Annotated in this window: 45 protein-coding genes; 23 read left to right on the top strand and 22 right to left on the bottom strand. The window is 70.7% G+C overall.

What is annotated here, in order from left to right:
* The 10 genes from VI078_16340 to VI078_16295 all read left to right on the top strand — a co-directional run.
* Positions 1-1,219: histidine phosphatase family protein (locus VI078_16340; protein ID HEY6000857.1), on the top strand; the 1,219-nt coding region annotated here is incomplete at its 5' end.
* Positions 1,220-1,224: 5 nt separating this feature from the next.
* Positions 1,225-2,019 carry an ATP-binding cassette domain-containing protein gene (locus VI078_16335; protein ID HEY6000856.1) on the top strand — a complete coding sequence of 265 codons (795 nt, stop codon included), beginning with the start codon at positions 1,225-1,227 and terminating at the stop codon, positions 2,017-2,019.
* A 7-nt stretch (positions 2,020-2,026) separates the two neighbouring features.
* Positions 2,027-2,779 carry an ABC transporter permease gene (locus VI078_16330; GenBank protein ID HEY6000855.1) on the top strand — a complete coding sequence of 251 codons (753 nt, stop codon included), beginning with the start codon at positions 2,027-2,029 and terminating at the stop codon, positions 2,777-2,779.
* An 83-nt stretch (positions 2,780-2,862) separates the two neighbouring features.
* Positions 2,863-3,075, top strand: coding sequence for a type II toxin-antitoxin system HicB family antitoxin (locus tag VI078_16325; GenBank protein ID HEY6000854.1), 213 nt, complete (start codon positions 2,863-2,865; stop codon positions 3,073-3,075).
* Positions 3,075-3,299, top strand: a complete 225-nt coding sequence (locus tag VI078_16320; protein ID HEY6000853.1) for a type II toxin-antitoxin system HicA family toxin — start codon at positions 3,075-3,077, stop codon at positions 3,297-3,299. The genes VI078_16325 and VI078_16320 overlap by 1 nt, the downstream gene beginning before the upstream one ends.
* A 508-nt stretch (positions 3,300-3,807) precedes the next feature.
* The gene (locus VI078_16315; GenBank protein HEY6000852.1) at positions 3,808-4,896 is read left to right on the top strand and encodes a hypothetical protein; all 1,089 of its coding nucleotides are present in this window, start codon (positions 3,808-3,810) and stop codon (positions 4,894-4,896) included.
* Between the two features lie 152 nt (positions 4,897-5,048).
* Positions 5,049-5,390 carry a nucleotidyltransferase domain-containing protein gene (locus tag VI078_16310; GenBank protein ID HEY6000851.1) on the top strand — a complete coding sequence of 114 codons (342 nt, stop codon included), beginning with the start codon at positions 5,049-5,051 and terminating at the stop codon, positions 5,388-5,390.
* A gap of 268 nt (positions 5,391-5,658) precedes the next feature.
* Positions 5,659-6,879 carry an ATP-binding protein gene (locus VI078_16305; GenBank protein ID HEY6000850.1) on the top strand — a complete coding sequence of 407 codons (1,221 nt, stop codon included), beginning with the start codon at positions 5,659-5,661 and terminating at the stop codon, positions 6,877-6,879.
* A 31-nt stretch (positions 6,880-6,910) separates the two neighbouring features.
* A complete protein-coding gene (locus VI078_16300; GenBank protein HEY6000849.1) occupies positions 6,911-7,201 on the top strand; it encodes a hypothetical protein in 291 nt (96 codons plus the stop codon).
* 175 nt (positions 7,202-7,376) lie between these two features.
* A complete protein-coding gene (locus VI078_16295; protein ID HEY6000848.1) occupies positions 7,377-8,765 on the top strand; it encodes a pentapeptide repeat-containing protein in 1,389 nt (462 codons plus the stop codon).
* 16 nt (positions 8,766-8,781) lie between these two features.
* Here the strand turns inward: VI078_16295 and ftsH are convergent, their stop codons facing one another.
* The 5 genes from ftsH to VI078_16270 all read right to left on the bottom strand — a co-directional run bounded on the left by ftsH (position 8,782) and on the right by VI078_16270 (position 14,737).
* On the bottom strand, positions 8,782-10,677 hold the full coding sequence (gene ftsH, locus VI078_16290; GenBank protein HEY6000847.1) for an ATP-dependent zinc metalloprotease FtsH: 1,896 nt from the start codon (positions 10,675-10,677) through the stop codon (positions 8,782-8,784).
* Between the two features lie 45 nt (positions 10,678-10,722).
* Positions 10,723-11,130 (bottom strand): hypothetical protein, encoded by a 408-nt coding sequence (locus VI078_16285; GenBank protein ID HEY6000846.1) that lies wholly within the window; start codon positions 11,128-11,130, stop codon positions 10,723-10,725.
* Positions 11,131-11,287: 157 nt separating this feature from the next.
* A complete protein-coding gene (mgtA, locus tag VI078_16280) occupies positions 11,288-13,837 on the bottom strand; it encodes a magnesium-translocating P-type ATPase (GenBank protein ID HEY6000845.1) in 2,550 nt (849 codons plus the stop codon).
* A gap of 138 nt (positions 13,838-13,975) precedes the next feature.
* On the bottom strand, positions 13,976-14,179 hold the full coding sequence (locus VI078_16275) for a cold-shock protein (protein HEY6000844.1): 204 nt from the start codon (positions 14,177-14,179) through the stop codon (positions 13,976-13,978).
* A gap of 189 nt (positions 14,180-14,368) precedes the next feature.
* A complete protein-coding gene (locus VI078_16270) occupies positions 14,369-14,737 on the bottom strand; it encodes a hypothetical protein (GenBank protein HEY6000843.1) in 369 nt (122 codons plus the stop codon).
* Positions 14,738-15,097: 360 nt separating this feature from the next.
* Here VI078_16270 and VI078_16265 point away from each other — a divergent pair, with 360 nt between their 5' ends.
* From VI078_16265 to VI078_16255, 3 genes are all read left to right on the top strand, one after another.
* Positions 15,098-16,333, top strand: coding sequence for a GGDEF domain-containing protein (locus VI078_16265; protein HEY6000842.1), 1,236 nt, complete (start codon positions 15,098-15,100; stop codon positions 16,331-16,333).
* Between the two features lie 125 nt (positions 16,334-16,458).
* Positions 16,459-17,325 (top strand): PhnD/SsuA/transferrin family substrate-binding protein, encoded by an 867-nt coding sequence (locus VI078_16260; GenBank protein ID HEY6000841.1) that lies wholly within the window; start codon positions 16,459-16,461, stop codon positions 17,323-17,325.
* A 130-nt stretch (positions 17,326-17,455) separates the two neighbouring features.
* Positions 17,456-17,782, top strand: coding sequence for a hypothetical protein (locus VI078_16255; GenBank protein HEY6000840.1), 327 nt, complete (start codon positions 17,456-17,458; stop codon positions 17,780-17,782).
* Positions 17,783-17,852: 70 nt separating this feature from the next.
* Here the strand turns inward: VI078_16255 and VI078_16250 are convergent, their stop codons facing one another.
* From VI078_16250 to VI078_16230, 5 genes are all read right to left on the bottom strand, one after another.
* Positions 17,853-18,257, bottom strand: coding sequence for a hypothetical protein (locus VI078_16250; protein ID HEY6000839.1), 405 nt, complete (start codon positions 18,255-18,257; stop codon positions 17,853-17,855).
* Between the two features lie 150 nt (positions 18,258-18,407).
* The gene (locus tag VI078_16245) at positions 18,408-19,967 is read right to left on the bottom strand and encodes a VCBS repeat-containing protein (GenBank protein HEY6000838.1); all 1,560 of its coding nucleotides are present in this window, start codon (positions 19,965-19,967) and stop codon (positions 18,408-18,410) included.
* A gap of 142 nt (positions 19,968-20,109) precedes the next feature.
* Positions 20,110-20,628: a hypothetical protein gene (locus VI078_16240; GenBank protein HEY6000837.1), complete on the bottom strand. Its 519-nt coding sequence runs from the start codon at positions 20,626-20,628 to the stop codon at positions 20,110-20,112.
* 61 nt (positions 20,629-20,689) lie between these two features.
* Complete coding sequence (locus VI078_16235) at positions 20,690-20,875, bottom strand: hypothetical protein (GenBank protein HEY6000836.1); 186 nt, start codon at positions 20,873-20,875, stop codon at positions 20,690-20,692.
* Between the two features lie 51 nt (positions 20,876-20,926).
* On the bottom strand, positions 20,927-21,394 hold the full coding sequence (locus tag VI078_16230) for a hypothetical protein (GenBank protein ID HEY6000835.1): 468 nt from the start codon (positions 21,392-21,394) through the stop codon (positions 20,927-20,929).
* 186 nt (positions 21,395-21,580) lie between these two features.
* Between VI078_16230 and VI078_16225 the strand changes: the two genes are divergently transcribed.
* Complete coding sequence (locus VI078_16225; GenBank protein ID HEY6000834.1) at positions 21,581-22,834, top strand: M48 family metallopeptidase; 1,254 nt, start codon at positions 21,581-21,583, stop codon at positions 22,832-22,834.
* Here VI078_16225 and VI078_16220 read toward each other — a convergent pair.
* The 5 genes from VI078_16220 to VI078_16200 form a co-directional block, all read right to left on the bottom strand.
* Complete coding sequence (locus tag VI078_16220; GenBank protein ID HEY6000833.1) at positions 22,821-23,780, bottom strand: hypothetical protein; 960 nt, start codon at positions 23,778-23,780, stop codon at positions 22,821-22,823. The two genes, VI078_16225 and VI078_16220, sit on opposite strands and share 14 nt — an antisense overlap.
* 50 nt (positions 23,781-23,830) lie before the next feature.
* Positions 23,831-24,673 carry a 4Fe-4S dicluster domain-containing protein gene (locus tag VI078_16215; GenBank protein HEY6000832.1) on the bottom strand — a complete coding sequence of 281 codons (843 nt, stop codon included), beginning with the start codon at positions 24,671-24,673 and terminating at the stop codon, positions 23,831-23,833.
* 6 nt (positions 24,674-24,679) lie between these two features.
* Entirely contained in the window at positions 24,680-24,964 is a 285-nt protein-coding gene (locus VI078_16210; GenBank protein ID HEY6000831.1) for a hypothetical protein, read from the bottom strand.
* 3 nt (positions 24,965-24,967) lie between these two features.
* Positions 24,968-25,414 carry a hypothetical protein gene (locus tag VI078_16205; protein HEY6000830.1) on the bottom strand — a complete coding sequence of 149 codons (447 nt, stop codon included), beginning with the start codon at positions 25,412-25,414 and terminating at the stop codon, positions 24,968-24,970.
* A gap of 167 nt (positions 25,415-25,581) precedes the next feature.
* Positions 25,582-26,193, bottom strand: a complete 612-nt coding sequence (locus VI078_16200) for a hypothetical protein (protein HEY6000829.1) — start codon at positions 26,191-26,193, stop codon at positions 25,582-25,584.
* A 371-nt stretch (positions 26,194-26,564) separates the two neighbouring features.
* Here VI078_16200 and VI078_16195 point away from each other — a divergent pair, with 371 nt between their 5' ends.
* Positions 26,565-27,143 (top strand): redoxin domain-containing protein, encoded by a 579-nt coding sequence (locus tag VI078_16195; GenBank protein ID HEY6000828.1) that lies wholly within the window; start codon positions 26,565-26,567, stop codon positions 27,141-27,143.
* 58 nt (positions 27,144-27,201) lie between these two features.
* Here VI078_16195 and VI078_16190 read toward each other — a convergent pair whose 3' ends face one another.
* The gene (locus VI078_16190; GenBank protein HEY6000827.1) at positions 27,202-29,799 is read right to left on the bottom strand and encodes a hypothetical protein; all 2,598 of its coding nucleotides are present in this window, start codon (positions 29,797-29,799) and stop codon (positions 27,202-27,204) included.
* A gap of 188 nt (positions 29,800-29,987) precedes the next feature.
* Entirely contained in the window at positions 29,988-30,695 is a 708-nt protein-coding gene (locus VI078_16185) for a hypothetical protein (GenBank protein HEY6000826.1), read from the bottom strand.
* Between the two features lie 117 nt (positions 30,696-30,812).
* Between VI078_16185 and VI078_16180 the strand changes: the two genes are divergently transcribed.
* Positions 30,813-31,499: a nitroreductase gene (locus VI078_16180; protein ID HEY6000825.1), complete on the top strand. Its 687-nt coding sequence runs from the start codon at positions 30,813-30,815 to the stop codon at positions 31,497-31,499.
* 5 nt (positions 31,500-31,504) lie between these two features.
* Positions 31,505-32,359: a neutral zinc metallopeptidase gene (locus VI078_16175; protein ID HEY6000824.1), complete on the top strand. Its 855-nt coding sequence runs from the start codon at positions 31,505-31,507 to the stop codon at positions 32,357-32,359.
* 30 nt (positions 32,360-32,389) lie between these two features.
* On the opposite strand, the gene VI078_16170 is transcribed toward VI078_16175, so the two are convergent.
* Together VI078_16170 and VI078_16165 are read right to left on the bottom strand one after the other, a co-directional pair.
* Positions 32,390-35,590, bottom strand: coding sequence for a choice-of-anchor Q domain-containing protein (locus VI078_16170; GenBank protein ID HEY6000823.1), 3,201 nt, complete (start codon positions 35,588-35,590; stop codon positions 32,390-32,392).
* A 158-nt stretch (positions 35,591-35,748) separates the two neighbouring features.
* Positions 35,749-37,434: an NERD domain-containing protein gene (locus VI078_16165; GenBank protein ID HEY6000822.1), complete on the bottom strand. Its 1,686-nt coding sequence runs from the start codon at positions 37,432-37,434 to the stop codon at positions 35,749-35,751.
* A 109-nt stretch (positions 37,435-37,543) separates the two neighbouring features.
* On the opposite strand from VI078_16165, the gene VI078_16160 reads away from it, so the two are divergent.
* The 3 genes from VI078_16160 (at position 37,544) to VI078_16150 (ending at position 48,706) form a co-directional block, all read left to right on the top strand.
* Positions 37,544-38,158: a hypothetical protein gene (locus tag VI078_16160; protein HEY6000821.1), complete on the top strand. Its 615-nt coding sequence runs from the start codon at positions 37,544-37,546 to the stop codon at positions 38,156-38,158.
* A gap of 232 nt (positions 38,159-38,390) precedes the next feature.
* Complete coding sequence (locus tag VI078_16155) at positions 38,391-46,754, top strand: SpvB/TcaC N-terminal domain-containing protein (protein HEY6000820.1); 8,364 nt, start codon at positions 38,391-38,393, stop codon at positions 46,752-46,754.
* Positions 46,755-46,831: 77 nt separating this feature from the next.
* On the top strand, positions 46,832-48,706 hold the full coding sequence (locus VI078_16150) for a tetratricopeptide repeat protein (protein ID HEY6000819.1): 1,875 nt from the start codon (positions 46,832-46,834) through the stop codon (positions 48,704-48,706).
* Between the two features lie 51 nt (positions 48,707-48,757).
* Here VI078_16150 and VI078_16145 read toward each other — a convergent pair whose 3' ends face one another.
* Entirely contained in the window at positions 48,758-50,731 is a 1,974-nt protein-coding gene (locus VI078_16145; protein HEY6000818.1) for a PAS domain S-box protein, read from the bottom strand.
* Positions 50,732-50,852: 121 nt separating this feature from the next.
* On the bottom strand, positions 50,853-51,881 hold the full coding sequence (locus VI078_16140) for a 4Fe-4S binding protein (protein HEY6000817.1): 1,029 nt from the start codon (positions 51,879-51,881) through the stop codon (positions 50,853-50,855).
* Between the two features lie 143 nt (positions 51,882-52,024).
* Here VI078_16140 and VI078_16135 point away from each other — a divergent pair, with 143 nt between their 5' ends.
* Both VI078_16135 and VI078_16130 read left to right on the top strand, forming a co-directional pair.
* Entirely contained in the window at positions 52,025-52,375 is a 351-nt protein-coding gene (locus VI078_16135; protein HEY6000816.1) for a hypothetical protein, read from the top strand.
* A gap of 55 nt (positions 52,376-52,430) precedes the next feature.
* The gene (locus VI078_16130) at positions 52,431-53,447 is read left to right on the top strand and encodes a zinc-binding alcohol dehydrogenase family protein (protein HEY6000815.1); all 1,017 of its coding nucleotides are present in this window, start codon (positions 52,431-52,433) and stop codon (positions 53,445-53,447) included.
* Positions 53,448-53,475: 28 nt separating this feature from the next.
* On the opposite strand, the gene VI078_16125 is transcribed toward VI078_16130, so the two are convergent.
* Positions 53,476-54,336 carry a GGDEF domain-containing protein gene (locus VI078_16125; GenBank protein HEY6000814.1) on the bottom strand — a complete coding sequence of 287 codons (861 nt, stop codon included), beginning with the start codon at positions 54,334-54,336 and terminating at the stop codon, positions 53,476-53,478.
* 139 nt (positions 54,337-54,475) lie between these two features.
* Between VI078_16125 and VI078_16120 the strand changes: the two genes are divergently transcribed.
* The coding region (locus tag VI078_16120) for a hypothetical protein (protein ID HEY6000813.1) at positions 54,476-56,583 on the top strand (2,108 nt) is incomplete at its 3' end.

The following is a 56,583-nucleotide window of genomic DNA, read 5'->3' as shown; positions in this document are numbered from 1 at the left end:
GGAACTCAAGAGTCTGGGCAAGCGCCTCTACTTCTTCATCCTCGGTCTCACGGACCACGTGACCCCGAGCAGCTACATCAAGCACAAGTTCAGCTTCCTGAGGGGCTCCGTCCCCAACGGGGATCCCCATCTCTTCTACCTGGCCTGGAACGGCCTGCTGGGCAACGACAGCTTCAAGCGCGTCCTGCAGAAGAAGTTCTCGTTGCGGCGATTCGACGACCTGGTCGTCCCGCGCACCATACCCCCCTTCGGCGCCCGGCACACCCGGTACCGCACCAAGCTGGTCCTCGCGGTGGAGGATCTGAAGATAACCGGCGGCAAGCACCGGGACACCGGCCGGATCCTGGACGACGGCAGCGGCAACCTGCTGCGCGAGGCCATCGTCTGGCTGCCAAACGGCAAGGGCATGCCCGTCTACCCCGATGCCTACGTCCCCGCGAACCAGACCCAGCTGATCGCCATCCGCCACGGCAAGTCCGTCCACGAATCCGGCGGTGACAATCCGGAGTTCGTCGGTTCCGGCGTCTGGGACACCTGGAAGGACAACCGGCGCATCAGCGGCTCCGTCGGCAACCGGCTCAAGCCCGCGGGTATCGCGACCGCCCGGGAACTGGGCGGCGACTTCAAGGTCATGGTCGACCTCATGGCGCAGAGCGGGTATCCGCTGTGGCAGGCCGGGGGCGGCCGGCGGGTGCCCGTCTTTGGCAGCGAGAGCGAGAACACCGAGGAGACCGCGCGCTGCTTCCTCGAGGCCGCCGGCATCGCGGACGTCGAGTTCACGCCGCTCTACGGGCTGAACTCCCAGAAGTACGGCGCCCTGACCCACACGTTCAAGGACGACATCACCCGGCGGATGCTCGAGATCTACGGCCCGTCCATGAGCGGCACCGACGACGACAAGAAGAAGGCCGCCAAGGCGCTCTTCAAGAACCGCTTCTACCACTTCCCCGAGGGGGAGACCCTGATCGAGGCGGACTGGCGCATCGCCCACTCCTTCGTGGACCTGCTCAGGAACAACCTGGGGCGGCGCGTCGTGCTCTGCGACCACTCCGGCGCCCTGCGCGTCTTCGAGGCGGTGATACGCACCCTGGACTTCGCGGACTATTCCGCCATCAAGGAGAGCCAGGATTCCATCATCGCCATGGCCTACCAGCCCGGCTACAACACCCGGTACGACTACCTGCAGAAGAAGGGCCTCCCGCTTCGCAGGCGGGACTGATCCCCATGGCGGCCATCATCGAGGTGCGGCACCTGACGCGCGCCTTCAAGGACCTCGTCGCCGTCGACGACATCTCTTTCGCGGTGGAGAAGGGGGAGGTGTTCGCCTTCCTGGGCCCCAACGGCGCGGGGAAGACCACGACCATCAAGATGCTGACGACGCTGCTCGCGCCGACGAGCGGCACGATCACCCTCAACGGCTTCGACGTGACGAAGGACCGCCTCGACACCCGCAAGTCGTTCGGCATCGTCTTCCAGGACCCGAGCCTCGACACGGAGCTCACCGCGTGCGAGAACATGGAGATCCACGCGGTCCTCTACGGGCAGCCGCGCGAGCTGCGCCGGAGTCGCACGCGGGAGCTGCTGGAGCTCGTCGAGCTCTGGGACCGCCGGGACGACCTGGTCAAGCACTTCTCCGGCGGGATGAAGCGCCGGCTCGAGATCGCGCGCGGCCTGCTCCACCACCCGGCGGTGCTCTTCCTCGACGAGCCGACCCTCGGGCTCGACCCGCAGACGCGCAACCACATCTGGACCTACATCAAGGAGCTGAACGCGAGCGAGCGGATCACGGTCTTCTTCACGACGCACTACATGGAAGAGGCCGAGCGCGCGGCAAGCCGGGTGGCGATCATCGACCGCGGGAAGATCGTCGCGGCGGGAAGCCCCGCCCAGCTGCGGGAGCGGACCGGGACCCAATCGCTCGAGGACGCCTTCCTGCAGCTCACCGGCAGGACGATCCGGCCCGAGGAGGCCTCGGCCACGGACGGCCTGCGCCAGGTCGCCCGCATGTGGCGGCGGTGATTGCGGCATGTACCCGGCCATCGTCTACATCCTCTGGCTGCGGCAGGTGAAGCGCTACTGGCGCTCCCGCGCGCGCATCGTCTCCTCGATCGCGCAGCCGCTGCTCTTCCTCGTCGCGTTCGGGTTCGGCTTCGGCCCGATGTACGCGAAGGCGCAGGGCGGGAACTACATCGACTTCCTCGCGCCGGGGATCATCGTGATGAGCATCCTCTTCACGGCGATGTTCGGCGGCATCGAGGTCATCTGGGACAAGCAGTTCGGCTTCCTCAAGGAGACCCTCGTCGCCCCGGTGCCGCGGCTCGTGACGATGCTGGGCCGGACGCTGGGCGGCGCGACGGTGGCGGTGCTCCAGGGGCTGCTCGTCTTCCTCGTCACCCTCGTCGTCGGCTTCCGTCCGCACAGCCTCCCGATGGTCGCCGTCGCGTTCGGCTTCATGTTCGTCATCGCCGTGCTCTTCACCGCGGTCGGGACCGGCATCGCCTCGCGCCTGAACGACATGCACGCCTTCCCCCTGGTGATGAACTTCCTGGTCATGCCGCTTTTCTTCCTCTCGGGGGCGCTCTTCCCGGTCGACCAGCTGCCGCGGGCGCTCAAGGTAGTCGTGTACTTCGACCCGGTGTCGTACGGGGTCGACGCGGTTCGCGGCGCGCTCGTCGGGATCAGCCACTTCGGCTTCCACGTCGACCTCGCCGTGCTCGCCGCGATGACCCTCGCCGCGCTGGTGGTCGGCTCGCTGCTGTTCGAGCACCTGGAGGCGTGAGGCGTACCGGTAGCCTTCACCCCGGGCGTCGGCAGTCGGCCCGTGATCGGTTATACTCAAAGCCACACGGGAGGTGATCCAACATGCGAAAGGAATACAACGTCGTCATCGAGCGGGATGAAGCGGGCTTCTACGTGGCGTCCGTCCCGTCTCTCCCGGGGTGCCACACCCAGGCCAGGTCTCTCGACAAGCTCATGGAGCGGATTCGGGAGGCTATCGACCTGTGCCTGGAAGTCCGCCAGGAGAAGCCGGAACCGCTCGAGTTCGTGGGAGTCCAGAAGGTTCTCGTCGGCTGATGACGACCTTTCCGGGGCTCACCGGGAGGCGGGTCATCGCCGCCTTGCGCAAAGCCGGATTCAAGGTCGTCCGCTCCAAGGGCAGTCACCATTTCCTCCAACACCCCGATGGCCGCGCCACGGTCGTGCCCGTTCACTCCGGCGAAACCATTGGCCCCGGCCTGCTGGCCAAGATTCTGCGGGACTGCGAGCTGACGAGGAAAGATCTTCAGAAGCTTGTCTGATCCCGGCTGCGTCACCAAGCTTGGAGACAAGGCAGCCGGGTCGCCCCCCGCCCCCGCAGATCGTGAACGGCCGCTGCGCCTCGAATGCCGCCGACGGCCGCCCCGCGCGGATCCACCCGCCGAGGCTCGCCGGTGAACAGCCCGCTGACCTCCCCGTCCGCGGAGAGCTGGTTGTCCGGGCCGATCTTGGTGGAGGTCATGGCGCCGTCGGCGATCTTCGCACGCAGTCAATCAGCAGTTCGATCGGCGCCACCGACTTGAGATTCCAGACCGCCGGATTCTTGACAAGCCCGCTGTTGATTGCTAGATTGCCCCCGTTTTGCGTGCCGCAAGGGCCGCAGAGCGGTTCCTCGGCTGAATCTCGGCCGAGGGTTATGCACGTCGTGATCCGCGGGGAAGGGAGGACAATCGAAGGACTGGTGCCGCTCAGTGGGGGGATTCGCCAAGGGGATTCGCAAAGGGATTCGCCAAGGGATTCACGGATCAACACATCTGAGAGGGGGCGTCAATGAAGAAGGCTGTTCTCGCGGCTTTGGTGGCGATTACCAGCGTCCTGGCACCGGCGGCCGCCGGCGCTGTCGATTTCATGATGAACATATCATTCAGCGCCTATGGGTTCCCGCGGAGTGGGAATATGCCCGGAATCGAGGTGCCCGGAACCACGGTCGCCGGCCAGTTCTATCAGATGCTGGCGGATCCGCAGTTCGACACGAGACAGAAGGTGTATGCGAATGTCGCGGTCACCGGAGAGGTTCTCCGCTTTGACTCCCTGTCATTCCCGACGTTCGACACGACGGGGAACCTCGGCTGCGCCGGTTCCGCGCAAATGGCCTTTGGCCGTGACGGTAACTCGCTGTACATGGTCTGTGCGGACAAGATCTACAAGATCGACCTTGCCGCCTGGCCCGCTGCGTCACCGATCATCCAGGTCGATCCTGTGGCGGATCCCGGCATCGCCTTTACGTCGATCGCCGTCAATGGCAGGTTCATTGCCGTGGGACTGACCAAGACGGTCGGCTCGACGAGGACCTATGCGGTGAGATTCTACGACCTCACCGGGCTCAAGAGGGCCGAAGTTGCCGTGGCCAAGTATCCCTTTTGGCTCCTGGCCCACCCCACGAGCAACAACGGGATGTACCTGGTCGGCCAGGATGAGCTCGTCACCTTCGACACCAAGACCGGCACCCCTGCAGCCACGGTCATCACGGTGCCAAACTTCTACATGACGAGAGGATACTTTCTCGGCAGCAACAATGTCCTCGTCGTGAACAACAGCAACGGTCCCTTCGATCCAGCGATGGGTTTCTTCTCGACGACCTTCAACGCGAAGCAGCGGCCCGTGACCGCGCTCAAGTGCACGAAGGTCAGCGCCTACCCGCAGATGTCGAACGGCGGCCTTGCAGCCGACCCCCGTTTGGATAGGACGACCTTCGGCTACAGAATGCCGCGGCCTTACTACCAGGAGGATCCCGAACTCGTCTACTTCGAGTACGTCGGCGACACACAGCCGACGACCTGCGCCAACGAGCTTGAGGCCTGGAATTATGTCGGAGACGGGCACGGCACCGGCTTCACGTCGTTCGCCGTGACGCCCTGAGTCCTCTTCTGCCGGAAGATAGCGGGGTGCGGTCCACATCGGGGGCCGCACCCCGGCACCGCTGATTCACGTCGCGTTTGAACTTCGGACAACCCTCAAGGGCCGGCAGAAGTTTCCACGCCCACCTGGTGTTTCCTGAACGCCGCGCTCTGGTGATCAAGACCTCGGGTATCGTGGAGCCGTTGCGCGAGATCCTGGTCGGGGCCAAGGAGATCGAACTGGCATTGGTCTTCGGCTCCCTGGCCACCGGCACCGAGACAGCCGACAGTGACATCGATCTGATGATTGTGGTGACCATCTCCCCACGGAAGGTCAGTGACTTGCTGGCGGATCTCCCGCAGCGGCTTGGCCGCGAGATCAACCCGGTGGTCATGACCCCGGATGAGTTTGCGTCTCGCCGCCGCAAGAAGGACCACTTCCTCTCAACGGTGCTCTCCGCCCCGAGGCTGATGGTAGTGGGGACCGACGATGACCTTACCCGACTGGGAACGTAACGGCTGGCTGACGCGCCACACCTCGAGCCCCCAGGAGATCGGGGAGTCTGCCTCATCGAGGGTGACCTGGGAGGAGAGGGCTCGCAGTACAAAGGGCTGTAGCCAGATCCTGTACGATGATCGGGCGAAGACTGACGCGCCTCCATGAGCGCCGCCGGGGCGAAACGGTCGAGAAAGTACACGCACCGCAGGGAGGAGAAGTCGCTGGCCCGAACTTGACTGTGAAATATCGTATTGCGCTTTCGAATATTCACAGTATATTTGCCACATGATCCCACGCCCGGCCTACCTGTCGCGCCTCGCCGACGCCGTCCGACGCTCGCCGATCGTGGCCCTTCTCGGCCCGCGGCAGTGCGGCAAGACGACGCTGGCGCGCCTCTTCGGCGAGGGGCGGCGGGCCACCTTCTTCGATCTCGAGTCCGAGCCGCACCGGCTGAGTCTCCAGAATCCGGAGTTGGCCCTCGGGACGGCGGAAGGATTGGTCGTCCTCGACGAGATCCAGACCATGCCGGCGCTCTTCCCGGCGCTGCGGGTCCTGGCGGACCGGCCTCGGACGAAGGCGCGCTTCCTGCTGCTGGGCAGCGCGTCGCCGGCGCTGGTGAAGAACGCTTCGGAGTCGCTCGCCGGCCGGGTCGAGTTCGTGGAGATGGGAGGTTTCGACGTCGAGGAGACCGGCGCGGACGCGTGGCGCGAGCTGTGGGCCCGCGGGGGCTTCCCGCGCTCGTTCCTGGCCGGTTCCGATCAGGACAGCGCCGCCTGGCGCGAGGGCTTCGTCAAGACGTTCCTCGAGCGGGACATCCCCAGCCTCGGCATCACGATCCCCGCGGCGGCGCTGCGGCGCTTCTGGACGATGCTGGCGCACTGCCACGGTCAGACCTGGAACGCCTCCGAGCTGGCTCGCGCCATGGGGATCGCGGACAAGACGGTGCGCTCCTATCTGGACATCCTGACCGGCGCCTACATGGTGCGGCAGCTCCAGCCGTGGCACGAGAACCTCTCGAAGCGGCAGGTGAAGGCGCCGAAGATCTACCTGCGCGACTCGGGTCTGCTGCACAGCCTCCTCGGGGTTCCGGAGGCAGCCGGTCTGCTCGGCCATCCGAAGGTGGGCGCGTCGTTCGAGGGCTTCGTCGTGGAGCAGGTCGCGCGCCTCCTGCATCCCCCGGAGCTGTACTTCTGGGGCGCCCACACCGGGGCGGAGCTGGACCTGCTGCTCATGCGCGGCGGGCAGCGGTACGGGGTGGAGATCAAGTTCTCCGAGGCGCCGACGATCACCCGCTCGATGCGCACGGCGATCGAAGACCTGAAACTGGACCGGTTGATCGTCATCGCTCCCGGCGAGCGCTCCTATCCGATCGACGAGACGATCGAGGTGGTGGCGGTCGGCGAGTTGGCCAGGCTCCGCGGGATTGTCGCGGATGCGCAGCCTCTGCGGGCAGGCTCCCGGGAACATCCTCGGGATGGAGTCGGGGAAGAACCGAACGGGAATTGACAACCGCCTCTGTATTTCGAGAATGCGAACGATGGCCGGGAACGGGGAGCGGATCAGGGCCGAGTTCGCGAGGCGCCAGGGGCGCCAGCGTGTCGCGATTGCCGCGGCGACGCTGCTGGTCGTCGTCTTCGCGATCCTCTACGCGCGGCCGGGGTGGCTCGGACCGAACTCCAAGGGCACGATCTTCGCCGCCCAGGCGATCGTGATCGCCGCGTTCATCGGGTTCACGTATCACAACTGGCGCTGTCCCGCCTGCAACCGACACTTGCCAGGGGACCTCCACCGTCACCTGTGCGGCAAGTGTCGGACACGGCTGCGCTGATCCGCCTCCTCGCTTCGAGGCGGGTGCTCAGGCGGTCGGAGAGCGGGACAGGCGCTCTGTGAAGTCCGGCGACACGGATCTGCGCGTATTCCGGCGTCCTCCCTTGACTGACGCCATCGGCCGGCGCAACATCCCTCCATAGCTGGCGCGCCCGGCTGCGGCAGGGAGGGAGGACATGAAGCGAATCGCGCTGCTTCTGATCGCGGTCATCCTGGTGTCCGGCGACCTCATGGCGGCACCTCCGGACCCCAAGCTCCCCTTCTCCTACAAGCACGCCTCGCTCGTGCCGGGCGCCACCCGAAGCTTCACCTTCAGGCTCTATGCGCAATGGAGCGGCGGCGTGGCCCTCTGGGAGGAGACCAAGCCCCTCCGCGTCGCAGCCGACAAGTCCATCTCCACGCTTCTCGGCAGCACGACCAGGTTCACGAACGGCATCGGTGGGTCGGTGGACTTCTCACAGCAGCTCTGGGTCGAGGTTGCCGCCGAGGAAGTGATCCTCAAGCCCCGGGTCAAGCTCCCAGTGGTGCCCTACGCAATGTGGAGCGCGACGAGCGACGTGCCGGGAGTCGCGGGCCCGCAGGGACCCACGGGCCCGCAGGGTATCCCGGGAGTGCAGGGCATCCAGGGAGAGCAGGGTATCCAGGGAGTGCAGGGTATCCCGGGAGAGCAGGGCATCCAGGGAGTGCAGGGTATCCCGGGCAACCTCGCCCTGGCCGGCAAGAGCTGCGAGACGGGCTGGTCGCTGACGGGCTTCGACGCCGCGGGCGAGATCGTCTGCACGCTCAACGCCTACAACCCCGGGGTGAACCTCGACTACCGCAACCTGGCGAGCGCCACCCTTTCGCGCTTCAACCTTGCGTACGGCTCGCTGAGATACGCGACGCTTACGGGCGCGGTGATGGTGGGCGTCGACCTGTCGCGGTCCGACCTGTCGGGCGCCAACCTGACGGGAGCGAATCTGGCGGTGGCCAGGCTCGAAGGCACCACGCTGAACAACGCCAACCTGAGCAACGCCGACCTCTACTCGGCGGACTTGGCGTTTGCCAACATCTCGGGCGCCACGTTGACCGGGGCGACATTCGAGTACGCGCGACTGGATGATCTGGTCGGCTTCACCGGCGAGCAGTTGCGCAGCGCGGGCAGCCTGCATTTCTGCAGCATGCCCCGGAACCTCGCGGGGGTCGACCTGAGTGGCATCGATCTGTCCTACGCCGCCATGAGAGACTCGGACATGAGCGGGGCGAACCTGACGGGGACGAACTTGAGCAACGTCAACCTCTGGATGGCCATGGGAGTCACCGCGGCCCAGCTCCGCAGTGCAGCCAGTCTCGTGGGGATCCTCCCGCCGAACAACCTCACGGGCTTCGATCTGAGCGGCCTGAACCTGACGAATGCCAACCTCTATGGCCACAATCTGACGAACGTCAATTTCGCGGGAGCCACTCTCACCGGCGCCAACATCACCCAGGCGATGTGGTCCAACACCATTTGTCCGGACGGCACGAACAGTTCGACGAACGGAACCTCCCCGCAGTCCTGCGTCGGGCACGGAGGGGGCCTCTAGGTCAGCGCCCGCCCGCTCACCTCTTGGGGTGGCCGACGAGGGCCTCGATCCTCGCCTCGTCGAGCACCTCCTCGGCGAGGAGGGCCTGGGCGAGCTTCTCGAGGTTCTCGCGGTTCTGCCCGAGGACCGACCCGGCTTGCGTCTCGGCGTCGAGCACGAGGCGGCGGATCTCCTCGTCCATGATCCAGGCCATCCGCTCGCTGTAGCTCTTGCCCTCGGTGAGCTTGCGCCCGAGGAAGGGGTGCTCCTCGCCGCGGTCGATGTACATCGGCCCGATCTTCTCGCTCATCCCCCACTGGGCGACCATCTTCTCGGCGACGGCGGTCGCCTCCTTGAGGTCGCTCTGCGCGCCGGTGCTCGTCTCCGCGAAGACCAGCTGCTCGGCGACGCGACCGCCGAGGGCGACCGCCAGCTTGCCCAGCAGGTAGCTGCGCGGGTAGTAGTGCCGGTCCTCCTTCGGCTGGAGCTGGGTCGCGCCCATCGCCTGGCCGCGCGGCACGATGCCGACCTTGTGGACGGGGTCGGTCCCGGGCAGCTCCCAGGCGACGATCGTGTGCCCGGCCTCGTGGTAGGCGGTGATGCGCTTCTCCGCCGGACTGATCGTCTCCTCGCGCACCATCCCCATCAGGCTCTCGTCGCGGGCCTCCTCGAAGTCCGCCATCGCGATGCTCTCGCGCCCCTTGCGCAGCGCGATCAGGGCGGCGACGTTGGCCAGCCGCTCCAGGTCCGCGCCGGTCATGCCGATCGTCCCCTCCGCGAGGCGGTCGAGGTTGACCCCTTCGGCGAGCTTCTTCTTTTTGGTGTGGATCTCCAGGATCGCGCGCCGCTCCTTGAGCCCGGGCCGGTCGACCACGATGTGCTTGTCGAAGCGCCCGGGCCGCAGCAGGGCGGGGTCGAGGACGTCGGGCCGGTTCGAGGCCGCCATGACGATCAGCGCCTCGTTGGTCTCGAAGCCGTCCATCTCGGCGAGCAGCTGGTTGAGCGTCTGCTCGCGCTCGTCGTGGCCGCCGCCGAAGCCGGCGCCGCGTGTGCGGCCGACCGCGTCGATCTCGTCGATGAAGACGATGCTCGGCTTGGCGGCCTTGGCCTTCTTCATCAGGTCGCGCACCCGGGCGGCGCCGACGCCGACGAACATCTCGACGAACTCCGAGGCATTGATGCTGAAGAAGGGCACGCCGGCCTCCCCGGCCGTGGCCCGCGCCAGCAGCGTCTTGCCCGTGCCGGGGGCGCCGATGAGCAGCACCCCCTTGGGCACGCGCGCCCCGATCGCGGAGAACTTCTTCGGGTCCTTGAGGAACTCGATGATCTCGCGCAGCTCGACCTTCACGTTCTCCATGCCGGCGACGTCCGCGAAGGTGGTGTGCGGCGTGGTCGCGTCCGCGAAGACGCGGGCCTTGCTCTCGCCGAAGGAGAAGAGGCCCCCCGCGCCGCCCCCGATGCCCTTGGCGGTGCGGCGCATGATGTAGACCCAGGCCGCGAGGATGAGCAGCCAGGGCAGGACGCTCACGAGCAGCTTCGTGAAGAGGGGCTCCTCGGGGGGCGTGCGCACGTTGATGCGGACCTTGTGCTCGCGCAGCCTGGCGATCAGGGCCTCGCCCTGGAAGGCGGGCAGGAGCGTCGTGAAACGGGTGGCCGTCGCCGGGGCCGTCGCCGGGGCCGCCGGGGGGATGTGGACTTCCTTGCGGAATGTCCCCTCCACGCGCGGCCCCCGGATCTCGACCTCCGTCACGTTGTCCGCATCGACCTGGTCGAGAAAGACGCCGTACTCGACGGTGGGAGGGGGCGCCGGCCCGGAGCCGAAGTAGAACTGGGCCGCCGAGAAGACCGCCAGGAGCAGGAAGGCGAGAAGGAGGGACTTGCGCGGGATGCCCTCGGGGGCCGCGGGCCCCTTCTTCTCTGCCGGCTCAGCCATGGACCACCCCCGTGGCGGACGTCCCGCGCATCGCCTGAGGCGGGGCTATTCCCGCACGAAGAAGGTGCGGACCTTCTTCGCGAGCTGCCGGTCCGTCACCTTGTCCGCCGTCTCGACGCGCAGGACGCGCGCGCCCATCTTCGCGCGGACGAGCCGCTTCTTCAGCTCGCCCTTGGCCTCGCCCGGGCCGAAGATCAGGATCCCCCGGGCGTCGCGGAGGGCGGCGATCACCGCGTCGTAGTAGATGTTCAGGTGGCCCGTGTACTTGCGCTGCCGCGCGTCGGACATGGCCTCCCTCTCGGGCTCGGAGCGGCCCTTGAGCGGCGAGTCGCCCGCGCGCCGGGGCTGCCGCTCGGCCTTCGAGACCACCAGCGTCAGTTCCTCGCCCTTGTCCGTGATCGATGCGATTACTGCCTTGCGGTGGTCGATCCACACGCCGACGTCTCTGCCCATCGTTCCCTCCTCGGTGATGCCCGCCCGCCGGCCATTCGCTTTCCGCGGCGTCCGCCGTCGACCCGGAGGCAGGCTTGCTCCGGAAACAGTGCTCACGGAGAATATGAGGCCCACCGTCGAACCGCGCAAGAGCGAGGTCAGCCCGGCCGGATCGCCGTCACCTGACCGCTCCCGACCAGCGCCGGTAGAAGAAGTGCTTGGCGGCCTCCGCGGTCAGGCCGTAGCACAGCACGACCCCCAGCAGGGCGGCGAAGAAGGCCGCCGGCAGCCTGACCAGCTCGAACGGGCCGGCCAGCGGGGTCAGGGGCAGGATCAGCGTCGCCGCGGCGACGGCGGCCGTGGCCAGCGCAAGCGCGCGCCCCGGCCGGCTGCGGAAGAAGGGACGCCGCGTGCGCACGACCAGCACGACCAGGGCGGCCGAGACCACCGACTCCAGGAACCAGCCGGTGCGGAACTGGTTCTGGTCGGCGCGCAGGATCCAGAGGAGCAGCCCGAACGTCGCGTAGTCGAACAGCGAGCTGACCAGGCCGAAGACGATCATGAACCTCCGCAGGAAGCCGATGTCCCAGCGCCGGGGCCGGTCGGTCACCTCGGGGTCGACGTTGTCGGTGGCGATCGTCATCTCGGGGAAGTCCGTCAGCAGGTTGGTGAGGAGGATCTGCTTCGGCAGCAGGGGCAGGAATGGCAGGAAGAGGGAGATCCCGGCCATGCTGAACATGTTGCCGAAGTTGGCGCTCGTGGCCATGAGGATGTACTTCAGCGTGTTGGCGAAGGTCAGGCGTCCCTCCCGCACGCCGTCGACGAGCACGCCCAGGTCGCGCTCGAGCAGCACGATGTCCGCGGCCTCCTTGGCCACGTCCACCGCGCCGTCCACCGACAGCCCCACGTCCGCGGCGTGCAGCGCCGAGGCGTCGTTGATCCCGTCCCCCATGTAGCCGACCACGTTCCCCGCCTGCTTGAGCGCGAGGACGATCCGCTCCTTCTGGTTCGGCTCGACTTCGGCGAAGACGTCGATGGCGGCGGCCCGGCTGCGGAGCGCCTCGTCGCCCATGTGGCCGATTTCCCGGCCGGAGAGCAGCCGCGGCTCGGGAAGCCCCAGCTCGCGCACCACGGTGGCCGCCACCGCGGCGTTGTCCCCGGTGATGACCTTGAGCGAGATGCCGAGCCGCGCGAGGTCCTTCACCGCCTGGGCCGCGCTCGCCTTGGGGGGGTCGTGGAAGACCAGGAAACCCACGAGCGTCATCCCGGTCTCGTCTTCCTTGGACAGGCCGGTCCCGAGCCCCGCCTCGCGCACGGCGACGCCCAGCGTGCGGAAGCCCTGGCGGGAGAGTTCCTGGAAGCGCGCGTCGATGCCGGCCCTGACCCCGGGCGTCTCCAGGGCGACGGTTCCCTGCGCCGTCTCGACGCTGGAACAGACGTCGAGGACCGCGGCCAGGGCGCCCTTGGTCACCATCAGCCGGGCGTTGTTCCGCTCGACGAGGATGCTCAGGCGCTTGCGGATGAAGTCGTAGGGGATCTCGCCGAGCTTGCGGTAATCCGCGACGGCGGCGGCGATCTCCGGGGGCGACTGCGTGCGGATGGCCTCGTCGATGGGGTTCTTGAAGCCGGTCTCCGGCGACGCGTTGAGGTAGCCGCAGGTCAGCACGCGGCTGCTCTCGCGGCCCTCGATATCCAGCGCCGAGCGCAGTCGGACCAGCCCCTCGGTGAGGGTTCCCGTCTTGTCGGAGCAGAGCACGTTCATGGCGCCGAAGTTCTCGATGGACGCCAGCCGCTTGACGATGACGCGCGAGGCCGCCATGCGCCTGGCCCCGTGCGCCAGGTTGATGGTGATGATCGCCGGCAGCAGCTGCGGCGTGAGCCCCACGGCAAGGGCCAGGGAGAACAGCAGCGAGTCGAGCACGGGGCGGTGGAGATAGACGTTGGCCGCGAAGATCGCCAGCACGAGGATCGAGGTGACCTCCATCAGCAGATAGCCCATCTTCCGGACCCCGCGCTCGAAGTCGGTCTCGGGCGGGCGCAGGCGGAGTCGCTGGGAGACCTTGCCGAACTCCGTGTCGGCGCCGGTGGCCACCACGAGCGCCGTGGCGGTGCCGCTCACCGTGTGCGTGCCGAGGAAGAGGGAGTTCGTCCGCCGCGCCGGCGGGGTGTCGCGATCGACGAGACCGGCAGACTTCCCCGCCGGGAAGGTCTCCCCGGTGAGGGCCGACTCGTCGACGGTGAGATCCTTCGCGTCGAGAACCAGGCAGTCGCCCGGAATCGAGTCGCCCGCGGACAGCCGGACGACGTCGCCGGCGACGACCGCCTCCACGGGAACCTCGCGGTACGCGCCGTCCCGCAGCACCGTCGCGTTCACCCGCACCATGGCCAGGAGCTTCGCCACCGCGCCGGCCGCGCCGCGCTCCTGCCAGAAACCGAGGCCGGCGCTCACCAGCACGATCGAGAGGATGATGACGCTGTCGGTCGGGTCGTGCAGCACCGCCGAGATCGCCGCCGCGAAGATCAGGATCAGGACGATGGGGCTCTTGAACTGATTGAGGAGGAGGCCAGCGGCCGCCCGATAGCGGGCGTCTCCGCCGCCGATGGCCTGCCCGGCCGTTCTTCCGCCGGCGCGGCGCAGGGCCTCCGCACCGCTCAGGCCGGCGGGGCTCGAGCGCAGGCGGCGCAGCATCTCGTCGGCCGGGGTCGACCAGGAGGGCTGCTCTTCCATCACCAGGGCTCCATCCTCGGCGCGCCCGCTGCAGTCGTCCGTGGACGCACCTGGTGCCGCGCCACGGCGCGCAAGGGGCCGGAAAAGGAAACGGCCCCTTCCCCGGGCAGGGGAGGGGGCCGTCGAATCGGCTTGGAGCTAGACGGCGCGGACGTTCGCCGCGGCCGGTCCCTTCTGCCCCTGGACGACCTCGAATTCCACGACCTGCCCCTCGCTCAGGCTCTTGAAGCCCGAACCGGCGATCGCGGTGTGGTGCACGAAGACGTCCTTCGAGCCGTCCTCGAGGCTGATGAAGCCGAAACCCTTCTGATCGTTGAACCACTTCACTGAACCACGAGCCATCTGCACTGCCTTTCTCTCAATCCCTGTTCTTGTTGTATGCACGCAAGCCCGGCCGGGCCTGACGCTGCACTCGCTTACGGTTGGGGATTGGGCAAACGTGAGCGGAACCAATATAACTCATTCGAACTGAAATTGCTCCAATTACTTTCTCGACGCGGCGGGCGGGCGGGCGGCCCGGGCGCCGCGGCTTCAGCGATAGGTTATCGTGACGCCGTAGTCGACGTTGGCGTGGTGGACGGCCGGGTCGCGGTTCTCGCACCCGAGCTCCCCCTTCGCCGAGCGTTCACGTCCCCTGATCATCCGGTGGATGACCCAGGTCAGGTCGAGGGCTCCGCGCTCGCACCCCTCTCCGAGGCAGCTGATCCTGAAGTAGGCGGGGCTGCCGGCGAAGAAGTTGACCGTCCTCACCAGCGACGAGAGGCGGTCCCCCTTGTAGTTCATCGTCACCACGATGCTCGAGACCCCGGGGAACCGGTCGGACATGAGGCCCGCGGCCGATTCCTCGCGCTGACGCTCGACGTGGGCTTCACGCCGCACTGCATACGCGTTGCTGCGCATTATTCCGCTCCCTCCGGATTCGGGCCGTCGACGGCCACGGCGATGCCCGCCTCGGCTGGCCGCTCGTCGGCGTCCTGTCCCGCTTTCGCGGCCCGGCCTCCGTGCCTTCGCGCCATCTTCGCCCTGGCCCTCTGGACGCGTTCCATTTCCTTCTGGCGCTTCACGAACGTGTTCCGGTTTCTCCCTGCCATGCTCCCCCTCTGCCGTCGCCGGCCGAACACACGAATATCGCGCAGCCTCTCTCACAGGGATTGCACGGTATCCCGAGGTGTTCGCATGCCAATATACCGCTGCGGCGGCGGAATGTCAAAGATCGCCGCCGGGTTTGACAACGGCTTTTCCGGCCACGAGAATTGCCGGATGACCCGTCGTGCTCAGGGGCGCTGTCGTCCAGGGAGCCTCCCGACGCGGGCGCCAGGGTCGGACGATGTCTTCGCCTACCGCCTGTTCTCTCGAAGATCGTACCCCCCGGAGCTGGAGCGCGAGTACCAGAAGGACATCGACCAGGGGAAGGTGCGGACGACATGGACGGTCAACATCCTCGGCAGCCTGATCGTCCTGGTCCTCGGGCTGCTCGACCTGTGGACGCTGCCGTCTTCGTTCCTCGAGGGGTGGATGATCAGGCTGGCGATCATCGCTGTTCTCGTCGCGGTGAACGTCGTCATCCGGTTCCGCCGGGCGTGGTTCCTGCGCCACTACCGCGAGATCTACATCGGCGAATTCCTGTGGTGCGGGTCGTGCATGCTGGCGATGATGTGGATCGCGACGCCGACGGAGACGGCCGCGAGCAACTACTTCGTCGGCCTCATCATGGTGGTCGTGACCTCCTACTCCTTCAGCTCTCTGAGCGTCAGGGAATCCCTGCTGATCGGGGTTCCCCTGCTCGTCGGCTTCGCCGTCATCGCCGTGGGGCGCTACGGCCTGGCGGCGGACTACACGTGGCCGGTCGCGATGGCCAACATCTGCGACCTGGTCGCGGCCAATGCGATCCCGGCCCTGGCGCTCGACATGCGCGAGCACTACCTGCGGTCGAACTTCGAGCTGAACCGCAGGGTCCTCGCGGACAAGGAAGAGCTGCTTGCCGCCAAGGGGGAGGCCGAGCTCCTGGCGCAGACCGATTCGCTCACCGGGGTGCTGAACAGGCGCGCCGTGCTGGAACACGCGCAGGGCGAGTTCGTCCGCGCGCGGCGCTTCGGGCACGCGATGTCGTTGCTCATGATCGACGCCGATCACTTCAAGCGGATCAACGACACGCATGGCCATCAGGCCGGCGACGAGGCGCTGAGGTCCTTGACGTCCATCATCCGGACGAACCTGAGGGACGTCGACATGCTCGGGAGGATCGGCGGGGAGGAATTCGTCGTGGTCCTGGTCGAGACCTCCTTGAACCAGGCGATGGACACGGCGGAGCGCATCCGTCGGGCGATCGCGTCCCGGGACATTCCGCTGAGGTACGGCGGGATCCACCTGACCGCCAGCCTCGGCGTCGTCTCCCTGGCGGATGCCGATCGCGAGCTGAAGGACCTGATGTCCCGCGCGGATTCGGCCCTGTACCTGGCAAAGGAAGGCGGGCGAAACCGCAGTGTGGCGGTGTGAGGCCGCCCGCGCCGCCTGGAGCGCGGGACGCTGCACGGACCGGAGTCCGCCGCGCCGCGGGAGCGTATATTGAGGACCAGGGGATGGAAGCTCCGGCGGCAGCCCCGGAGAGGAGGGCCCACGACATGAGAAGACACCTGCTTCCGCTGCTCGCCCTGACCGCGTGCCTTGCGGCTTCGACGGCATTTGCCTCCGAGCCCCTGCACCTGGTGATCATGGCGCCCACCGACCCGGCAAAGGAACTGCCGAAATACGAGGTGCTCAGCGCCTACCTGCAGGCCGCCGAGCCTCAGCTCGGGGGCATCACCCTGAGGGTTGCGAAGAACTACTCCGAGGCGGCCAGGCTCTTCAAGTCGGGTGATGTCGAAGGGATGTTCTCCGGGTCGTTCGTCGCCGCGGTCTTCATCGGCAAGGGGCTCGCGAGGCCGGTTGCCCGCCCGCTTCGAACGGATGGGAGCTCGACGTATCGCGCCTCCATCGTGGCGAAGGATGGCGCCAGGGCCTTTGGCAGCCTCGCCGACTTCAAGGGCAAGCGGGTCGCCGCGTGCCCGCTCGCCACCGCCGGCGAGGTCTTTCTCCGCGCACTCCTCGATCCCGGCCAGAAGCCCGAGAGCGTCTACATTCCGGTGCCGGTCGACTCCCACCAGCAGGCGCTGGAGGCGGTCCTGAGCGGGGCGGCGGACTACGCGGTCGTCAAGAGCACGATCTTCGCGCCGGAGGGCTACCCGGGGCTCACCGTTGTCGGCATGCAGGCCGCCGGGAACCCCGACACCACCCTCATCATGCCGTCCCGGGTCTTCGAGCGGATCGGCCCTGCGGTCTCCCGGGCCCTCCTCGGCCTGGAGACCGACACCGGCGAGAAGGCGCGCGCGGTGAAGGAGGCCTTCGGCTGCACGGGTTTCATCGCCACGACCGGCACGGACTTCGAGCCGACCTTCTCGATCATGAGGAGGGCCGGCGTCGACCTGAGGACCTTCGACTTCGCGTTCTAGCCGGGGACGGCGGTGGAGCAGGCGGGTCTTCCGTTGTCGTCCTCTTGCGGCCCGTCGCGGTCCGGTGCTACGGTAATCGCGGGCGCGCCGTTGCCGCCGGGCACGGCCGATGGGAGCGAGGGAGAATCGGATGAAACGGATCGGCCTGTTCCTGCTCGTGGGAGTCGTGATGGCGGGTGTCGCTGGATGCCGCAACGAGGGCACCGGGCCGGAGTGCCCCGCGTACTACTGCGGTCGATTGTGCAGCGACGCTATCGGCTGTGACCTCTTCGTGCCGAGCAATGTGGACGGGTGCATGTCCATCTGCACGACCATGTCGATCGGGAGGGACGACGTGGGGTGCCAGGACCTGTACGCTCCGGCAACGAACATGTCCTGTGACGAACTGAAGACCTTCTTCTTCGGCCCACCCACGGCCCTGGACGTGTCAGGCAAGCGTGCCTGTTTCGCCTTCTGAGGTGCGGCCCGGCTCTTCCCTCCTGTGAGCAGACCATCGGCTCGCGCGTCGGTCCTCGCCGCTTCCCCCGTCATTGCGCGTTGGTTCGGGTATTGCGTTGCGGACGGTCCAGGAGCCAACCCCTGGCGTCTTCGATGGAGGTGAAGATCCTGCTCTCGGGTCCACGAAGGTTCTCGACCATCATCTCGGCTATCCGGTACTGCGGCAGGTCGTCCTCCGGGCAGACGATGGCGATCTTCGTCCCCGGGGGCCAGGAGATGTCTCGAAAGCTGATGCCGAACTGGTAGACGTCCAGAAACTCGGCCGGCCCCGGTACGTGCGGCTGGCAGATGATCTTGTTGATCCCTTCCTCGATGCAGCGTTCGGCCAGCCCGGACCAGCCGCTCAGGATCCGGCTCAGCGAGGCCTTTCCCTGACAGGCGGTGAGGAAGTACCCGTCCTGCTTGGTGACATGGAGGCAGAAGGTGGAATCCATGGCGGTATTGTACCGCAGGGCGGCTGCCGGCGGTCGTCCTCCCGTGCGGCGCACGCGGATCGTGCCCCCGACGGCGTCAGGGCAGGGCGTGCTCGTTGAAGACTCCCACGTCGTCGAAGGAGGCGGCGGAACACCGGGCGCCCGGCCGCCTCAGGGCAACTTGGTCCCGAAGATGAAGCTCAGGCGACCGTTGTAGCCGGATACGACGATGTCCGGGATGCCGTCCCCGTTGACGTCGCTCTGGAAAAGGGAACCCCTGCCGATCGGGCCGACCGACTGGCAGGGCACGAGCCGCACGATCGGCGGCAGGAACGTGTGGCTGCAGGTCTGCCGCAGCACGGCGATCCCCTGGCTATAGTCAACGACGATGTCGGTGAGCAGGTCGCCGTCCTGGTCGATCGCCGCCACCTTCCGGGGTGTGAGGCCGAGCGGGATGACCATCGGGGACCGGAACCCCCCGCCGGACGCTCGGATGAAGACACGGAGCGTGGATCCCGAGGCGACGACGAGGTCGGCCCTCCCGTCATTGTCGAGGTCCCCCACGGCGTAGCTCGAGATGGGCGGGTCGGTTGCCGGCACGACGGTGAGCGGCTCCGCGGCGCCAAATCCCGGCGGGAGCGCGGATGAGGCCCGCGGGATGACTGACAGCTCGCGTTCGCCGCTCTGGACGACCAGGTCCGCGCCCCCGTCGGCGTTCACGTCGCCGGCGTGGATCTCCCCGTCGAGGTCCACGCTGACGGCGTCGTAGCGTCGCTCGTAATCGAGAGGCCCGGTGGAGCTCTGGAGGAAGATCGCCACCGCTCCGGGGTTGCCGGCAGTCGCGGGCTCGGCGAGGCCGGCAACGTCCATGCCGCTGGTGCCGCCGAAGTCGCCGATCACGATGTCCCCCACCTTGTCGGAGCCGTAGATCTTCTGGGCGGAGGTCGCTCCGATCGCCCCGGACGCCGGATCCTGGTACAGAGCCAGCAGGCGGCCCAGCATGGCCCCCCCAAGGGTGGAGACGCTGGAGAAAGCGAGGTCTGCGCGGCCGTCGCCGTTGAGGTCGCCGGCGGCGATGTCCTTCAGGTCCAGCAGACCGAACGTCGCGATCGTCGAGACGAAGGGCAGCTTCCCGTCGGAACTGCGGCGAAGGACGTGCGCGAAATTGCAGGAAGATCCCGAGCTGGAGAGCACCGCGATCTCCGAGCGGCCGTCGCCGTCGAGATCCCCCGCGGCGGCCTTGCCCCACGTGTAGCCCGGCAGGTACCAGCTCTCCACCGCGCCGATTCCGTAGCGGCTCACGACTCCGCGGATGGTGAAGAAGCCGCCCGTGCGGCCCCGGCCGATGGTCTCTCCGCGCCAGTTGAGCAGCGCAACGTTGAGGAGACAGCGTCTCATTACTCCAGGCACCTCGTGGACCCGCCAACTGTAGGAGCCGGGATTCCTGTCGAGGGTCGCGAGGAACTGCCAGTGCAGGCCGCCGTCCAGGGAGATGGAAAGGCGGGTCTTCCGGACGGACGTCCCGAGATTCGGATTCCTCCAGGCCACCCGGTACGTCTTGCCCCACTGGAGAACGGCCCCGGCCGCTGGCGCCGTGACGGTCACCGGGGCCGGCGTCGCCGCAGCGGCGGCGGGGACGAGCGCTCCGCGGGTGCCTGCGGAATAGGGGACCAGCCACACCGCGAGAAAGAGGAGAACCTTCGGACCGAGGCGGCACGCCCTTCGTGGCATGGGTCCTCCCTTGCCGGTTTCCCGGCCTTGCTCCTGGCGCGGCGAAGGGGCTCAGTCTACCACAGGCCTCCCGACGCGCACCGTGCGCCAGGCGCCTCGCCCGAAGGGGCCGGGTAGGGGGGGCGGTACAAGCCCGACGAGGTCACTGTTCCGGGACGGGAGATAAGGGCAGCGAACGATCAGGTTCGCCGCGGCTCCTGGCCCACGCCAACCGGATCACCTCGGGATCGCGCGCCGTCGTCGTGCACAGGCGCTCCGCGCGGGGCATCGTGCCGATCCGCCCGAGGTCGAGCCGGTCGGCGTCCCAGCAGGTGGCGATCGTCGGGTCGGCGTGGGCCTGCCCGACCGTGTGGTCGCGGCAGGCCGCCACGAGCAGCTCGAGGCCGGCGGCGTCGATGCCGAAGGCGCTGCCGGCCACGCTGCGGGCGAGCGCGCCGCCGCGGGCGCCGTGCCCCGGGTCCGTGTGCTCGTTGGCGCGGCAGGCGTCGTGGAAGTACGCGAACAGCTCGACGACGTCCGCGCGCGCCCCGGTGCGGGCGGCGAGCCACAGGCCGTTCTCGCGCACCCGCTCCCAGTGGGCGAGGCCGTGCGTGCCGTCCCAGCGCAGCAGGTACTGGACCCGGACCGCCTCGATGACCGACGCGCGCGTCAGTTCGTCCACGGGCCGATTGTAGCCGAAGCCGGCCAATCCCTTCCGGGACGAGTCCTTGCCCGGGGGCGCGTCAGCGCGCAGTGAACGCGACCCGGTCGACGCCGGCGTTGCCGGTGACCGGGTCGAAGGCGTACAGCGTCACGTCGTAGCTCCCGGGGTGTGTCAGCTCGAGCGTCCCCTCGAAGCTGCTCTGCGCCGTGCCTGGCGCCAGCGCGACGGTTCCCGCGGCCGCGCCGTCGCGCTTCACGGTCGCCATCACCTCGTATCTGAGAGCGTCCCACAACCCGCCCGGGGTCGTCGGGCAGCCTCACATCATGACGACGCTTGCGGCGAGCGGGACGCGCGCCTTTCCGTCCGCGAGCGCGACCGTCTCGCCGGCGCCGGGCCTGGCGATGGCCACGACGAACCCGTGGATCTCCACCACGAAGCCGTCGCCGAGGACGTGTTTCCCCGGGATCAGCCAGGCCTGGATCGTCGAGGACGCGGCCGAGCGGGGATGTCCCATCGGGCCGGAGACCTCGACCGTGACGAAGGTCGGCTCCTCCAGGTCCAGGCGCGCTTCGAACGCGGCGGTGGTGAGGTCGGTGATCGGCTGCCCGCGGGGCGGCGGCTCGGTCAGGATGCGCCTGGTGTCGCCGGTCGCGCCCTGCGTCAGCCCCGAGGCGAGGACCGCGCCGGTGTCCGCCCGCCGGATGGTCACGCGCGCGCCGCCCATGCTGGTCCCGATGAACTTCGCGTCGGTGGTCCTGGCCCGGACGATGATCCTGGTTTCCATGGCTCGACTGCGCCTCCGTCTGCCTGCGGCCTGGTGAGACCCCCGCGCCCGGCGCCGGTCCTCCCGCGCCGCGACGGCCCGGCGACAAGGGCAATCTCGGGCCGACGCGCGGCCTTGTCAATCGGGGGAGGCCGCCGCCGGGCCGCGCCTCGCGTAGAATGAGCGTGTCATGAAGAGCCCGCGCGGATGAGCGACGTCGCCCTCGGAATCCTCGTCTCGCTGCTCGCTGTCCGCGCGATCGAGACCGCGGTCGCGGTCCTGAACCTCCGGAGCCTGCTGCCGGACATGCCGCCGGAGATGGAGGGCATCTACGACCGCGCGGCGTACGAGCGCTCGCAGGCCTACGCGCGGGCGACGGCGCGGGCCGGCCTCGTGAGGGAGTGGGTCGACCTGGCGGCGCTCTGCGCGTTCTGGTTCGCCGGCGGCTTCCAGATGCTGGACGCGCTGGCGGGCGCGTGGGGTCGCGGCCCGGTGACTTCGGGGCTGGTGTATGTCGGGGCGCTGGCGGGGCTCTCGGCGCTCCTGTCGCTGCCGTTCTCGATCCACGCGACGTTCGTCATCGAGGAGCGGTTCGGTTTCAACCGGACCACGCCGCGCACGTTCGCGCTGGACCGCGTCAAGGGCGTCGCGCTGGCGGCGGCCCTGGGCGGCCCGCTGCTGGCCGCGGTGCTGGCGCTCTTCGCGCACGCCGGGAGCGCCGCGTGGCTCGCCTGCTGGGCGGCGGTGGCCGGCTACACGCTCGTCGTGCAGTTCGTGGCGCCGACGTGGATCATGCCGCTGTTCAACACGTTCACGCCGCTGCCCGCCGGCGAGCTGCGCGAGCGCATCGAGCGCTACGCGGCCTCCGTGCGCTTCTCGCTGGAGAACGTCTTCCTCATGGACGGGTCGCGCCGCTCGAGCAAGTCCAACGCGTTCTTCACCGGCTTCGGCAGGCACCGGCGGATCGCGCTCTTCGACACGCTCGTGGCGCAGCTCACGACGGGCGAACTGGTGGCCGTGCTCGCGCACGAGGTCGGGCACTACGTGCGGCGCCACGTGCTCAAGGGCACGGTCGTCTCCATCGTGCACACGGGCGCGATGCTCTGGGTTCTGTCGCTGCTGCTGGACCAGCGGTGGCTCTACGACGCGTTCCTCGTGCAGCGCGCGTCGGTGCACGCGGGACTGGTCCTGTTCGGCATCCTGCTGACGCCCGTGGAGTTCCTCCTCGGCGCGGCGCTGAACGCCTGGTCACGCCGCAACGAGTACGAGGCCGACCGCTTCGCCGCGGCGACCACCGCCGACCCCGAGGCGATGGTCGCCGCGCTCAAGAAGCTCTCCGTACGCAACCTGGCGAACCTGACGCCGCATCCGTGGCACGTGGCGCTGCACTACTCGCACCCGCCGCTGCTGCAGCGGATCGCCGCGCTCAGGGCGGCCGGGCCGGGCGCTACGGCGCGATGAAGTCCATCGAGTGCAGCGCGGGACTGCCGGTGCCGCCGGTCTTGTCGAGCGTCGCCTCGATCCAGCATGCGCCCGAGACGGGAACGGCTATTCCCGACGTCGGTATCTCGACGAGCTGGAAGCCCGCGGATGCGGGGCGGGTGTTGCTGTCGAAGCTCATGAGCGTCCGCAGTGCGCCCGTCCTCGCGTCCGCGTGCTTGAACCAGACGCGGAGGCGGGACGCCGCGCCGTTGTCGCGGAAGCGGATGCGCCAGAACCCGTCCGGGTCGAGCTTCAGGTTGGAGGTGCCGTAGCGCAGCGTCTGTGCGACGCGCAGCGCCGTCGTCGGCTTGAGCTGCACGACCGGCCCGGCAAAGGTGACCGCGCCGGGGTTTGCGGCCACCCCCGTCGACCCCGCCGCCGACCAGAGTGCCCCCCAGTCGCTGCAGCCAGAGAGCTGGAGATCGTAGGCGGGGCACTCGGCCGACGCGACGGTCGTGTTCAGCACCATCACCAGCGTCTGGCTCGCCGGAACGATGAAGGAGAACGAGGCGGCCCCGCCGTCGGGGGGGGCGGTGCCGACGTCGCCAAGGTAGTTCAGGCAGGGGTCGGCGGGGTCGAAGCTGCCGCCGTAGGCCGAGGCGTGGACGCGGGTGGCCGCGCCGCAGTGGTTGGTCAGCGTGGCGGTCGCGCAGCGGGCCGCCGGGCCGTTCCTGAAGCTGTAGGTGTCGAAGAAGAAGGGCCCCGGTCCGCTCGAACCCGGACAGGCCTTGGGGGCCGCGCAACCGGACGGCTCGGCCTGGAAGAGCCGGAGGGCGCCCGTCGTGTCCCCGGCGACGAGCGATCCGGTGGCCGTGAACTGCTGGCACTGCACCTGTGCCGCCGGGGCGGCCGGCGCGGCGGCACCCGCGAGGACCGCAAGAGTCGCAAGTGCAACGAGCGTTCTGGCCGGTCTCCGCGCCTTCATGGGCATTCCCTCCCTTTCCGCCGTCATCGGCACCGGCGCCGGGCGCCGCCTCACTGCTTCATCCCGAGCGCCAGCTTGGCCAGCATCCGGGCCTGCGCGAGGGGTCCTTTCTTGTTCGCCATGATCTCGTCGCAGAGCGCCTCCTCGTCCTGAGGCGGCGCCGGCGCCTGCTCCTTGCGGACGAGCCGCAGCGCCTCCGCCGGGCAGGTCGTGACGCACAGGCCGCAGCCGATGCAGCGGCTGCGGTTGACGAGCGCCTCGCCGGCGGTGCCGGACAGCGTCACCGCGTTCACCTGGCAGCGCGAGACGCACGTGCCGCACTGCGTGCAGGCGTCGGCGGCGACCTCCGCGAAGTAGCTGCTCGACCAGAAGTCCGACGGGTGGGGCAGGCGCTTCTGGATGGAGAGCATGCCGCAGCAGCAGCCGCAGCAGGAGCAGATGAACTCGGGCTTGCGCGCGTTGGCCGGCTGCAGGACGAGGCCGTCCTCCTGGTTCGCCTCGAGGATGGCCAGCGCCTCCTCGCGCGCGATCTCGCGGCCGTGGCCGCGGCGCAGCACCATCGCCGCCATGTCGTCGAAGGCCAGGCACGTCTCCTCGCGCGCGACCTTGGCGCAGGGCTTGCCGCGCATCGCCTGGGCGCGCCGGCAGATGCAGGGGATCACGACGAAGGGGCCGCGGGCCCCGCCCAGCACCTCGCGCGCCTGGTCGTACGTGGCGATCGGGTGCTCGACCGGGACGCTGCGGTTCACCGGGACCGTGCGCATCTGCGAGGGCTTGACCGAGAGGAAGGACTTGCCGAAGGCCAGCGTCCGCATGTAGGCGTCGGCGTCCCGCAGGAACTCCGGGGAGGGGACGCCGTCCTGGCACTCGTAGATGCCCACGACCATCGGCATGACGTATCAGTGGTCCTCGCCGTCGCGGCGCTTCCAGCCGATGGCGCCCTTCTGGAGCATGCTCTCGAGCAGCGCGGTCACCTGCGCGACCGGCCGATCCGGGCCGGCGCTCGCGACGATCGTCGCCGTCGGGAGGGGCCGATAGCTCAGGTGCAGCGCCAGCCGCGCCTCATCGGGCGCGAACAGGCGCCGCAGCAGCCGGATGTCGGCGCCGGACGTCACGGACGGGAAGCCGACGGCCTGCGCGTCAAGGTGCTGCTGCAGGGAGCGGTAGATCGCGTCGTCGTCCATCGCTCAACCGGGCGAGATCCGCCGCAGCGCCTTCAGGCACAGGTACACCGACTGCACGGCGGCGACGTAGAGGTAGCCGAGCACCAGCGTGAAGATGCTGTGCCGCGCGACGGAATCCACGAGCGTGCGCTGCGCCGCGCTTGCCCCGCGCAGGCTGGGCAGGAAGACCGGGACCGCCAGCGCCAGCAGCAGCACCATGAAGAAGGGCGAGAGGTAGATGACCTGGTGGACCGTCTTCTCCGGCTTGCCGGCGATCCAGAAGAACATGACGGCGGCCAGGAGCAGGTACGGCATGCCCCCGATGACCATCGAGAACCAGACGATGTCCGCGATGGCCGGAAAGAGCGCGCTCTTGCCGAGGAGATAGACGACGGCGCTCACGAGCAGCGGCAGCGCGAGCGTGATCCGGTAGTACGCCGTCATGCCGATGGTGACCGGCCCGCTCGCCACGATGCCCGCCCTCCGGACGCTTCGGGGGAAAGTCCGCGCGGTCGCCCGCGCCCGCCCAGAATCTACGCCGGCTGCGCCCGCTCCGCAAGGCGATCGCCGAGGAGGGGTCGGGGCGCGCAAGGACGGGAGGCGCGGGGCCGGGGACGGCGCCCCGGCCCCGCTGTTCGTCAATCGTCGTCGCGGTCGCGGGCCTTCAGGTCCCGGTTGTCGTAGACGATGAGGTTGTACTCGAAGAGGTAGTCCGTCGGGTTCCAGCCGAGCAACTGCGTCGGAGCCGTGCACTGCACGTCGTCGGACAGCACCAGCCAGATCTTCGCGCCCACGGCCCCGGAGGGCGCCACGGGATTGAAGTTCGCGTCGTAGCTCGCCGGCAGGCCCGTCCCCAGGTCCTTCTTGGCGTGGATCTCCACGCTGCCGCCACGGCTGCTCTTGCCGCTGCCGAGGCAGATCAGCCCCGACCCTGGCCACGGGTCCGGGTAGTAGATCAGGGTGTAGCTCTTCTTCGGCAGAAGCCCGCGGCCGGTGAACGAGAAGGAGAACTTCTTCCCGAACGGCGAGTACTTCAGCTTCCCCTCCCGGTGGTTCCCGAGGAAGGCCGGCCAGGGGCCGGTGCCGACGAGCGGGCACCCGACGGAGTCATAGCCGGCCGCGCCGATCAGGCCGGCGTCGCACTTCTGGAAGAGCAGCAGCTTGCCGGTCTTGCCGTGGTTGTCGGCCAGCGCGGCCGAGGCGAAGACCGTGAGAAGAACCGTCATCACGAACACCGTGAGTCTCTTCATGGGGGGATCCTTTCATTTCAGGGCGCGTCCGCGCACCTGCGTTGTCCTCCGGTCCGCCACGTGCCGGCAGCCCCCCCTTGGCATCAGCCTTCTCGCCTCCTTCCCCGCCCGTCTCGCGGCCTGAAACGCCCGGCGGTGCCCGCAGACACCCCGTCGCAGCGTCCTCGCCGTCTGCTCGTGCTTCGTACCGTGGCTGTGACCGATTCCTGACGCCAAATATAGGTGCCCGAGGCGCCGCTGTCAGCAGGCGGCGGCGGCACGTCTCGCCGAGTGCGAGGGATGTCGTGGCGGGCGGCCTGCGATATTGACCTCCCCGCGGGGCCGGGTATATCTTCGGGGTGGACGAAGTTCTTCCTCCAAGGAGGCCACGGATGAAGATCCTGTCGTCGTCCCTTCCTGCCGCTGCCGTCCTCGCCGCCTCGCTCGCCATGCCCGCCACCGTCGCCGGCGGCGACGCCACCAGGCCGGTCGCCGCGAAGCCGCCCCCGGCAACGTCCGAGGTCGTCAAGCCGGCCGTCGGGGGCACCTTCCCGGACTTCAGGCTTCCCGACGTGAACGGCAAGGAAGTGTCGCTGAGCGACTTCCGGGGCAACGCGATCATCCTCTCCTTCTGGTCGTGCTTCACGGACACCTGCTACACCTCCGTGCCGGTCATCAAGGACCTGCTCGCCCAGTACGCCGACCGCGGCCTCGTCGCCCCGACCGTGTGCTCCGAGATCCCGGCCGCCCTCGAGGCGGACGGCTACGCCGGGCTGCTGAAGAACTGCGGCACGGGGCAGATCATCCTCGTCGACAAGGACATGCAGCTCGCGCGGAGCTTCGGCGTCAAGGAGTTCCCGACGACGTACCTCATCGACCGGAACTACGCGGTCTGGCAGATCATCGGCGGGGTGCGCCCGCTGATGCAGGAGGACTTCCGGCTCCTCGTGAAGTCCCTCGTCGCCGAGTGAGCGAAAAGAAGAGGGACGGGCGCGGGCCCGTCCCTCCTGTCACCTTGGGTGCGATCGGTCAGGGCAGGTAGTAGACCAGCAGCGTCGGCCGGTTGCCGGCGGTCGCGTCGTTGCCGCTGAAGAACCGGGCGACGTCCATGACGGCGTCGTCGTTGTCGTCCAGCGTGAACCGCAGCCGCAGCTGCGTGGTGCCGCGCTTGTTCACGAAGCGCAGGGCCGTGCTCCCGAGCGGCGCCGAGTACCAGCCGCTGCGCGCCGTCGCGCCGAAGACCGCGGCGCCGGAGGCCCCCGCCGCGGCCTGGAAGTCGCTCGCCTGCAGCAGCGCCGAGCTTCCGAAGTACGGCATGCGGATGTCGGCCAGCAGGTTGCCGTGCGTGGTGAAGGGGTTGACGCCGGCCGTCCCCTGCAGCTTCGTCTTGAGCAGGCCGCCGCGGATGCGGGCGCCGTCGGGCAGCGCGGAGGTGTCGAACGACAGGATGGAGCGGTACTGCTGCCGCGCCGCGCTGTCGCCGACGACGAGGGTCGTCGCGGCCGAGTTCATCGACCCGCCGACGCCGGTGGGTTCGCCCGTCTCGAGGATCCAGCCGTCCTGGGCGCCGCTGCTCCGGAAGCTCTGGATGATGCAGCGCGTCCAGGCGTACGTCGCCGGCGTCTCGTCCCGGTATCCCTTGGAGTCGCGCGCCCGCGCCCGGAACGTGTGGACGCCGTACGCCAGGCCGGCGTAGCTCTTCGGGCTGGTGCAGGCCGCGAAGGCGCCGCCGTCGAGCGAGCACTCGAACCCGACGACGCTGCCGCCGCCCGAGCCGGCGTCGCCGCCGAACGTGAAGGACGCCGTGGTCGCGGCGGTGAACGCCGGCGGCATCTTCGTGATCGTGGTGTTCACCGGCAGGCAGCCCGGGTAGTGGAAGTTCCCGATGTACGTGTACCACTCCGCCAACGACGACACGCGGCCGTACTCGGTCGTGTAGAAGAACGAGCACCCGTCTGGGCCGACGGCGAGCGAGCTGTAGTCGCCCCAGCGCGCGGACGAGCTGGTCTGGTTGCCGGTGCCGGCGAGCATCACCGTCTCGCCCTGCGGCAGCTGGTTGAGCGTGTCGCCGGCCAGGCGGCCCGCGAAGCGGATCGAGGGGTAGATCGACGCGCCGTCGGAGACGCTGTAGCCGAGCGCGATGTTGCCGTCCTTGTCCATGGCCATGCTGCCCATCCAGCGGCTGGCGGCGTCCGGCGCGTGGTCGCCCTGCTGGTGGACGCTCCAGCCCGAGCCCGTGTTGCGCAGCTCGTACCAGCGGATGCCGGCGTGACCGTCGTTGGTCGCCTTGTTGACGTTCGAGTCCACGGTGTGGTTGACGACGAGCGACTGGTGGTCGCCGAAGTTGCGGTACTGCAGGCGGTACATGAGCCGGTCGGCGATGGCGTCGAGCCGCTGGGTCGTCCCCGGCTGCGGGATGCAGAGGCGGTTGTAGCTCGTGCAGACCTCGGAGTCGAAGGAGTTCACCGGCAGGTCGGCGACGTGCGCGAAGGTCGCCGTCCCGGCGGTCCAGTTCGGCGTGAGCCGCCAGATCTGGAGCTGGTCTCCGGAGTACCCCCACGCGTCGTCGTCGAACTGCACGAAGTAGTTGGGCGTGCCGCGCGGCGGGGCGGGGCCGTCGAGGTCGGAGGGGAGCATCCCGCCCAGCTGGCACGCGGCCTCGGTCCCGACCACGCACGCGTCGTACGTGTCTATGTAGATCATCCGCGCGGCGGGGTCGCCCGCCAGCATGCGGGCGCGCTCGAAGACCGCGACGCCCTCGCCGGCCCAGCTCGGGTTCGCCCAGGGCTTGAACTGGTTGATCGACATGTAGTAGCCATCGGTCCAGACGCCGAACTTCGGGTAGTCGTTCAGGACGTCGAAGCTGTAGGTGTAGCGGTACCACTTGCCGAGCGGATTGCCCGTCGCCGACACGGCGATGCACTGGTAGAACGGGCCGTTCGGGTAGTTCGGGATGGCGAACTGGCTCAGCAGCCAGCGGTCGGCGGCCTCGTCGTAGGCCACGACCGGGTCGCCGTCGTCGCGCGTCGCGCAGGCGCCGGCCGTGCCGGCCCAGAGGTCGCTGAGCCTGGCCGGGCCGTACACGGCCTTCGGATAGCCCCACTGGCCGTCGTTCACGAGGTCGTAGACGACGAACGCGGTGTTCACCATCTGGATGTAGTGGGTCGCGCTGGCCGCGCCGTTGGTGTCAGCCGGAAGCAGGCCGACGCCGATGAGCGCGCGGTTGACGCCCTGGTTCAGGCCCTGCCAGCCGTTGTCGAGGCCAGGCATCGGCGCGTCGTAGAGGACCAGTTCCGGCGCGGCCGGCGGTGCCAGGGGCGACTGCCCGGGCTCGAAGACGATCGGGCGCGGGATCGGGAAGTTGCCGGGCGTCTCCCGGACGGGGCCGAAGACCGGGTCGGTCTCCGTGGCGCCGGTCGCGGCTTCGCCCGCGGCGGCGGCCGGGGCGGGGACGATCTCCTGCAGCGGCGGCGAGACGCTGAACTCCGCCGCGTCCTGCGCGCCCGCCGACAGTTCAACCGCTGCCAGGGGCGCCTGCTGCGCCCGGGCGTTCCCGGCCCCGAACATTCCGGCGGACAACCCCGCCACGAGAAGAAGCTGCAACCAGCGCCGCCGCATCCTGCCCACTCGTCCCCTCCTCCTGCAAGGTGTTCACCGTGTTGTCAGTTCGCGAGAGGGTAACGAAAGCCCTAAGGATTGTCGAGAGACGGATCGGCAGGGCAGGTCGGCAGGGCGATTTGGCGAGCAGCGCCCCGCCGGCCCCGCGTCGGGAGCCGGGCGCCGGCAGGGCTCTTGGTGGGCGACGGAAGCGTCGGCTACCAGCGCCCTCGCGGCTGGTAGACGCCCGGAGGCGGCGCGCCCTGCTGGCCGGCATGGGGCCCTTCCCAGAGCCGGAAGAGCAGCGCCATGGTCACGAAGGCGTGGCCCTCGTCCATCTCGGCGTGGTCATTGTGGTCGCCGCTGTCCCAGGAGTCGTCGTCGGTGTAATACCAGGTGTACAGGTAGCCGAACTTCCACGAGAGGGCCGCGCCGGGGCCGAGCCCGAGGTCGAAACCGAGCACCGGCCCTACGCCGGCCGCGTAGAAGTTCCGGTCTCCCGGCGTCGAATCGTCGAGCGAGCCGTGGAGGAAGCCGAGCCGCAACTCGGGGCCGACCCAGAACCTGGATGCCGGGCCCCGGAGCACATCGAAGGTCAGGTCGTTGTCGATCACGAGACCCTGCAGCGCGCGGTCGGCCTCGCCGCGCTCGCCTTGCGCCTCGATGTGCTCCCAGCCGAGGCCGAGCCGGTAGTTGATCGGGGAGTAGCCGCCGGAGGTGTCGATCGTGAGCCCCCCGCCCGCGTGCGTGGTGTCGCGGTCCCAGTCCCAGCTGCCGCTCGTCCCGCCCTCGTCGTTCCCTCCCGCGGCGCCGCCGCCGAACGTGCCGTAGAAGCCCACGCTGGCCGCCCCGGCAGGCGCGGCAACGCCCGCAAGCGCGACGGCGGCGGCGAACGTGGTTGCGAAAAAGAGATTGGTCCTGGCCATGGTCGTCCTTCCCCCCGGGGTGTTGTCCCGTCCGGGGAGACATCATTCTCTCACGGATTGTTCCCGGCGGTGCGCTTGACAGCCGCGGACGACAGGGCGAGATTGCCTCCGACACGGATGTCCGGGGAGGTTCCAGCCATGAACGTTCGGGAGGCATTGGACGCACGCTTTTCCTGTCGGGCCTTCACGAGGGAGCCGGTGGCCCGCGCGCAGGTCGAGGCCGTCGTCGCGGCGGCGTGCCGCGCGCCCTCGTGGGCCAACACCCAGCCGTGGGAGGTCTTTGTCGCCGCCGGCGAGGCGCTCGAGCGCATCCGGCAGGGGTACCTGCAGCGCGCGGAGCAGGGAGCCGCGCTGGCGCTGGAGACGGAGGCGCCGACGTCGTGGCCCGAGGCGCACCGCGAGCGCACCGCGGAGCTGATGCGCCAGCGCTTCGGCATCCTCGGCGTGGCGCGCGAGGACGCCGAGGCCCGCCGCGGGCTGACCCGGCGCAACCACCGCCTGTTCGACGCGCCGGCCGTGGCCTGGCTGTGCCTGGACAAGTCGCTCTCGCCCTGGTCGCTCTACGACCTCGGCGCGTTTGCCCAGAGCCTGATGCTCGCGGCGGCCGAGGCCGGCCTCGACTCCATCCCCGCGGTCATGCTTGCGGCCTGGCCCGACATCGTCCGCGCGGAACTCGGCGTCCCGGAGACGCTCGCGGTCGCGATCGGCATCGCCCTCGGCCACGCCGACCGCGAGGACCCGCTGAACAGGATCCGCAGCCCGCGCCGGCCGGTGGCGGACGTGCTGCGGGCCAAGGGGCTGTAGCGGCCGTGCGCTGGGAGAGCGGGCGACGAAGCGACAACGTCGAGGACCGGCGCGGCCTGCGCATCGGTCGGGGCATCGCCGGGGGCGGGCTCGGGACGATCGTGATCGTGCTCGTCGCGCTCTACCTGGGCGTCGACCCTTCCACCATCGTGAACATGGTCCCCACCGGCGGCGGCACCGCGGTCGAGCAGCGCGCCGAGCCGCGCCCGGCGGCCGAGAACGCGCTCGCCGAGTTCGTCTCGGTGGTGCTCGCCTCCACCGAGGACACCTGGGGGGCGGTCTTCCGCGAGGGCGGCCGCTCGTACGCGCCGCCGAAGCTGGTGCTCTTCACCGAGGCGGTGGACTCGGCCTGCGGCATGGCCGGCTCGGCGACCGGCCCGTTCTACTGCCCGCCCGACCGGAAGGTCTACCTGGACCTCTCCTTCTTCGACGACCTCCGGCGGCGCTTCGGGGCCCCGGGGGACTTCGCGCAGGCCTACGTCGTCGCGCACGAGGTCGGCCACCACGTCCAGAACCTGCTCGGCATCGAGGGCAAGGTGCGCGATGCCCGTGCCCGCGCCGGCAAGCGCGAGGCCAACCGCCTCTCCGTCCTGCTCGAGCTGCAGTCCGACTGCCTGGCCGGCGTCTGGGGCAACCGCGCGAACCAGTCCGCCCGGCTGCTGGAGCCCGGCGACCTCGAGGAGGCGCTGCGCGCGGCCGCCGCGATCGGCGACGACCGGCTCCAGCGCCAGGGGGGCGGGCGCGTGGTGCCGGACAGCTTCACCCACGGCAGCTCGGAGCAGCGGGTGCGCTGGTTCCGCCGCGGGTTCGAGAGCGGCGACCTCGGCCGCTGCGACACCTTCGCGGCGCGCGAGATGTGAGGGGTCCCGCCGGGGCAGGCCAGACCGCGGCTAGTAGATCCTGCTGAACCTCGCCTGGATCGAGTGGTTGCCCGAGCAGCCGCTGATCCTGAACCACGTCCGCGGGCCCACGTTCCTGCCGTCGACGACGAGTCGTGCGACCCGATACCCCGCCCTCGGCACTACCCGGAAAGTCACCGAGCCGCCGTGGGGGACCGTGATCCTCCCCTTCGGCCAGATGCTCCCGTTGACCCACGCGTTGGCGGTTACCGTGTAGGTGTCGATCGCGAAGGTGGCCGCGACGATGTGGTCCGCGGTGACGCCGTCGAAGTACAAGGCGTTCACCGGGCCCACCGAGGCGCCGTCCACCTGGACGTCCGCCACGTGGTAGTGGGTGTCGGGGGCGATGGCGAAGCTCCTGCTCCCGCCGTCGGGCACGACCACGGCGCCCGCCGGCGTGATGCTGCCGTTGGGCCCCGCCGAGGCCGCGATCGTCCAGAGCACGGGCTCGGCCTCGAAGGTCGCCGTGATCGTGTGGTCGGCGGAAACCTCGTCGAACGACCAGGTGTTCACCGGCCCGACGGAGGCGCCGTCGACAAGCACGTCCGCCACGCGGTAACGGGCGTCGGGGGCGATGGCGAAGATACTGCTCCCGCCGTCGGCGACGACCACCTCCCCGACCGGCGTGATGCTGCCGTTGGGGCCGGCCGCGGCGGTGATCTTCCAGGACAGCGGCGCAAGCTCGAACGCCCCGATGTCGCTGTGTGCCGTGCCGTCAAGATCGCCGTCCTGCGGGCGGGCCACGCCACGCTGGTCGGTGGCCGGGAAGATGTAGGGGTGGCCGCCGTCGACCGCCGGGCTGCCCGCCAGCAGCGCGTGCGTCGCCGTGGGGCCTCCGTTGTCGGCCAGCGGGGCGAGCCCCGGATCGATCGGGGACTCCGGGCTCCCCACGACGTCCCACTCGAGCGCGTCGAAGCCGCAGCCCGCCGCGTCGCCGACGAGGTTGAACTGACTGCTGCCGAGATACCCCGCGCAGTCGGGCGCCTGCCCGCCTCGATCCACGTTGCCGGCAAGGATCGTGTTGGTCAGGTGCGTGTCGTAGTAGGTGTCCGGGTGCTGGTTGAAGATGCCGCCGCCGTCCCCGGAGCCGTCGCCGTCGCTGTCCGCGGTGTTGCCGGTGATCGTACAGTTGCGGACGTGGTTCCACTCGTCGTATTCCCTGACGAAGATGCCGCCGCCGTCTCCGGTCGCCGCGTTGCCGCTCACCGTGGCGTTCTCCATCTCGAAGAACTGGGCGCACACTCCGCCGCCGCGGGACGCCGCGTTGCCGCTGATCGTGGAGCGCGCCACCACGAGCTTGTGGTAGGGCTCCAGCCACGCGATCCCGCCCCCGCACCCGTCAGGGTCGGTGTTGACATTGCCGCTCACCGTCGAGTCCGTGACGAGGCCGGCGCTGCAGCCCGGCCCCCGATTGCCGCTGATCGTGCTGCGGCTGACCGAGGTCGCCACGACGCCTCGTGCCTCGTTGTCGCTGACCACGCAGCGCTCGAGCGACCCATCGATGCGGACCGCGACAGCGCTCGCGTTCGCCGTGAACCGGCTGTCCCTGATCTCCGCCTGCCTGGCGTAGACGGCGGCGACGCCGCCCGACTCGCCGCAGACCTGGTTGCCGAGGATGTCGAGCCAGCAGATTGAACCGACGGATGAGTTCCCGCTGAACGTGCAGTCCTCCGCGCGCAGCACGCCCGTGCTGTGCACACCGGCGCCGCCGAAGCCCTCGGTGCGGTTGTCCGCGACGGCGACCCCCGACAGCGTGAGCACGCCCTGGTTGCGCAGTCCCGCGCCCCCTCCGTTCTCGAGGGACGCCTGGCCCCGGAACGGCAGCCGCCCGTTGCGCACGGTGACGCCCGCGAGCCCCAGTGAGCCGCCGGCGGCCACATCGAGCACGCGGTCGAGCGCGCCGCCGTCGACGACCGTGGTCTCGCTGCCGGCGCCGTGGATGGTCAGTCGGCCGCTGACGTCGAGATCGCCGGTGGCGCCCCCGTCCTCGTCGGCCCCGGGGATGGACAGCGCGTACTCGCCCGCCGGCACCTCGATCAGGGCCGTGCCGGCGGCGGCATTCCCCTCCTGGACGGCGGCGCGCAGGGTGCACACCCCGTTGCCCGCGGCCGTCTCGCAGACGCCGTCGCCGCGGGCCGCGTCCGGAACGTCGGCCGTGCTGTTCACGGTGAAGACGCTCTGCGGGACAGTCACCGGCATGACGAACCTCGACGAGCAGTAGACGGACCCGCTGACCCCCTCGTGGAGGCCGAGGAGCGTGTGTGCCGCCCCGTCCACCACGGCGAACTTGTAGCGCAGGTTGTTGTCGAGGAGCACCACGACGCGGGAGCCGTCCGCGGTCGCGTCGATGCCGCCGACCCTCACGTACTGGCCCGTGTCCAGGGTGATGTCCGTCTCGAGGTGGCCGTCGACAAGGTCGATCACCCGGAGGACGCCCAGCTCCTTGTGGCCGAGATACGCCCACCGGCCGGCGATGCGGAAGGCCGTCGCGTGGAATCCGGTCGGGATCTGTCCGAGGACGGCGTCCGTCGCCGCGTCCATCACCAGGAGGCTGCTGCGGTCGCCGGTGAGGTAGAGCCTGGCGCCGTCGTCGCTCAGGGCGATCTCCGCCCCCTGGAGCTGCTGGTGCGCGAGGATGCTCAGGTCCGAGGCCCTGAGCGTGAAGAGCTCCCCGGTCTTCGTGGTCACCCAGAGCTTGTCCAGCGTCGGGTGCGGCACGACACGCTGCGCGTACGGCACGGCGACCTCAGCCATGAGCAGCCGGCGCTCCAGGTCGATTGCGATCAGCCCCAGCGCCCTGTTCTGCGCGGCGAAGTAGAGCCGCTTGCCGTCGGCGCTCACGGCCATCCCGTAGGGGGTGAAGCGCAGCTCCGTCAGGGGGATCGTCTCGACCACGGCGCGGCGGACGACGTCGACCGCCAGGACGGTCTGGGTGTTGATGTCGAAGGCGTACAGCCGCTGCGTGGCCGGCGACGTTGCCAACCCCCAGAGCGAGGTCCCCGTGAGCGGGACGCTGCCGAGCGGGACGAAGTCCGCGGCGTCGAACGCGGTCAGCGCGCTCGTGCCGGTGCGGATGAAGGCCTGCTCCCCGGCGCGTGCGGCGCCGGCGTGAGCGATCCCGCCGGCGAGCAGCAGCGCGAGTAACCAGAAGCGGAGCGAACGGGCGCAACGCGGTCCTGTTCCGGCCATCATCCGACCCTCCCCTTGGGCGCCGCGGCCGCGGCGCTTCGACGGGACGCGATCCGACCGTCCCGGGTCCCCGGCACCGGAACGTCCCGCGCTCAATGGAGAAATTATAGGCCTCGGGACCGCAGGCGGCAATGGCTGCCTCCGGGCGCAGGGCCTCGCGGTCACTCCGCCCGGAAGACGTGCAGCGCCAGCCGCGCGCGCGAGGCTGCGGCGTAGAGGAACGCGCGGCCCTCGAAGAGGTCGTCCTCGCGCGCGTCGACGAGGACCGCGACGTCGGACTCCAGCCCCTTGAACTTGCCGATCGTGGTGCAGAGCACCGCCCCGGCGCGGTCCATGGGGTCGGTGGAGATGCTCTGGCCGCCGATGCGGTCCAGCCCGCGCAGGCAGGTGTTCTCCTTCGTGTGCGGCGCGATGATCGTGATCCGCCCGGGGGCGATCCGCTTCTCGTCGACGAGCTCCGCCACCAGCCGGTCGACCGCCTCGGCCGCGGCCGCCCCGCCGCGCGGCTGGCGGTGGAGCACCGGCGGCTCGCCCTCGGGGCTGCGCGAGAACGCCGGGGCCGCGCGCTCGGCGAGGGTGCCCAGGTACTCGGCGATGCGGCGCGTGTTGCGGAAGTTGACGCCGAGCGCGACCGTGGGGAAGGGGGGCATGAGGCAGCCGGTGCCGAAGATGTCCTGCGCGGGGTCGTGGAAGATGACGAACTCCCCCGCCCGCGGGTCGCGCAGGCACCCCTCGAGCAGGTCGAACCAGTCGCGCAGGAAGTCCTGCCCTTCGTCGACGACCACCGCGTCGTAGCGCGGCAGCTTCCCGGCGGCCAGCGCGGCGCGCAACCGCGCGGGCAGCTGCACGTTCCAGTACTCGTCCGCGGCGCGCTTGTCGCCTGGCGCGGGCGCCGGGGGCACGTCCCCGACCGCCTCGGCGGCCTCGCGGCACAGGTCGTGGAAGTTGGCCGCGCGCACTCGCCCGGCCAGCGGCCCCCAGTCCGCGACGGTCCCGGCCAGCCAGCGCGCCAGCGCGATGTTGAAGCAGGTGAGCAGGACGCGTCGCCCCGCGAGCGCCGCGGCGCGTGCGACCTCCAGCGCCAGCAGCGTCTTGCCGGTGCCGGCGCCGCCGCGCACGCACAGGCGCGGGGCGGACACGAGGCTGCGCAGCACCTCGGCCTGTTCGCCGCTGAGGCGCACGAGCGCCTGGTCCTCCAGCTCGAGCCGGGCGCCGAAGCTGGGGGCGAGCTTCCAGCGCGGCAGCAGCACGTGCTTGCGGAACTGGCGGAACTCGCGTTCGTCGAGGGGGCGCACCGGCCCGCGGCCGGAGCCCCACCAGGCGAGGATCTCGGGGATCCGCCGGTCCAGGCGCCCGAGGTCCGCGGCGTCGAGCAGGATCTTCGGGGAGACCTCGGCGGGCAGCGGCCCGACGTCGGCCGCCGAGGTCGCGGGGAGCGCCACCGCGTGCCCGTGCACGAACGGGAAGGCGCCCCCGAGCCCCGGGAAGAGGGCGGCGACCTTCGGGCGCAGCTCGCCGACCAGCTCCTTGATGTGGCGCTGCGCCTGCCGGAAGGGGCTCTCGCCGAGCGGTTCCTCGCGGCCGCCGGCGAGCAGGCGCATCCAGGTGCCGTCGCCCCGCAGGTGCACGCCCTCGCCCTTGCACTCGATCGCCAGCAGCCCGTGCTCGCGGTGGACGACGAGAAAGTCGATCGCCCCCTCGGCCGGGTGCTCCGCGCCGAGGTACGCGTAGTCGTGGAACACGTGCCACTCCTCGCCGAGGCCCGATTGCAGCGCCTCGAAGAGGTGCTTCTCCGCGAACCAGCCCGGCCGCCACAGCGGCGGCGACGGCGGCGTCATGACGGCCATGGCGCCCATGCTACCAGAGGCCGTCCTTGACTTCGCTCGCCGCGGCTCGAACAATCAAGGCATGTGCGGCGGGGCGGAGAACTCCCGGCCTGGCGGACGGCTCGGCCGAGTGGCGCCGTATTTGACGCTCGGGCTGCTGCTCCCGCTGCTGGCAGGACCAGCGGCGGCGGCGACGGGGCGCCAGGTGACGCCCTGGGCCGGCTACGTCTCGGGCGGCAGCCTGCTGGAGCGCGCGACGGGCGACGTCCTGCGCATCGGCTCCGCGGCGGGCTTCGGCGTCGTCCTCGATCTTCCCGCGTGGACTGGCGCCTCCTACGAGGTCGTCTACGGATTCCAGAAGACGGAGCTGAGCGGGGACGACGCATCGGGCAGGAACCTGCGGCGCGGCCTGGACATTCACTACGTGCACGTCGGCGGCCTGACCGAGTTCGGCGAGGGGACGGTGCGGCCGTTCCTCGTCGGCGGCCTGGGACTGACGGCGCTCGTGCCGGACGGGCGCGGCTCGAGCAGCAACTTTTCCCTCTCGCTCGGCGGCGGCGTCAAGGTCCCGCTCTCCGACAGGGTGGAGCTGCGGCTGGAGGGCAGGGGCTACCTCACGTTCATCGCGGACAGCGGAGGGATCTTCTGCGTCTCCTCCGGCGCCAGCGGTGGGTGCACGGCGGGGGGCGAGGGCCGGACGCTGGGCCAGCTCGCGGTGCTCGCGGGGCTTTCCTTCAGGCCCTGACCGGGAGCGCCGGACCGGCGAGATCCCGTGACGGCCCTTCGCTCGGGCCGCGACAGCGTTGACGCTGCCAAATCCCAGAGCGTATACTTAATTCCTCTCTTGCGACCGGATGCGGTCGTGGCACAGATTCGCGCCCGCCCGGGTCGCGAGGTACCGCCCGACGCTCGATCAGCCCGGAACCGGCACGCCGGCGGCGCCGCTTCCGTTGGTTTCTCGCCGTGGAGGTGCGGTCATGCATTCGCGGAGCTCTTGTCGCAGGAAGTCCTTTCGCTCGCTCGCGCTGTCGGCGCCGTTGCTCGTGCTCGCCATGGCGCTCGGGTCTCCCGCTGCGCAGGCGGCCGCGCCGCCGGGGATGGCGGGCCCGGACCCCGCCGGCATCGTGCCCCTGCTCCTCGACGGCTCGCGCCTGGAGGCGCTGGCGGAGCCGGACCCGACCGCCGGCATCAACCTGATCGCGGCGCCCGAGGCGAACAGCCTCGGCGAGGCCGCCCTGTCCTATCCCCTGGAGATCCCACCCGGGCGTCGCGGCATGCAGCCGCGCCTCGAGGTGGCGTATTCCTCCGGAGCGGGCAACGGCTGGCTTGGCCTTGGCTGGAACCTCTCCGCACCGATGATCACCGTCGACACCCGCTGGGGGGTGCCGCGCTACAGCCCCACGCACGAGACCGAGACCTACCTTCTCGAAGGGCGGCAGCTCACGCCGCTGGCCCATCGGGCCGACCCGCTGCCGCGGGCCGCGGGCGACAGAGTGTTTCACGCCAGGGTGGAGGGGGCGTTCGACAGAATCGTCCGGCACGGCGCCGGGCCGGGGGCCTGCTGGTGGGAGGTCACCGACACCGACGGCACGGTCTACTCCTACGGCGGGCGCCGCGCCGCCGGCGGCTTCGAGAGCGGGGCCGTCCTGACCGACGATCCGGTCCTCAACGGCGGCAACGTCTTCGTCTGGGCTCTCCGCGAGATCAGGGACACCCACGGCAACACGGTCCTCTTCGAGTACGAGCGGGTCGAGAGCACCGGCCTGGCGCAAGGAACCGAGCCCGGCCACGACCTCTACCTGAAGTCCGTGCGCTACACCGGCTTCCAGGGCGAGCCGGGCCCCTACGCCGTGAGTTTCGTGCGCGACCGTGCCGGCGACACACCTCGCCCCGATGCGGTGATCGACGCGCTCGGCGGCTTCAAGCGGGTGACCGGCGAGCTGCTGCGCCGCGTCGAGGTGACGTTCGAGGACCCCGTCTCGCGGGCGCCGTCGGTGGTCCGGAGCTACGACTTCTCCTATGTCACCGGCGCCTTCGAGAAGACCCTCCTGAGCTCGGTCACGCAGCGCGGCCAGGACGGCGCGGCGTTCCACACTCACACGTTCGGGTACTACGACGAGGTGAGCGCCCCGGCGGGCGGCTACGCGGGTTTCGGCGAGAAGCAGACGTGGAACACCGGGTACGACAATCTCGGCGAGTATCTGCCCCTGCCCGTCTCCTCCGGGGCGATCAGCAGCGGGGTGTCCGACGCGGGCGGCTTTTCCGTCTACGGCGGCTTCAACCTCTGGATTCCGCAGAAGTTCGGCTCGGCCGGGTTCAGCGTCGGCGGCCACTGGTCGGACTCGCGGGGCCTGCTGGAGCTCGTTGACGTCGACGGCGACAGTCTCCCGGACAAGCTCTTCGAGGACGGCGGCAGGCTCTACTACCGGCCGAACACGTCCGGGCCGGCGGCCGGCGCAGCCGTCACGTTCGGCGAGCGGGCGGAGATCCCCGGCCTGCCGGCCATCGCCACCGAGTCCACCAGCAGCTTCTTCTTCGGTCCCGAGGTGCACGCGGGTCTCCAGGGGCTGGAGAGCAATGCCTGGACCTGGGCCGACCAGTCGAACTATCTGGCCGATGCCAACGGCGACGGGCTCATCGACCTCGTGGACGCCGGTGCCGGCCAGGTCCACTTCAACCACCGGGGCGCGGGCGGCTCGCCGTCCTTCGACACCGACAGCAGCGACACGCCCGTGCCCATCGCCGCCAGCGCCGTCGACACCGCCGGCATCCTCGGCGATCGCCGCGCCTGCAGGACCGGTCTGGGGCCGTGCGTCGTCGATTTCGACTGCCCGACCCCCGGCGACGTGTGCGTCCCGATCGCGGACGTCCTGGTCGACAACTACCCGCTCGTCGACACGGTCCGGCGCTGGGTCGCGCCGTGGGACGGCAGGGTTGCGATCACCGGGGCCGCGGCGCTGGCCGGCGGTGGCGGCTGCGAGCGATACGCCGCCGCCGATGGGGTCCGCGTCGCGATCCAGCACAACGGCGACGAGCTGTGGGCGGCGGACATCCCGCCGGCGGGCGGCCCCGTGTCGCCGCGCGACGTGGGCAACGTCCAGGTCCGGGCCGGCGACCGCATCTACTTCCGCGTCCAGTCGGTGGCGAACGGCGCCTGCGACGAAGTGCGCTGGGAGCCGGCGATCGACTACCGCGCCGGGCAGGCCCCGGCCGACGCGAACCTCCTCGACCCCTACCACTACAGCGCGTCGGGGGATTTCGTCCTCGCCGGCCGGCGCGGCGCCAGGGTCTGGCTCCCCGTGGACGGGACGGTGCGCCTCGACGGCGCCTTCCGGAAGACGGGCCCGACGAGCGATGACGTCGCCATCCAGGTCTACTACGGGGCGGATGCCAACGACCCCGGCAGCCTCCTGCTCTCGCAACCCGTGGCCTGGGACGAGACGGCCGAGATCGCGCCGACCCTCGACATCCCGGTGACGGCGCGCGGGTGGGTCCTGCTGCGGGTGCAGACCGACTCGCCGATCGACCTCACGCGGATTTCCTGGGCTCCGCGGCTCTACTACACGGCCGCGTCCGTGCCCGGCGCGTTGGTCGACCGGAACGGCAATCCGATCTTCCAGCTCAACCCGCCCTACGACATCGACGGCTACACCCGCCCCGGACCGGGCGCTCCGCAGGAGCCGTGGATCGCGCCCTACACCGGCCGGGTGACCGCGAGCGTCGGCGTGCCCGTCCCGCCGTTTCTCTTCACGTGTCCGGAGGGGCAGGTCGTCTTCACCGTGAAGCGCCCCGGCGAGTTGGTGGCGAAGGCGGTGCTCCAGGTGGCGCTCCAGGGCCAGGTGTGCGTGGCGTCCGACGCCTCCGTGAGCTTCGCGGTCACGAAGGGCGACTCGCTCTTCTTCGACTACTCGGTGTTCAGCCCGGAGCTCTCGGAGCTGTTCCCGCAGGCGGCCTACCCCGTGAGCGTTGCCTACGACCCCGCCAGCATCGACCCGCCGGCCCACGGCCCGACAGCGTTCACGCTCCCCGGCATCCTGCGCGGCTCGGAGCATCCGGGACTGCTCCACGCGCTCCCGCACCGCGGCTGGAGCGTCTTCGGGTACAACGGGAACCGCGAGCGGGCGGCGCGGCCGATCGACGAGCAGGTCGTCGGCGCCTACGACGCGGGGGGCTACGGCAACGGCTCCGCGTACGATCCGAGACGGGCGCCGGCCTGGCCCTTCATGCCGTGGCCTGCGACGTCGATCTGGCTCGGGCCGGACGACCGGACGTGGGCGGCGGCGGGCCTGGTGAGTCCCTCGCGGCTCGGCGCGGACGACGTCCGCGTGCCCGGCTCCGGCGGCCTGGCGCTCGGGCCGGCCGTGCGGCGCCACAGCACGTCCTTCCAGGCCGTTGCCGGCGGCGGCTTCTTCATCGCGGGGTTCTCGAAGACGATCGACGCCTGGACCACCGGCGACGTCGACTACCTCGACATGAACGGCGATCTCTTTCCCGACGTGGTCAGCGGCGGGCACGTCCAGTACACCTCGCCGCTCGGCGCCCTGGAAGCGGCGAAGACGGCCGTCGACGGCTTTGCGGGTGACGAGGTGCGGCGCACCGGCATCGACAGCTGGAACGTCGGCCTCGGCGCGGACCTCAGCCTCACGCCGGGCGACGCGCAGGGCAAGGGCGGGGCCGCCGCGGGCCACGCCGCGAAGGCCAGGGGCGGGAAGGCGGCCGCGAAGCCGCCCGCCGGCAAGGGCAAGGGCAACGGCGCGCAGAAGGTCGAGATGGGGATGGAACTCAGCTTCGACGCCGAGTTCGGCGAGGGCGACTTCGACCTCGAGGAGGACCTCGTCGACGTGAACGGCGACGGTCTGCCCGATCGCGTGCGGCGTGTGCCCCTGTCCGTCGACAACGACGGCGACGGCCGCACGGACAGCATCCTCCAGGCCGCCCTGAACCTCGGCTACCGCTTCGGGGCTTTCGAGACGTGGGGCACGGGCACCCCCAACGCGAGTGCGAGCAACGAGCACAATCTCGGGCTGGGGCTGGGGTTCAACGTGGGCGACTTCTCGTTCGCCGGAGGCGCCGCCTCGAGCTGGGTGAACGGGGAGGTCGCGGAAGAGCTGGTCGACATCAACGGCGACGGCCTCGTCGACCGGCTCCGTTTCGACGGCGCGACGGTCACCGCGGGCATCAACACGGGGGGCGGTTTCGCCCCGCCGGTTCCCTGGTCGCCGGGCACGGGCGTCACGAGCACCGCCGTGAGCCTCGGCGGCGGCGTCTACTTCACGGTCCCCATCGGCCCCCTGTGCCTCGTGGGCTGCTACATCATCGTCAACCCCGGCGGCGACTACGAGCGGAGCATCACCCGCCAGAAGAGCGACCTGCGCGACGTCGACGGCGACGGCTGCGCCGACCTGGTGGAGACCGACCGCGACGACCAGCTCACGGTCTCGCCCAACCGCACGGGCAGGACCAACCTCCTCGCCTCCGTCGCCAGACCGCTCGGGGGGACGATCGCCCTCGAGTACCGGCGCGACGGGAACACCTACGAGATGCCGGAGTCCCGCTGGGTCCTCGCGAAGACGACGGTGGGCGACGGCTGGCCGGGCGACGGCGTCGACGAGCAGCGGACGGTCTTCCAGTACGCGGGCGGCCGCTCCGACCGCTGGGAGCGCGAGTTCTACGGCTACGGCACGGTCGTCGCGACGCTGCTCGACGCCGGCGGGCAGCCCTATCGCAGCGTGACCCGGACGTACGCCAACACCGGCTTCTACTCGCGGGGCCTGCTGCTGGACGAGGCCGTCGCGGACGGCGAGGGGAGGAAGTACGTCGAGACGCGGCACACGTGGCTCCTGCGCGACGTGGAGACGGGGCAGCCGCTGGCGGCGACCGACGACGACGTTGCGACGGTGTTCCCCGAGCTGCGCCGGACCGACCGCCTCTTCTCCGAGGGCGCGGACGCCCCGGGAACGGCCACCGCCATCCTCTACGAGCACGCGCTGAAAGAGGGCGCGCCGGGCGTGAAGTGGTCGAACCTCGTGCAGGTCGTGGACCTCGGCGACGAAGGTCCGGAGGACGACGTGCGGCTGGATGTCGGCTACTTTGCCGACACGGCGGCGCACATCGTCGGGAAGCCCGATGCGCTCCGGTACTCGGCGCAGGGGCGCGAGCTGCAGCGCAGCGGCATGACGATCGAGGCCGGGACCGGGGACGTCACGCAGGTCCGGGAGTACCTCGCCGACGGCGCCGCCGCGACGACGGACTACGCCTACGACCCCTACGGCAACACGCTCTCGGCGACCTTCCCGCCGAACCTCAGGGGGCAGCGGTACGCGGTGGCCTACGGGTACGACGACCGCGTGTTCACGCACCTCGCGCGCATCTCCGACAGCCACGGCGACGTGTCGACGGCGCGGCACGACCTGGCGCACGGCAAGCCCCTGCTCGAGACGGACATCAACGGGAACACCCTCGAGCGCGGCTACGACGGCTTCGGGCGGTTGCTGTTCGCGATCGGGCCCTACGAGGCCGGCGCCGGCCTGGACAGCGTGCGCCACGTCTACCACCACGGCGAGGCCACTCCCTGGGCCATGACCCGTCGCGTGGACCGTTTCGACCCGGCCGGCGACACCATCGACCGCGTCGTCTTCGTGGACGGCCTCGGGCGGGTCACCCAGACGAAACGGGACGCCTCGGTGCACCAGGGCGCCGGCGTGGCTGCCGCGAGGGTGATGGCGGTATCCGGGGACTCGAAGTTCGACTTCGCGGGGCGGACGGTGGCGCAACGCCACCCCGTCACGGAGGCGGTGGGTACGCCCGGCGTGCCGAACACCAGGGTCGACGGCGTCGAGCCGTCCCGCACGACGTGGGACGTCCTCGACCGCACGACGAGCCTCGCGCTCCCGGACGGCAGCGTCACGCGGTACGAGTTCGGGTTCGGCCGGGACCGCCGCGGGGCCCAGCGGCTGCTGGCGCGGGCGATCGACGCGCGGGGCGCGCCGCGGGAGATCTACCGGGACGCGCGCGGCCTCGTCGTGGGCGTGAAGGAGTCCGCAGGGGGCGGCTCGCCCGACATCTGGACCAGCTACGAGTACGACCCGCTGCGCCGTCTCGTCGCCGTGACCGACGACCGGGGCAACGCCGTCGCGGCCGAGTACGACAACCTCGGGCGGCGCACCGCCCTGGAGAGCCCGGACGGCGGTCGGACGGAAGCCCGCTACGACCTGGCCGCGAACGTGGTCGAGCGCGTGACGGCGAACCTCCGGCTCTCGGGGAGGAGCATCCTTCACGACTACGACTTCAATCGCCTGACCGCCATCGCCTATCCCGCGTTCCCCGAGAACAACGTGACGATCGCGTGGGGGCGGCCGGGCGCGGGCGGCAACGGCGCCGGCCGGATCGTCCGCGTCGGGGACGAGTCGGGCGTGGAGGAGTTCCGCTACGGCCCGCTCGGGGAGGTCGCGGTGCGGACCAGGACCGTGGCGTCGGACACCCAGGGCAGGAGCGCGGGCAGCCCCGAGGTGTACGTCACGCGCCAGCGCCACGACACGTGGGGGAGGCTCGGGCTGCTGACCTATCCGGACGGCGAGGAGCTGACCCACCGCTACGACTCCGGCGGCCTGCTGCGGGAGCTGACCGGCGCCAAGGGCGGCAACCGCTACGTCTACGTGCGGCGGCTCGAGTACGACAAGTTCCTTGACCGCGCCTTCGTCCTCTACGGCAACGGCGTTGCGACCAGCTACGGCCGCAATCCCCGCAACCGGTGCCTGGAGGTCGTGCAGTCCGGAGCCGGTCCCGGCCGGGGCGGGTTCTTCCAGGACCTGCGCCTGAGCTGCGACCGCGTGGGCAACGTCACCCGCGCGCGCAACCTCGCGGCCACCGATTCCCCGCGCTGGCTGGGCGGGGCGACGGACTACTCGTTCGTCTACGACGACCTCAACCGGCTCACCGGCGCCAGCGGGCTCTTCGAGCGGCCGCGCGAGAAGGCGGAGCGGTTCACCCTGCAGGTGGACTACGACGGCATCCACAACATCACGGCGATGACCCGGGTGCACCAGGTCGTGAATCCCTCCGGGAAGCCGGTCGCGCGCCGCAAGACGAGCCTCGACGCGCGCTACCTCTACGGCGGGAGGGGAGCGCACGCGCCCGACCGCATCGGCGCGGCGAGGCTGGAGTGGGACGCGAACGGCAACCAGATCGTGGTCAGGGCGCCGGGGCAGGATGGGCGAAGGACCCTCGTCTGGGACGAAGAGAACCGCCTCCAGGCCGTCTCGCTCAACGGCCACACGATACGTTACAAGTACGACGCCGCCGGTGTCCCCGTGGTCACCCGCGGGCCGCAGGGGGAGACGGTCCTCGTGAACCGCTACCTCAGCATGCGCAATCGCGAGGTCGGCCTCAAGCACTTCTTCGCGGGCGACGAGCGCGTTGCGACCAAGCTGATGAAACAGGACCGGCCGGGGGCGAACCCCGCCGGCCGTCCGCCCGTGGAGAAGGACGTGTACTTCTATCACGGCGATCAGATCGGGTCGACGACCTTTGTCACGGACGCGCAGGGGGAACTCTACGAGCACCGCGAGTACTTCCCCTTCGGCGGCGTCTTCGTCGACGAGTCCGCCAACACCCGCCGGGCGCCGTACCAGTTCGCGGCGCGGGAACTCGACGACACGACGGGGTACTACTCCTTCGACGGGCGTCCCTACGACCCCGAGACGGCGCTGTGGCTCTCCGCCGAACCGACCCTGCGCGCCGCCTTCCCCGGGGCGGGCGCGCACGGGGACGCCGCCGAGAGCGTGGGCGTGTACGAGACGCGCAACCTGAACCCCTACGGCTACGCGGGCCAGAACCCCGTGACCAACGTGGGCTCGGAGATGCCGCCGTTCTCGCGGCCGGCGCTGACGGGCGCCACCCTCCTGCGGTCCCCGGGGATGGGCCGCATGCCCGCGCCGGCCGGGCTCCCGCCGATTCCCTACCCGCACCTGGAGCTGCCGTGGTGGATGGCGACCGGAGGCGGCGCCCCGGTCTCCGGCTGGTGGGCGTCCGCTCCCTCCCGCTGGGGCGTGGGCCAGCTGACGCAGGACCAGGCACAGAGCGCCGAAGAGGCGCCGGCGACCGGCGCATTGCATTTTGAGTTCGGCTTCGCCAAGGAGGAGATGAAGAAGCTCGGGACGGCGATGAAGGATCGCCCGAAGGCGCTGGCCGCCGCGAAGGAGGCGGCCAAGGCGGCCGCGGCGGCCAAGAAGGCCGTCGCTCCTCCGGCGGCGGACCTGGACGCGGCCGGCGGGCCGGACGTCGGGGGCGGCGCGCCGCAGCCGCAGCCCCAGTCACGCCGGCGAGCGGTGAGCGCCCCTTGAGGTCCTGAAGGGAAACAGTCGCCCGGCCCCCCGCGCGGCCCGGGCGCGGTATCATCGGGCCGGGAGGGGAAGCGATCGTGCCGAGCGCCGCGCGGGAGGAGAGGGGGGCGGCGCGCGCGCCGTCGAGCCTCCTGCCGTTCCGGCGTCCGTGGCAGCCGTGGCTCGTTCTGGCCGTGGTGGCCGCAGGGCTGTACGTCAACACGCTGCGGCACGGGTTCGCGCTCGACGACGGGATCGTCATCAACCGCAACCGCCACGTGCTCCAGGGGCTGCGGGGGCTGCCGGGCATCTTCACGAGCGACTCCTACCAGAGCTACTACGAGCAGATGGGGGGCGCCTCGCGGCTCCGCGGGGGACGCTACCGCCCGCTCTCGCTCGCGACGTTCGCGCTCGAGCAGCAGATCGTCGGGACGTGGCCCGGCGGCGTGCTGCCGCCCCGCTGCTGGGACCGCAACGGCAACGGCCGCGACGACGCGGACGAGGACGTCAACGGCGACGGGACGTGGAACGACGCGGACTGCTACGTCCGGGGCTATCGGCTGCGCCATCTCGGCAACGTCGCGCTCTATGTCGTGTCGGTCCTCCTGATCTACGCGCTGCTCGCGCGCCACCCGCTGCGGGAGCAGCCGGACGCGGCCTTCGTCGCCGCGCTGCTCTTCGCGGTCCACCCGGTCCACACCGAGGTCGTCGCCAACGTCAAGAGCCGCGACGAGATCCTTTCGCTGCTCTTCATCGTCCTCGCGCTGATCGCCGCCTGCCGGCACCTCGAGACCGGCCGGGCGCGGCACCTCGCCGGCGTCGCCGCCGCGACGCTGCTGGCGGCGTTCTCGAAGGAGTACGCCTTCGCGCTGCTCGCGCTCGTCCCCGCCACGGTCTGGTTGCTCGGAAAGGAGCGCCCGCTGCGGCGGCACCTGGGCCTCGCGCTCGCCGTGGCGGTGCCGCTGGCCGTCTTCGCCGCCGCGCGCCTGGCGGTGCTGCCGCCGGGCGGGCCGCCGCCGCCCCCCGACGTGCTCAGCGACCCGTACCTGCTCGCCACGCCCTCGCAGGCCGCCGGCACGAAGGCCGTCGTCTGGTCGAAGTACCTGGGGCTGCTCTTCTTCCCGGCGGTTCTCGTCTCGGACTACGGGTACCGCAGCATCCCGTACCGCGAGCTTGCCGGGGGGCAGGCGCTGGCGTCGCTCGCCCTGTTCGCCGCGCTCGCGCTGCTCGCGGTCTGGCTTGCGCGCCGGCGGCACGCGGCGGGCTGGGGGCTCGTGTTCTTCTTCGCCACGTTCCTGCCGGTTGCCAACGTCCTGTTCGACGTCGGCACCACGATGGCGGAGCGGTTGATCTACCACGCGTCGCTGGGGTGGGCGGTCGCAGCGGGCTGGGCCTGCGTGGCCGTCGTGCAGCGGCCGCGCCTGTCCGCGCCGGGCGGGCGCGCGGCGCTGCTGGCCGGCCTCGCTGCCGTGGTGGTGCTCGCCGGCGTGCGTACGGTCGCGCGCAACCGCGACTGGCGGAACGACACTGCGTTGTTCACGCACGATGTCACGGTGGCGCCCGACAGCGTGCTGTGCCTGACCAACGCCGGCGGGCGCTGGATCGACCTGGCGGAGCTGCCGGCCTGGCGCGGGCGGGAGGCGCAGTGCCTGCGCACGGCCATCGGCTACCTCCAGCGCGCGCTCGCGCTCTACCCCGACTACCTCACCGCGCACCTGAGCCTCGGCCTGGCGCACTTCAAGCTCCGGGAGTACGACGAGGCCGAGCGCAGCTGGAACGCGGCGGCGCGCATCCACCCCGGCAGCCCGTATCTCGCGCGCTACTTCCGCGTGCTGGCCGACGCGTGGTCGCGCCAGGGGATGGCCGCGCTCTTCGCGGGGGACTGCGCGAAGGCGCGCGCCGCGTTCGAGCGCTGCCTGCGGCTGGACCCGGGCAACGGGCCGGCGCGGCGGGGCCTCGAGCGCTGCCGCTGAGGATTGTCCGCCGGAGCCGCGGTCCGGGCGCCGCGCCCGGGCGGCTTCCCGTCAGGCGAGGAGGCGGTCGAGCACGTCCCGCAGGCCGGTCAGCGTGTAGGGCTTCGCGAGCACGTCGCGAAAGCCGTGGTCGCGGTAGTCCGCGAGCACGCCGTCGGCGGAGTAGCCGCTCGAGACGATCGCCTTCACGGCCGGGTCCAGCTCCAGGAGCCGGCGCATCGTCTCCTTCCCCCCCATCCCGCCGCGGACCGTCAGGTCCAGGATCACGGCGTCGAAGGGCCGGCCGGCCGCCGCGGCCTCGCGGTAGCGCTCGAGCGCGGCCTCGCCGTTCTCCGCGAGGGTCGGTTCGTGGCCGATGGCCCCGAGCAGCGCGCCGGCCACCTCGCGGACGACCGGCTCGTCGTCCATGACCAGGATCCTGGCGCGCCGGGGCTCCGCCAGCGGCCGGCGCGCCCGAGGCGCCGGGGCCGGCTCGACATCGGGCTGCGCGGGCGCCGCCGGGAGCAATACCGTCACCGTCGTCCCGCGGCCGGGCTCGGACGCGAGGTCGACGGTCCCGCCATGGTTCCTGACGATGGAGTAGACCGTGGCCAGGCCGAGCCCGGTCCCCTTCTCCTTCGTGGTGAAGTAGGGGTCGAAGACCCGCGGCAGGTGCTCGGCCGCGATGCCGGTCCCCTCGTCCCGGATGACGATCTCGACGTTCCCCGGGGAGGCGCCCGCGTGCGCCGCCGGCCCGCCCGCCGCGGGGACGTTGCGCGCGGTCACCGTGACGGTGCCGCCCGAGGGCATCGACTGCTCCGCATTCAGGACGATGTTCTGCACCACCTGGCCGATCTGGCCGGCATCGGCGTCCACCGCCCAGAGGTCGCCGGGGATCGCCAGCTCCGGCCTGGCGCGCGAGCCGCTGAGGGCGAGGCGCACCGCGTTCTCGATCACCGGCTGCAGCGCGATGATCTTCTTGAGCGGGCCGCCGCCCTTGGCGTAGGTCAGCAGCTGGCTCGTGAGGCCCACCGCCTGGTGCAGCGCCTGCTCCGCCTCGCTGAGCATTGCCAGGACCTCGTCGGGGCGGTCGGTCTTGAGCCGGGCCATCGAGATGTAGCCGAAGACGCCCTGGAGCAGGTTGTTGAAGTCGTGGGCGATGCCTCCGGCCAGCGTGCCGATCGACTCGAGCTTCTGGGCGCGCAGCCGCTCCTGCTCGAGGGCGCGCTTCTCGGTGACGTCGACGACGACGGCCAGGGAGCGCACGAACGCCCCCGAGGCGTCGTGCTCGGCGATGGCGGAGAGCAGGGTGTCCATGACCGAGCCGTCCTTCCTGACGAACTGGTATTCCACGTCCCTGCAGACGCCCGACTTCATGAACGCCGGCAGCACGACCTCCCGGGCGTAGCGGCGGGAGCGCTCGGTCAGGAAGTCGGTCGAGCGGCGCCCGATCACCTCCTCGCGCGTGTAGCCCAGCTGCGCCAGCCACGCGCCGCTGATGCTCAGCAGCCGACCCTCCGCGTCGATGGAGTGCATCATCACCGGCGTGCGCTCGTAGAGCTTGCGGTAGCGCTCCTCGCTCTCGCGCAGCGCCTGCTCGGCGCGCTTGCGCGCGGAGATGTCGCGGTCGATGCCGCGGTAGCCGCGCAGGCGGCCTTCGGCGTCCCGGACCGGCACCCCGCTCGTCTCGAGGGTCACCCGCCCGCCGTCCTTGCGGAGGTTGACGTTCTCGAGCGCCGTGATGGGCTCGCCGTGGCGGACGTGGCCGAGGAATTCCGTGGCCACGCGCTCGCGCTCCTCGGGGGGCATGAAGTCGAACGGCGTCCGCCCGAGCACCTCGCCCGGCTCGTAGCCGAGCACGTCCCGCACCTTCGGGCTGACGTAGGTGTAGACGCCGTTCTCGTCGACCTCCCAGATCCAGTCGCTTGAGGCCTCGACGAGCGTGCGGAACCGCTCCGCGCGCTCCTCCAGGGCAAGGAGCGGGTGGGGGGCGGACTCGTGCCCCGGCGCTGTGTTGTCCTGCGGCCCGCTCGCTTCGCGGCTCATGAAACGGATCCCCTCTCAGCGTGCGGCAGTACGTCCCGGAGAGCCCCGTGGAGATTCGTCCAGATGACTACGATCTTAGTGCCGCGCGCCGGGAAGTCAACCCGACGCGTCGTCCCCCGGATCAGGCGTGCGCGAGCCCCGCCAGCGACGGCACGATCCGCAGGTACTCCTCCCCGCTGACGCCCGAGTGCCAGTGCCCGGTCGCGCGGGCGGCGAGCAGTATCCCGAAGAAGATGGCCACGAGCGCGGCCGCGTAGAGCCACGGCGGGATCACCCGCCGGCGCGCCAGGGAGACGTCGAGCGCGCCGGGGACCGGGCAGCGGCTCACGCAGGTCAGGCAACCGATGCACTCGGGCGACGCGATGCCGGCCTTGCGGTCAACCGGCAGCAGCGCGGGGCAGTGGCGGGCGCAGGCGCCGCAGTTGGCGCAGCGGTCCGCGTCGCGGCGCACCCGCACGGGGCCGGCGGCGGCGAGCAGGCCGAGCAGCGCGCCGTAGGGACAGAGGAAACGGCACCAGAACGACTTCGTCACCAGCGACAGCGCCACCAGCGCCGCGAGCACCACGGCGGTCGTCGCGGACATGTCGGTGAAGAAGCGCAGCATCTTCAGGTCGCCCGCCTTCCAGTAGTCGGTGGCGAGGAAGCCCTGGATCGCCTCCGGCGACATCCGCACGACGATGATCCAGAAGAAGAAGGTGAGCAGCGCGTACTTGAGCGGGCGCAGCGTGAGATCGGCCCACCGCGGGAGCGCGAAGGTGCGGCCGAAGAGCCGCCGCCCGCCGCGCCAGAGGACCTCGGAGAGCGTCCCCACGGGGCAGAGCCAGCCGCAGAAGCTCTTGCGCAATGCCAGCGAGAGCGCCAGGGCCGCGCCCAGGATCACCATGCCGGCCGGGTGCCACGGGTCCCAGGCGCCGGTCGTCACCCAGAGCTTGAGCGACATGAGCGAGCCGATCGGCAGGAATCCCTCGGGCGAGAGCGGCTTGGCGAACGCCGGGACGCGGCCGGCCTCCAGCTCGCCCGCGAAACGCCAGAGGTCGTAGCCGCCCCAGAGCACGAGCAGGAAGACGCCCGACTGGACCGCCGCCCGCAGGCGCCGGACCAGGGGGCGGGTGCGCCCGATGCGCGAGCCCCGGTCATCCGTCGTGCCCATGCCGTTCACGGATCGTAGGGTACCCCATCGGCGACCGCCTCGCCTTGATCTGGATCAAGCGCCCGTCCGCCGACGGAGCGCTTGACGGTGGCCCGGGCGCGCCCTACCTTCCGGTAAACCAACGCAACGAAGGGAGCGCGCCCATGAAGGCTGCACTGAGGAGGTTTGTCCTGCCCGGCCTGGCCCTGCTGGTGCCGCTGTTCGCGGCGTGCAACTCGGGGGACAACGGTCATTCCGTCGACCTCGGGGGCGTCGGCCATCGGGAGGGCTTCACCGACCCGCTGACATTCTGTGTGGGCTGCCACGGCCCGACGTTGCACGGCGGCAGCGGGCCGAACTGCTACAACTGCCACAACGCCAACGATCACCAGACGGTCCGCGCGGGGATCCGCCACAACCAGCCGGGAATCGACTGCAGCCGCTGCCACGGCCCGTCGCGTACCCGCGGCGGCCTCGGGCCGGCCTGCGTGCAGCCGGGTTGCCACAAGGTGTAGGCGCGGCCGTGCCGGGCACCTGCGCCCGACGGGAGGCGAACGCCCCGTGAAGGCGATGGTGCTCCGGGCGCTGCATGATCTGCGCCGCGAACGCGCGCCGCTCGTCCTCGAGGATCTTCCCGTGCCGGCGCCGCGCGCGGGCGAGGTCCTGGTGCGCGTGGCCGCCTGCGGCGTCTGCCACACCGACCTCGACGTGATCGAGGGCCGCACGCCGCCGGGCCGCCTGCCGCTGGTGCCCGGCCACCAGGTCGTGGGCACGGTCGCGGCCCTCGGCGAGGGCTGCTCGCTGCGCAGCGTCGGCGAGCGCGTCGGGATCGCCTGGATCAACGGCGCCTGCGGGTCGTGCGCCTTCTGCGCGGGGGGGCGCGAGAACCTCTGTCCCGACTTCCGGGCCACCGGGCGCGATGCGGACGGCGGCTACGCCGAATATGCCGTCGTGCGGGAGGGCTTCGCGGTGCCGCTGCCCGCGGCCATCGACGACGTGGAAGCCGCGCCGCTGCTGTGCGCCGGGGCGATCGGCTGGCGCGCGCTGCGGCTGGCGGGCCCCGTCGACGGCGGCGCGATAGGCCTCGTCGGCTTCGGCGCGTCCGGGCACCTGGTCCTGCGCGTCGTGCGGCGGCGCTTCCCGCGGTCGCGGGTGCACGTCTTCTCGCGCACGCCGGGCGAGCGCGCCTTCGCGCTGGAAGAGGGCGCGGCGTGGGCCGGGGACTTCGGCGACGCGCCGCCGGAGCCGCTCGATTGCGCCATCGACACCACGCCGGCGTGGGCGCCGGTCGTGGCCGGCCTGCGCGCGCTCGGGCCCGGCGGCCGGCTCGTCGTGAACGCCATCCGCAAGGAGGATGCGGACAAGGGCGCGCTGGCGGGCCTCGACTACCCGCGCGACCTCTGGATGGAGAAGGAGCTGGTGAGCGTCGCGAACATCGCGCGCGCCGACGTCGCCGAGTTCCTCGCGTTCGCCGCCGCGGCCGGCATCCGCCCCGAGGTCGAGGTCCTTCCTCTCGCGGAGGCGAACCGGGCGCTGCTGGATCTGAAGGAGCGGCGGATCCGGGGCGCGAAGGTCCTGGTGACCTGAAGGAGCGGTCGCGCCGGCGCGCGCGGCGCTACGCCGGTCCCCGCCTCCCGCGCTTCTGCTCGTACATCACGCGGTCGGCCTCCGCCAGCAGTTCGTCCAGGGGCAGCGGCTTGCCGGGGTCGTACATGATGACGCCGACGCTCACCGAGAGGCGGTAGGGAAGCTGCGCTTCGGCGTTGAACGCGTCGAGGTTGCGCTGGAAGCGGCCGATGATCGCGGGGACGGCGTCGGCGATGGTCCCCACGGGGATCACGGCGAACTCGTCGCCGCCGATGCGCGAGATGACGTCCGAGGTCCGGTAGGTCGTCCGCAGCAGCCGTCCGGCCTCGGCGAGGGCGCGGTCGCCCTCCTTGTGGCCGAAGGTGTCGTTGATCTGCTTCAGCCCGTCCATGTCGGCGTAGAGCATGTACACGCCCTCGCGCCGCCGGTCGGCGAGCTTGAGCTGCTGGACGGCAAGCGTGGTGAAGCCCCGGCGGTTGTAGAGGCCCGTGAGCGCGTCGGTGAGCGACAGCGAGCGCAGCTCCTCCTCGAGCCGCTTGAGCGCCGTCACGTCCTTCGAGACGACGATCACCGACGAGACGCCGCCGTCCGCCCGTCGCACCGGGCTCAGGGTGAGCAGGAAGTCGTTGCCGTCCCTGCGGCTGCGGTGCTCGTGGCGCAGCGACGTGCCGGTCTCGAAGACCGCCGCCACCTTCTCGCGCATCCACCGCGACTCCTCCGTGCTGTGGAAGTCCGCGTACGAGCGGCCGACGAACTCGTCGCCCGCGAACCCCATCCGGGCCATGTGCTTGCGGTTCATGAAGAGGTAGCGGCACTCGCGGTCGAGCTGGTAGATCGAGTCGTCCGTCGCGTCGACCAGGGCGCGGTACTTCGCCTCGCTCTCCGTCATCGTGTCCTCCAGCCGCATCCCGAAGGGCGTCGCGCCGCGCGCGTTCGCGCCGCGGAAATGCCAAGGATGCGCGCTCAGCATAGCACACGGACCTCCCGGGCGTTGGACAACCGCCGCCCCGCGCACTATCGTCTCCCCCATGCTCGGACAGCGGTCGGTCGCGCGCGTCGCCCCGGTCCTGGCCACGCTGGCGCTGCTTGCCGCCGCGCCCGCGCCGGCGTCGGCGGGGAGCGGCGCGCCGCGTCCGCGGGCGGCGAGGACGTCGGCCGGCGCCCCCGCGTCGATCGCGGTCTCCTACGCCGAACTGATCGACCCGGACGCCGTCACGAGGACGGGCCGGAAGCTCAGCGCGGCGGTGCTCGACGCCGGGACGCCGCGCTCGTTCCTCCAGCCCTTCCTGGACGCCTACTCCTCGCTCCTGCCGTACGCGGTCGAGATGGTCTTCGGCCCCGACCAGGAGCCGCGCACGGACGTGCTTGAGCGGTGGCCGCCGGGCTCGCCGCAGCCGGCGTGGGTGGCGCTGTTTCGCGGGGGGCGCTACCGCGCCGCCGCCGACCGGAAGGGGCGGGTCCGCCTGTTCCTCCCGGGGACCGACGCCGCCGCGGCCTGGCGCGAGCACTACCCCGTCGTCCGCCACTGCCTCGCGGCGCTCGCGGCCGATGTCGGCGCCGCGCTGACCGTCGAGATCTTCGCGTACCGCAACGACTACCGGCGACGCGAGCTGATGCTCTCGCTCCGGCCGGCGACCGTGACGGCCGCGGACTTCCCTCCGGAACGGCCTCCCCCCGACCTGGCCGCGCTCGAGGAGTTCTTCGGCCGCGGGGGACAGCTCGAGGGGGCGCAGCTCGACGCGGCGGCCGGGCTCGTCCTCTTCGCGCGGCCCGACCGGCGCGACAGCCTCGGCGGCGAGCCCGTGTCGCTGGCCGACCTGGCGGTCGCGTACCGCGCCGCCTTCCACGCGGGCGACAACGACGCCTTCGTCAGCCTCGACCCCAACGCCGACCCGGTGCTCACCAGCGTCAACTTCGGCGGCACCCTCGAGGACACGCGGATCGGCGCCGCGGTGCTCGCCGCGGACCGGCGGTTCAAGACGGTGTGCACCGGCCTCGACCCGGTCACGCACCGGGACGTCCGCGCGGAGATCCGCCGGCGCATTCCGGAGTTCATGACCAACTCCGAGCGGGGGATGCTCGACCCGGATGCGGAGCAGGCCGAGACGTGGGTCTCGAGCCGCTACTGGTTCTACCCGGAGTCCGTGAGCGTCGACGCCGACCCGCGCGACGGCTTCGCGGTGATCACGCGGCCGCGCTTCACCGCGGACGCGGAGCGCATCGGGAAGGGGTTCGAGGGCGCGGACGGGCGCAGGAAGCGCGCGGCGCTTCCGCCCTCGGCGCGCGCCAACATCCGCCAGCTCAACGAGCAGTACGAGCGCTACGCCGCCGCGTTCCCCGAGATCGGCGACCTGGCCGCGGTGGCCCGTCTCATGGCGGTGGCGACGTGGCTGAGGCGCTCGGACACCTCGGGGCTGGACCTCGACGCGCTGCTCGCCGTCCAGTTGCCGGCGGTGTCCACGCCGCGGACCCTGGAGCGCATCGTCACCACCGAGTACCTCCCGATCCCGCCGGGCGCGGCGATCACGGGGACGCTCGTCCGGGAGCAGTCCGGGGTGCTGTGGCTGACGCCGGCGCTGCAGCAGGCGGTCGGCGAGTTCTTCCACGATCCGCAGTCCTTCGCGGCCTGGCTCTGCACGCGGGACAAGGCCGGGCGCCGGGCCTGCGGCGAGTACGAGGCGGAAGCCGTGGCGCGCTTCAAGGACGGGCGCGAAGCGCCGGTGCGGTCGCTGCTGCGGACGGAACGGGACCTGCTGTCGCTGCTGGAGTTCCTCTCGCAGCGGCTGGCGTACCCGCTGCCACCGGCGGGGGAGGCCGAGCGGGCGGAGCAGGTCGCCGACCGCACCCGGCTCGGGGAGCTGCGCGCGGAGCTCGAGCGCGTGCGGGCCGAGCTGGTCGCGGCCGGCGAGCCGGCGCCGGCTGGCCTCGTCGCCGAGCGCGAGGACCTCGAGCGGCGCTACGGGGCGATCATGAAGACGTACCACGAGCGCGGGAAGGCGGCCGCATCCTGGCAGACCAGGTCGAAGTTCCAGGTCAACGGCGGCATCAGTCTCCGGCCGGGGGAGTTCACGATTCGCGCCGACGCGCGGAGCGCCGCGCTGAAGGACTTCAAGCGCCGGGCGGAGTCCGCGGCGGC

The organism is bacterium, from assembly GCA_036524115.1.
In the GTDB taxonomy this organism is placed as follows: domain Bacteria; phylum JAUVQV01; class JAUVQV01; order JAUVQV01; family DATDCY01; genus DATDCY01.
Note: the sequence above shows the minus strand (reverse complement) of the source record. Positions and strands in the feature narration are given on the sequence as shown.

Coding starts and splice junctions, on each gene's coding strand:
- VI078_16330 (HEY6000855.1), top strand. CDS start 2,027: ATGTACCCGGCCATCGTCTACATCCTCTGGCTGCGGCAGGTGAAGCGC.
- VI078_16170 (HEY6000823.1), bottom strand. CDS start 35,590: ATGATGGCCGGAACAGGACCGCGTTGCGCCCGTTCGCTCCGCTTCTGG.
- VI078_16255 (HEY6000840.1), top strand. CDS start 17,456: ATGAAACGGATCGGCCTGTTCCTGCTCGTGGGAGTCGTGATGGCGGGT.
- VI078_16195 (HEY6000828.1), top strand. CDS start 26,565: ATGAAGATCCTGTCGTCGTCCCTTCCTGCCGCTGCCGTCCTCGCCGCC.
- VI078_16325 (HEY6000854.1), top strand. CDS start 2,863: ATGCGAAAGGAATACAACGTCGTCATCGAGCGGGATGAAGCGGGCTTC.
- VI078_16265 (HEY6000842.1), top strand. CDS start 15,098: ATGACCCGTCGTGCTCAGGGGCGCTGTCGTCCAGGGAGCCTCCCGACG.
- VI078_16260 (HEY6000841.1), top strand. CDS start 16,459: ATGAGAAGACACCTGCTTCCGCTGCTCGCCCTGACCGCGTGCCTTGCG.
- VI078_16200 (HEY6000829.1), bottom strand. CDS start 26,193: ATGAAGAGACTCACGGTGTTCGTGATGACGGTTCTTCTCACGGTCTTC.
- VI078_16225 (HEY6000834.1), top strand. CDS start 21,581: ATGAGCGACGTCGCCCTCGGAATCCTCGTCTCGCTGCTCGCTGTCCGC.
- VI078_16230 (HEY6000835.1), bottom strand. CDS start 21,394: ATGGAAACCAGGATCATCGTCCGGGCCAGGACCACCGACGCGAAGTTC.
- VI078_16220 (HEY6000833.1), bottom strand. CDS start 23,780: ATGAAGGCGCGGAGACCGGCCAGAACGCTCGTTGCACTTGCGACTCTT.
- VI078_16335 (HEY6000856.1), top strand. CDS start 1,225: ATGGCGGCCATCATCGAGGTGCGGCACCTGACGCGCGCCTTCAAGGAC.
- VI078_16130 (HEY6000815.1), top strand. CDS start 52,431: ATGGTGCTCCGGGCGCTGCATGATCTGCGCCGCGAACGCGCGCCGCTC.
- VI078_16250 (HEY6000839.1), bottom strand. CDS start 18,257: ATGGATTCCACCTTCTGCCTCCATGTCACCAAGCAGGACGGGTACTTC.
- VI078_16245 (HEY6000838.1), bottom strand. CDS start 19,967: ATGCCACGAAGGGCGTGCCGCCTCGGTCCGAAGGTTCTCCTCTTTCTC.
- VI078_16270 (HEY6000843.1), bottom strand. CDS start 14,737: ATGCGCAGCAACGCGTATGCAGTGCGGCGTGAAGCCCACGTCGAGCGT.
- ftsH (HEY6000847.1), bottom strand. CDS start 10,677: ATGGCTGAGCCGGCAGAGAAGAAGGGGCCCGCGGCCCCCGAGGGCATC.
- mgtA (HEY6000845.1), bottom strand. CDS start 13,837: ATGGAAGAGCAGCCCTCCTGGTCGACCCCGGCCGACGAGATGCTGCGC.
- VI078_16305 (HEY6000850.1), top strand. CDS start 5,659: ATGATCCCACGCCCGGCCTACCTGTCGCGCCTCGCCGACGCCGTCCGA.
- VI078_16215 (HEY6000832.1), bottom strand. CDS start 24,673: ATGCCGATGGTCGTGGGCATCTACGAGTGCCAGGACGGCGTCCCCTCC.
- VI078_16180 (HEY6000825.1), top strand. CDS start 30,813: ATGTCCGGGGAGGTTCCAGCCATGAACGTTCGGGAGGCATTGGACGCA.
- VI078_16320 (HEY6000853.1), top strand. CDS start 3,075: ATGACGACCTTTCCGGGGCTCACCGGGAGGCGGGTCATCGCCGCCTTG.
- VI078_16165 (HEY6000822.1), bottom strand. CDS start 37,434: ATGGCCGTCATGACGCCGCCGTCGCCGCCGCTGTGGCGGCCGGGCTGG.
- VI078_16135 (HEY6000816.1), top strand. CDS start 52,025: ATGAAGGCTGCACTGAGGAGGTTTGTCCTGCCCGGCCTGGCCCTGCTG.
- VI078_16140 (HEY6000817.1), bottom strand. CDS start 51,881: ATGGGCACGACGGATGACCGGGGCTCGCGCATCGGGCGCACCCGCCCC.
- VI078_16210 (HEY6000831.1), bottom strand. CDS start 24,964: ATGGACGACGACGCGATCTACCGCTCCCTGCAGCAGCACCTTGACGCG.
- VI078_16285 (HEY6000846.1), bottom strand. CDS start 11,130: ATGGGCAGAGACGTCGGCGTGTGGATCGACCACCGCAAGGCAGTAATC.
- VI078_16295 (HEY6000848.1), top strand. CDS start 7,377: ATGAAGCGAATCGCGCTGCTTCTGATCGCGGTCATCCTGGTGTCCGGC.
- VI078_16235 (HEY6000836.1), bottom strand. CDS start 20,875: ATGGCGACCGTGAAGCGCGACGGCGCGGCCGCGGGAACCGTCGCGCTG.
- VI078_16145 (HEY6000818.1), bottom strand. CDS start 50,731: ATGAGCCGCGAAGCGAGCGGGCCGCAGGACAACACAGCGCCGGGGCAC.
- VI078_16185 (HEY6000826.1), bottom strand. CDS start 30,695: ATGGCCAGGACCAATCTCTTTTTCGCAACCACGTTCGCCGCCGCCGTC.
- VI078_16300 (HEY6000849.1), top strand. CDS start 6,911: ATGGCCGGGAACGGGGAGCGGATCAGGGCCGAGTTCGCGAGGCGCCAG.
- VI078_16155 (HEY6000820.1), top strand. CDS start 38,391: ATGCATTCGCGGAGCTCTTGTCGCAGGAAGTCCTTTCGCTCGCTCGCG.
- VI078_16315 (HEY6000852.1), top strand. CDS start 3,808: ATGAAGAAGGCTGTTCTCGCGGCTTTGGTGGCGATTACCAGCGTCCTG.
- VI078_16275 (HEY6000844.1), bottom strand. CDS start 14,179: ATGGCTCGTGGTTCAGTGAAGTGGTTCAACGATCAGAAGGGTTTCGGC.
- VI078_16125 (HEY6000814.1), bottom strand. CDS start 54,336: ATGACGGAGAGCGAGGCGAAGTACCGCGCCCTGGTCGACGCGACGGAC.